General features: G+C 58.9%; 51 protein-coding genes, 2 tRNA genes and 1 pseudogene (1 of these 54 running past the window's edge). 24 read left to right on the forward strand and 30 right to left on the reverse strand.

Annotation, left to right across the window (positions count from 1 at the left end; translation table 11 throughout):
• From aguB to ACP7D9_RS15945, 3 genes are all read left to right on the forward strand, one after another.
• On the forward strand, positions 1-708 hold the 3' portion of the coding sequence (gene aguB / locus ACP7D9_RS15935) for an N-carbamoylputrescine amidase (protein ID WP_101156829.1). Its footprint begins 171 nt before the window's first position; only the last 708 of its 879 coding nucleotides appear in the window; the start codon falls outside the window, past its left edge; the stop codon is at positions 706-708.
• The gene (aguA, locus tag ACP7D9_RS15940) at positions 708-1814 is read left to right on the forward strand and encodes an agmatine deiminase (protein WP_426158486.1); all 1107 of its coding nucleotides are present in this window, start codon (positions 708-710) and stop codon (positions 1812-1814) included. The genes aguB and aguA overlap by 1 nt, the downstream gene beginning before the upstream one ends.
• 246 nt (positions 1815-2060) lie before the next feature.
• Positions 2061-2273: a hypothetical protein gene (locus ACP7D9_RS15945; RefSeq protein ID WP_090288350.1), complete on the forward strand. Its 213-nt coding sequence runs from the start codon at positions 2061-2063 to the stop codon at positions 2271-2273.
• 124 nt (positions 2274-2397) lie between these two features.
• On the opposite strand, the gene ACP7D9_RS15950 is transcribed toward ACP7D9_RS15945, so the two are convergent.
• Entirely contained in the window at positions 2398-4491 is a 2094-nt protein-coding gene (locus ACP7D9_RS15950; RefSeq protein WP_426158488.1) for a TonB-dependent receptor, read from the reverse strand.
• Between the two features lie 512 nt (positions 4492-5003).
• On the opposite strand from ACP7D9_RS15950, the gene ACP7D9_RS15955 reads away from it, so the two are divergent.
• From ACP7D9_RS15955 to ACP7D9_RS15975, 5 genes and pseudogenes are all read left to right on the forward strand, one after another.
• Positions 5004-6308 carry an OprD family porin gene (locus ACP7D9_RS15955; RefSeq protein WP_101156823.1) on the forward strand — a complete coding sequence of 435 codons (1305 nt, stop codon included), beginning with the start codon at positions 5004-5006 and terminating at the stop codon, positions 6306-6308.
• A gap of 229 nt (positions 6309-6537) precedes the next feature.
• Positions 6538-7282 (forward strand): annotated as a pseudogene (locus tag ACP7D9_RS15960) (2OG-Fe dioxygenase family protein).
• Between the two features lie 79 nt (positions 7283-7361).
• Positions 7362-7739, forward strand: coding sequence for a GNAT family N-acetyltransferase (locus ACP7D9_RS15965; protein ID WP_101156819.1), 378 nt, complete (start codon positions 7362-7364; stop codon positions 7737-7739).
• Positions 7736-8452, forward strand: coding sequence for an AzlC family ABC transporter permease (locus tag ACP7D9_RS15970; RefSeq protein WP_101156817.1), 717 nt, complete (start codon positions 7736-7738; stop codon positions 8450-8452). The genes ACP7D9_RS15965 and ACP7D9_RS15970 overlap by 4 nt, the downstream gene beginning before the upstream one ends.
• Positions 8431-8748: an AzlD domain-containing protein gene (locus ACP7D9_RS15975; protein WP_024011198.1), complete on the forward strand. Its 318-nt coding sequence runs from the start codon at positions 8431-8433 to the stop codon at positions 8746-8748. The genes ACP7D9_RS15970 and ACP7D9_RS15975 overlap by 22 nt, the downstream gene beginning before the upstream one ends.
• Here the strand turns inward: ACP7D9_RS15975 and ACP7D9_RS15980 are convergent.
• Positions 8665-9591, reverse strand: coding sequence for a LysR family transcriptional regulator (locus tag ACP7D9_RS15980; RefSeq protein ID WP_101156815.1), 927 nt, complete (start codon positions 9589-9591; stop codon positions 8665-8667). The genes ACP7D9_RS15975 and ACP7D9_RS15980 overlap by 84 nt on opposite strands.
• A 322-nt stretch (positions 9592-9913) precedes the next feature.
• On the opposite strand from ACP7D9_RS15980, the gene ACP7D9_RS15985 reads away from it, so the two are divergent.
• Positions 9914-10321 carry an MbcA/ParS/Xre antitoxin family protein gene (locus tag ACP7D9_RS15985; protein ID WP_397478553.1) on the forward strand — a complete coding sequence of 136 codons (408 nt, stop codon included), beginning with the start codon at positions 9914-9916 and terminating at the stop codon, positions 10319-10321.
• Between the two features lie 11 nt (positions 10322-10332).
• A complete protein-coding gene (locus ACP7D9_RS15990; protein WP_397478604.1) occupies positions 10333-10998 on the forward strand; it encodes an RES family NAD+ phosphorylase in 666 nt (221 codons plus the stop codon).
• On the opposite strand, the gene ACP7D9_RS15995 is transcribed toward ACP7D9_RS15990, so the two are convergent.
• The 7 genes from ACP7D9_RS15995 to ACP7D9_RS16025 all read right to left on the reverse strand — a co-directional run bounded on the left by ACP7D9_RS15995 (position 10989) and on the right by ACP7D9_RS16025 (position 16903).
• Positions 10989-11786: a lipopolysaccharide biosynthesis protein gene (locus tag ACP7D9_RS15995; RefSeq protein ID WP_426158492.1), complete on the reverse strand. Its 798-nt coding sequence runs from the start codon at positions 11784-11786 to the stop codon at positions 10989-10991. The genes ACP7D9_RS15990 and ACP7D9_RS15995 overlap by 10 nt on opposite strands.
• 412 nt (positions 11787-12198) lie before the next feature.
• Positions 12199-12274: transfer RNA gene (locus ACP7D9_RS16000), tRNA-Thr, on the reverse strand.
• Positions 12275-12691: 417 nt separating this feature from the next.
• The gene (locus ACP7D9_RS16005) at positions 12692-13924 is read right to left on the reverse strand and encodes a methyltransferase (protein WP_426158494.1); all 1233 of its coding nucleotides are present in this window, start codon (positions 13922-13924) and stop codon (positions 12692-12694) included.
• Positions 13905-14594, reverse strand: a complete 690-nt coding sequence (locus ACP7D9_RS16010) for an ABC transporter permease (protein WP_016772145.1) — start codon at positions 14592-14594, stop codon at positions 13905-13907. Before ACP7D9_RS16010 ends, ACP7D9_RS16005 begins: the two co-directional genes overlap by 20 nt.
• Positions 14591-15286, reverse strand: a complete 696-nt coding sequence (locus tag ACP7D9_RS16015; RefSeq protein ID WP_101156808.1) for an ABC transporter permease — start codon at positions 15284-15286, stop codon at positions 14591-14593. Before ACP7D9_RS16015 ends, ACP7D9_RS16010 begins: the two co-directional genes overlap by 4 nt.
• 77 nt (positions 15287-15363) lie before the next feature.
• A complete protein-coding gene (locus tag ACP7D9_RS16020) occupies positions 15364-16116 on the reverse strand; it encodes an ABC transporter substrate-binding protein (RefSeq protein ID WP_101156806.1) in 753 nt (250 codons plus the stop codon).
• Between the two features lie 13 nt (positions 16117-16129).
• The gene (locus tag ACP7D9_RS16025) at positions 16130-16903 is read right to left on the reverse strand and encodes an ABC transporter ATP-binding protein (RefSeq protein ID WP_024011209.1); all 774 of its coding nucleotides are present in this window, start codon (positions 16901-16903) and stop codon (positions 16130-16132) included.
• Positions 16904-17445: 542 nt separating this feature from the next.
• On the opposite strand from ACP7D9_RS16025, the gene gabP reads away from it, so the two are divergent.
• Positions 17446-18837 carry a GABA permease gene (gene gabP / locus ACP7D9_RS16030; RefSeq protein ID WP_101156804.1) on the forward strand — a complete coding sequence of 464 codons (1392 nt, stop codon included), beginning with the start codon at positions 17446-17448 and terminating at the stop codon, positions 18835-18837.
• 71 nt (positions 18838-18908) lie between these two features.
• Here the strand turns inward: gabP and ACP7D9_RS16035 are convergent, their stop codons facing one another.
• From ACP7D9_RS16035 to ACP7D9_RS16075, 9 genes are all read right to left on the reverse strand, one after another.
• The gene (locus ACP7D9_RS16035; protein ID WP_312998018.1) at positions 18909-19361 is read right to left on the reverse strand and encodes a hypothetical protein; all 453 of its coding nucleotides are present in this window, start codon (positions 19359-19361) and stop codon (positions 18909-18911) included.
• A 6-nt stretch (positions 19362-19367) separates the two neighbouring features.
• The gene (locus ACP7D9_RS16040; protein ID WP_312998016.1) at positions 19368-19781 is read right to left on the reverse strand and encodes a hypothetical protein; all 414 of its coding nucleotides are present in this window, start codon (positions 19779-19781) and stop codon (positions 19368-19370) included.
• A gap of 29 nt (positions 19782-19810) precedes the next feature.
• Positions 19811-20785 (reverse strand): alpha/beta fold hydrolase, encoded by a 975-nt coding sequence (locus tag ACP7D9_RS16045; RefSeq protein ID WP_426158498.1) that lies wholly within the window; start codon positions 20783-20785, stop codon positions 19811-19813.
• Positions 20786-20852: 67 nt separating this feature from the next.
• Positions 20853-21911 carry a PDDEXK nuclease domain-containing protein gene (locus ACP7D9_RS16050; protein ID WP_426158500.1) on the reverse strand — a complete coding sequence of 353 codons (1059 nt, stop codon included), beginning with the start codon at positions 21909-21911 and terminating at the stop codon, positions 20853-20855.
• Between the two features lie 179 nt (positions 21912-22090).
• Complete coding sequence (locus ACP7D9_RS16055; RefSeq protein ID WP_397478550.1) at positions 22091-22438, reverse strand: hypothetical protein; 348 nt, start codon at positions 22436-22438, stop codon at positions 22091-22093.
• A 125-nt stretch (positions 22439-22563) separates the two neighbouring features.
• Positions 22564-22639 (reverse strand) — tRNA-Phe (locus tag ACP7D9_RS16060).
• A gap of 91 nt (positions 22640-22730) precedes the next feature.
• Entirely contained in the window at positions 22731-23003 is a 273-nt protein-coding gene (locus ACP7D9_RS16065) for an oxidative damage protection protein (RefSeq protein ID WP_016772129.1), read from the reverse strand.
• Complete coding sequence (gene mutY / locus ACP7D9_RS16070; protein ID WP_426158502.1) at positions 23000-24067, reverse strand: A/G-specific adenine glycosylase; 1068 nt, start codon at positions 24065-24067, stop codon at positions 23000-23002. Before mutY ends, ACP7D9_RS16065 begins: the two co-directional genes overlap by 4 nt.
• Complete coding sequence (locus ACP7D9_RS16075) at positions 24064-26280, reverse strand: AsmA family protein (protein WP_426158504.1); 2217 nt, start codon at positions 26278-26280, stop codon at positions 24064-24066. The genes mutY and ACP7D9_RS16075 overlap by 4 nt, the downstream gene beginning before the upstream one ends.
• Before the next feature lie 631 nt (positions 26281-26911).
• Between ACP7D9_RS16075 and ACP7D9_RS16080 the strand changes: the two genes are divergently transcribed.
• From ACP7D9_RS16080 to hisF, 6 genes are all read left to right on the forward strand, one after another.
• Positions 26912-28576, forward strand: a complete 1665-nt coding sequence (locus tag ACP7D9_RS16080) for an OFA family MFS transporter (protein ID WP_426158506.1) — start codon at positions 26912-26914, stop codon at positions 28574-28576.
• Between the two features lie 284 nt (positions 28577-28860).
• Positions 28861-29454: an imidazoleglycerol-phosphate dehydratase HisB gene (gene hisB / locus ACP7D9_RS16085; RefSeq protein WP_016772125.1), complete on the forward strand. Its 594-nt coding sequence runs from the start codon at positions 28861-28863 to the stop codon at positions 29452-29454.
• Entirely contained in the window at positions 29454-30092 is a 639-nt protein-coding gene (gene hisH / locus ACP7D9_RS16090; protein ID WP_426158508.1) for an imidazole glycerol phosphate synthase subunit HisH, read from the forward strand. Before hisB ends, hisH begins: the two co-directional genes overlap by 1 nt.
• On the forward strand, positions 30093-30353 hold the full coding sequence (locus ACP7D9_RS16095; protein WP_426158510.1) for a DUF2164 domain-containing protein: 261 nt from the start codon (positions 30093-30095) through the stop codon (positions 30351-30353). It abuts the gene before it with no gap.
• Positions 30354-30395: 42 nt separating this feature from the next.
• Positions 30396-31133, forward strand: coding sequence for a 1-(5-phosphoribosyl)-5-[(5-phosphoribosylamino)methylideneamino]imidazole-4-carboxamide isomerase (gene hisA / locus ACP7D9_RS16100; protein WP_003220753.1), 738 nt, complete (start codon positions 30396-30398; stop codon positions 31131-31133).
• Between the two features lie 9 nt (positions 31134-31142).
• Positions 31143-31913 (forward strand): imidazole glycerol phosphate synthase subunit HisF, encoded by a 771-nt coding sequence (gene hisF, locus ACP7D9_RS16105; RefSeq protein WP_007897430.1) that lies wholly within the window; start codon positions 31143-31145, stop codon positions 31911-31913.
• 61 nt (positions 31914-31974) lie between these two features.
• On the opposite strand, the gene ACP7D9_RS16110 is transcribed toward hisF, so the two are convergent.
• Positions 31975-33462, reverse strand: a complete 1488-nt coding sequence (locus tag ACP7D9_RS16110) for a trypsin-like serine peptidase (protein ID WP_426158514.1) — start codon at positions 33460-33462, stop codon at positions 31975-31977.
• A gap of 285 nt (positions 33463-33747) precedes the next feature.
• Between ACP7D9_RS16110 and ACP7D9_RS16115 the strand changes: the two genes are divergently transcribed.
• Complete coding sequence (locus tag ACP7D9_RS16115; protein ID WP_426158516.1) at positions 33748-34503, forward strand: substrate-binding periplasmic protein; 756 nt, start codon at positions 33748-33750, stop codon at positions 34501-34503.
• Here ACP7D9_RS16115 and ACP7D9_RS16120 read toward each other — a convergent pair.
• The 5 genes from ACP7D9_RS16120 to gpmI form a co-directional block, all read right to left on the reverse strand.
• Positions 34484-35857 (reverse strand): Vps62-related protein, encoded by a 1374-nt coding sequence (locus tag ACP7D9_RS16120; protein ID WP_426158518.1) that lies wholly within the window; start codon positions 35855-35857, stop codon positions 34484-34486. The genes ACP7D9_RS16115 and ACP7D9_RS16120 overlap by 20 nt on opposite strands.
• Positions 35858-35972: 115 nt before the next feature.
• Complete coding sequence (locus ACP7D9_RS16125) at positions 35973-36749, reverse strand: divergent polysaccharide deacetylase family protein (RefSeq protein WP_426158520.1); 777 nt, start codon at positions 36747-36749, stop codon at positions 35973-35975.
• Positions 36750-36751: 2 nt separating this feature from the next.
• A complete protein-coding gene (locus ACP7D9_RS16130; RefSeq protein WP_101156775.1) occupies positions 36752-38071 on the reverse strand; it encodes a S41 family peptidase in 1320 nt (439 codons plus the stop codon).
• Positions 38072-38102: 31 nt separating this feature from the next.
• Entirely contained in the window at positions 38103-39389 is a 1287-nt protein-coding gene (locus tag ACP7D9_RS16135) for a murein hydrolase activator EnvC family protein (RefSeq protein WP_426158522.1), read from the reverse strand.
• Between the two features lie 216 nt (positions 39390-39605).
• A complete protein-coding gene (gene gpmI, locus ACP7D9_RS16140) occupies positions 39606-41135 on the reverse strand; it encodes a 2,3-bisphosphoglycerate-independent phosphoglycerate mutase (protein ID WP_426158523.1) in 1530 nt (509 codons plus the stop codon).
• A gap of 154 nt (positions 41136-41289) precedes the next feature.
• On the opposite strand from gpmI, the gene ACP7D9_RS16145 reads away from it, so the two are divergent.
• Genes ACP7D9_RS16145 through secB form a run of 3 tightly spaced genes read left to right on the forward strand, consistent with a single transcriptional unit; the run spans position 41290 to position 42502 of the window.
• Entirely contained in the window at positions 41290-41703 is a 414-nt protein-coding gene (locus ACP7D9_RS16145) for a rhodanese-like domain-containing protein (protein ID WP_101156769.1), read from the forward strand.
• A gap of 1 nt (position 41704) precedes the next feature.
• On the forward strand, positions 41705-41959 hold the full coding sequence (gene grxC / locus ACP7D9_RS16150) for a glutaredoxin 3 (protein ID WP_312997976.1): 255 nt from the start codon (positions 41705-41707) through the stop codon (positions 41957-41959).
• A 57-nt stretch (positions 41960-42016) separates the two neighbouring features.
• Entirely contained in the window at positions 42017-42502 is a 486-nt protein-coding gene (gene secB, locus ACP7D9_RS16155; RefSeq protein ID WP_426158526.1) for a protein-export chaperone SecB, read from the forward strand.
• Between the two features lie 126 nt (positions 42503-42628).
• On the opposite strand, the gene ACP7D9_RS16160 is transcribed toward secB, so the two are convergent.
• Positions 42629-43084, reverse strand: coding sequence for a tRNA (cytidine(34)-2'-O)-methyltransferase (locus ACP7D9_RS16160; RefSeq protein WP_426158528.1), 456 nt, complete (start codon positions 43082-43084; stop codon positions 42629-42631).
• On the opposite strand from ACP7D9_RS16160, the gene ACP7D9_RS16165 reads away from it, so the two are divergent.
• The 3 genes from ACP7D9_RS16165 (at position 43083) to ACP7D9_RS16175 (ending at position 49589) form a co-directional block, all read left to right on the forward strand.
• Entirely contained in the window at positions 43083-43523 is a 441-nt protein-coding gene (locus tag ACP7D9_RS16165; protein ID WP_426158530.1) for a hypothetical protein, read from the forward strand. The genes ACP7D9_RS16160 and ACP7D9_RS16165 overlap by 2 nt on opposite strands.
• A gap of 387 nt (positions 43524-43910) precedes the next feature.
• Positions 43911-47015, forward strand: a complete 3105-nt coding sequence (locus tag ACP7D9_RS16170) for a hypothetical protein (RefSeq protein WP_426158532.1) — start codon at positions 43911-43913, stop codon at positions 47013-47015.
• A 105-nt stretch (positions 47016-47120) separates the two neighbouring features.
• Complete coding sequence (locus ACP7D9_RS16175; protein WP_426158534.1) at positions 47121-49589, forward strand: hypothetical protein; 2469 nt, start codon at positions 47121-47123, stop codon at positions 49587-49589.
• 551 nt (positions 49590-50140) lie between these two features.
• On the opposite strand, the gene ntrC is transcribed toward ACP7D9_RS16175, so the two are convergent.
• From ntrC to glnA, 5 genes are all read right to left on the reverse strand, one after another.
• Positions 50141-51577 carry a nitrogen regulation protein NR(I) gene (gene ntrC, locus ACP7D9_RS16180; protein ID WP_101156761.1) on the reverse strand — a complete coding sequence of 479 codons (1437 nt, stop codon included), beginning with the start codon at positions 51575-51577 and terminating at the stop codon, positions 50141-50143.
• Positions 51574-52659 (reverse strand): nitrogen regulation protein NR(II), encoded by a 1086-nt coding sequence (gene glnL, locus ACP7D9_RS16185; RefSeq protein ID WP_101156759.1) that lies wholly within the window; start codon positions 52657-52659, stop codon positions 51574-51576. Before glnL ends, ntrC begins: the two co-directional genes overlap by 4 nt.
• 230 nt (positions 52660-52889) lie before the next feature.
• Positions 52890-53513 carry a DUF4124 domain-containing protein gene (locus ACP7D9_RS16190; protein ID WP_426158536.1) on the reverse strand — a complete coding sequence of 208 codons (624 nt, stop codon included), beginning with the start codon at positions 53511-53513 and terminating at the stop codon, positions 52890-52892.
• Positions 53510-54022, reverse strand: coding sequence for a DUF4124 domain-containing protein (locus ACP7D9_RS16195; RefSeq protein WP_426158537.1), 513 nt, complete (start codon positions 54020-54022; stop codon positions 53510-53512). The genes ACP7D9_RS16190 and ACP7D9_RS16195 overlap by 4 nt, the downstream gene beginning before the upstream one ends.
• Before the next feature lie 288 nt (positions 54023-54310).
• Entirely contained in the window at positions 54311-55717 is a 1407-nt protein-coding gene (glnA, locus tag ACP7D9_RS16200) for a type I glutamate--ammonia ligase (RefSeq protein ID WP_101156753.1), read from the reverse strand.
• Positions 55718-55722 lie beyond the last annotated feature (5 nt).

Below are 55722 nucleotides of genomic sequence, written 5' to 3' on the forward strand. Positions count from 1 at the left end.
GATTACTTGCAACTGGCGACGACGGTTGAAGAGAACGTCGCCATCAAGCATTTCCAGACAATCGCCAGAGAGTTGCAAGTAGTGCTGCCGATCAGCTTCTACGAATTGGCCGGCCGGGCACGCTTCAACAGCATCGCGATCATCGACGCCGACGGGAGTAATCTGGGGATTTATCGCAAGAGCCACATCCCCGACGGCCCGGGTTATCACGAGAAGTATTACTTCAACCCGGGCGACACCGGTTTCAAGGTATGGAACACCCGTTACGCAAAAATCGGCGTGGGCATATGCTGGGATCAGTGGTTCCCGGAAGCTGCACGCAGCATGGCGCTGCAGGGTGCGGAAATCCTCTTCTATCCGACTGCCATCGGCAGCGAGCCACACGACAAGACCATCTCATCGCGCGATCATTGGCAGCGTGTGCAGCAGGGCCATGCCGGTGCCAACCTGATGCCGCTGATTGCCAGCAACCGCATCGGCAACGAAGAGCAGGACGGCTACGACATCACCTTCTACGGCTCGTCGTTCATCGCCAACCAGTTCGGCGAAAAAGTGCAGGAGCTGAATAAAACCGAAGAAGGTATTCTTGTGCACACGTTCAACCTCGACGAGCTGGAACATATTCGCAGCGCGTGGGGTTCATTCCGCGACCGCCGGCCAAATCTGTACGGCGCGTTGAAAACCCTCGACGGTTCCCTGGAGTCCTGATGACCACATTGAAAAGTACCCCACGCGCCGACGGCTTCTTCATGCCGGCCGAGTGGGCGCCACAGACCCAGACCTGGATGATCTGGCCCGAGCGCCCGGACAACTGGCGCCTGGGCGGCAAACCGGCGCAGGCCGCACACGCCGCGGTGGCCAAAGCTATCGCCCGCTTCGAGCCGGTGACCGTTGCGGTCTCCGCTGGCCAATACGAAAACGCCCGCGCGCGCCTCGATGTGCCGAATATCCGCGTGGTGGAAATGTCCAGCGACGACGCTTGGGTGCGTGACAGCGGTCCGACCTTCGTCATCAACAACCGTGGCGAAGTGCGCGGCGTGAACTGGGATTTCAACGCCTGGGGTGGTTTCGATGGCGGCCTGTATGCGCCGTGGAACCGTGATTCGCAAGTCGGCGGCAAGATCCTCGAAATCGAGCGCAGCCCGCGCTACCGCACTGAAGGTTTCGTGCTCGAAGGCGGTTCGATTCATGTCGATGGCGAAGGCACGCTGATCACCACCGAAGAATGCCTGCTCAACCGCAATCGCAACCCGCACCTGAGCCGCGAAGAAATCGAAGCGGTGCTCAGCGACAACCTGGCCGTGGAGAAGATCATCTGGTTGCCGGATGGCTTGTTCAACGATGAAACCGACGGCCATGTGGATAACTTCTGCTGCTACGTGCGCCCGGGCGAAGTTTTGCTGGCGTGGACCGACGATCCGCAGGATCCGAACTACCCGCGCTGCCAGGCTGCAATGAACGTGCTGCAAAGCAGCACCGACGCCAAGGGTCGCCCGTTCACGGTGCACAAGATGCCGATACCGGGGCCGCTGTATGCGACCGAAGAAGAATGCGCCGGGGTTGACGCGGTGGACGGTTCGCAGGAGCGCAATCCTTCCGTGCGTCTGGCGGGTTCCTACGTGAACTTTCTGATCGTCAACGGCGGCATCATCGCGCCGAGCTTCGATGACCCAATGGACGCGCCGGCCAGGGAAATTCTGCAGAAGCTGTTCCCGCAGCACGAAGTGGTAATGGTGCCGGGGCGCGAACTGTTACTGGGCGGCGGCAATATTCACTGCCTTACCCAACAACAACCGGCGCCGCACAAAGAGTGAGGTCAGACGTAACAGCCTGAGCTGGCAGATAAAAAAGCCTGACGTTTGTTAACGTACCGGTCAGGAACACCAAGCCCGCAGCCCGAAAGGACTGCGGGCTTTTTTTGCCTCCACTGGTCGTCCCGGTAAAAACCTTGGCATACCTCTTGTATTGCTTCTGTTGCACTAGGGAGGGAGAGGAACTTCAACAGTTCTGTCATGAATCTTGGATAACGTAGCCGCTCACGAACGGGAGAGAGCGCTGAAATGAACGCCGAAGTGAACGTAATCAGCGAGCGGACTTTGCATCCCATGGCCGTCAACGGCGAAACGCTCCAGCGTGTGGCGCACTGGTTGAAATCCAATGGAACGCGTCAGATCAGAGAACCTGATCCGCGCCGGATGATGATCGAGCGCTATCCCGCTGACCTGTTCAGCGAGGCCGAACTGGATGCGTTGTGGGCTGTGATGGAAGGATAGGAAGAACAACAGGGATTGGAAAAAGCGCTGCCGGGAGGGCGGCGCTTTTTTATGCACGACACAAATACCATCGCGAACATTGAATCTGTGGAGCAAGCCCCCTCCCACCAGATGTTATGTGCAATCAGAAACTGTAGGTGCCGGTCATCACGACACTGCGTGGCGCACCCGGTTGGATCTGATACTGGCTGGTCGCTGAGGCGTAATACTCGCGATCAGCAATGTTGTTCAACGCCGCACGCAGATCCCAGTCCTTCATCCGGTAACCGACCAGCGCATCCCAGCGACCATATCCTGGCAATACCACGGTGTTGGCATTGTCGGCATAACGCTGGCCAACGAGGGTCAGGCCGGTCTCGCCGTACCAGCCCATTTCCGGTTTCCAGGTCAGGAACAGACTGGCGTTGCGCTTGGCGACGTTGTTGATGCGCTTGCCTTCCAGGCCGTTGTTGTCCTTCTCGATGGTTGCGTCCTGCACGCCGACGCCACCGCGCACGTACCAGTTGCCGACGAGGTTGCCGGTGGCGGTCAATTCGATACCGCGTGAGCGTTGCAGACCGGACATTACCGTCAGGGTCGGGTCGTTCGGATCGGCAGTGCGGCGGTTGTAGAGCTCAAGATCGTAAACGGCCAGGGTGGTACTCAAACGGTCATCGAGCCAATCGCTCTTCACGCCGATTTCTTTCTGCTTGGTCAGTTCGGGGCTGAGGTCGTTGGTATTACCGGCCGCGCCCGGTGTGATGCCAATCAAGCCGCCGCCCACCGGCGAGAAAGTCTTCGACCACGAAGCGTAGAACGAGTGATTCTGCAGCGGCGTCCAGACCAGACCGACGCGTGGGCTGGTGCTGTGGCTGTCGCGATCCTCAGAGAAATTGCGCAGTTTGTTGGTCGATTCGATAGCGAAGGTGTCGTAGCGCAAACCACCGAGCAGTTGCCATTGGTCGTTCAAGCGCAGTTGATCCTGCACGTACACCGCGCGGCTCTCCACTTCGGTATGGCTGCTGCTGGCCACCTGCATGCTGCCGGTGTGGCGAAGATCGCGGTTGGGGCTGTACAGATCGAGCGACGGAACGGGTTGCGCACCGGGCGTTCGGCCGGTGGCGGCGTTATACAACGTCGGATCGCGGCGTTGACTGCCGATCTCGACGCCGGTCAACAGGCGATGCTCGAGGCCGAAAGTATCGAAGCCACCTTCCAGTTCGAGGTTGTTGTAGACGTTGCGGGTGGTCAGGTCCTGCTGCCAGTGCTGACGCGTGACCTTGTTGGTCGCTGGCGTGTAGCCGGTGAGGTAGGTGTTGTCGAAATCGCTGTCGAGCTTGAATACGCCCAGTGTCTGGCGCAGTTGCCAGCTGTCGTTGAGCTCAAAAGTGAGTTTCGAACGCAGCGATTGCGCCTTGTCGTCGATGAAGTCGTGATCGTTGCCATACGTGGTATCACGACCTACGTCCGCCGGCCGGCCGTTGACGCCGGGTATGCCGCGATCCGGCGTGCGGTTGTAGCGGCTGTATTCGTACTGCACCAGCCAGTTCAGATCGGGGGTCAATTGCCAGCTCATCGAGGGTGCGAACAATTGGCGATTGCCGCTGACGCCATCGCGGAAGCTGTTTTCGTCCATGTTGCCCATGTTCAGGCGCAGGCTGATGTTTTCGCTCGGGTCGGTGCTGAGGTCGGCGTAAAGACTGCGCAAATCTTCGCTGCCGCCCTGGGCCTCGATCGTCGAGCGGCGGCCGAACTCGGGCATTTTGCTCACGCGGTTGACGATCCCGCCTTGGCTGCCGCGGCCGTACAGCACTGCGGCCGGGCCTTTGAGCACTTCGACGCGCTCGACATTGTGCAGGTCGCGCTTGTATTGGCTGTCGTCGCGGATGCCGTCCAGATAAAAGTCGTTGCTGGCATCGAAGCCACGGATGCGCAGGCTGTCGAAGCGGGTGTCGGCGCTGCTGCTGACGTTGGGCATGCCGCTCAATGCGTCGCCAATATCATTGGTGCCGTAGTTGGCGACGTTCGAAGTCTTGATCGAATCGATCGCCTGCGGCACATAACGCACCGGCGTGGCGGTGCGCGTCGCGGTGTTACTGAGCCTTACTCGCGGGTCATCCGCCTGCGCTTCGGCGTTGATCGCAGTAGCGGGTAATTCGGTTGCAGCGAAGGCAAAACCGCTGGACAGCAAAGCACAAAGCCCAAGGGTCAAGGGCGTGAGACAGAACGGGGCAGGCATTTAACAGCGCATCCGAGAGGGTGGGAGAATTCGATCGCGCGGATGGTAATGCTTTGCATTTGCTTCCGTTAATTATTCCTTATTACTTCACTTGGTTGATTGTTTCAACTTATGTCTGCTTTGATCCAACTTTGTCAGATTCACAGGTCGGCCGGGTTCGGAAGAAAATTGTAATACATCCCCTTTTCCAGTCAGGCGTAGGTACGCAACGTCTGTCACGCAGCGGATTCACTGGCTCCACGCATTTAACAGCAAGCCGCCAGCGCAAAATTTCCATTTCTTAGACGATTTCTGCTTGTTTCTAGACGATTCTTGAAATTGACACACTGTTCAGGGCGCGGCTACGATTCGGCCCAACGCCTGTGGCTAACCGCCATGAATCAAAACAAGGAGCAGGCCCGCCATGAATCATCGGTGGCGGGTCTTTTTGTTTCGGGGTGAATACAAGAGTGCAAAAGCGCCGTTTCAGCCGTTCGACACAGCGCGTTTCAACCCGTGATAAGGAAAACAAAATGTTGAACAAGCGAATCAGTCTGATCGCACTGGGGATGTTGAGTGCTACACAGGCCATGGCAAACGACCAGGCCGAATCCAAGGGCTTCGTTGAAGACAGCAGCCTGAAAGTGCTGCTGCGCAACGCCTACATCAATCGTGATTACAAAGACGGAAACAAGGACAAGGCCGAATGGGGCCAAGCGGCCATCGGTACGTTCTCGTCGGGCTTCACCCAAGGCACTGTCGGTGTCGGTGTGGACGCTTTCGGTCTGTACGCCTTGCGTCTGGACGGCGGCAAGGGCCGCAGCGGCGCTGGCGGTATCGATTTCTTCAGGCAGGAAAATGACGGTCGCGCGAACCACGACATCGCCAAGGGCGGCGCCGCGGTCAAATTCCGTTTCTCCAACACCGTGCTGACCTACGGCGACCAGATGCCGGCCCTGCCGGTGCTGAGCTACGACAACGTGCGTCTGCTGCCGGAAAGTTACACCGGGACTCTGGTCACTTCCCGTGAGATCGAAGGTCTGGAATTGAACGCCGGTCGTTTCACCGCCGAGTCGCGCAAGAGCGATGAAGGCCGTGACAGCGGCGGTCTGAAGTCGATCAACGTGTTGGGCGGCAGCTATCAGTTCACCGAAAACTTCAAAGGCGCTCTGTATGCGTCCGACGTCGAAGACGTCCTGAAGAAACAATACGTGAATGCCAACTACGTCATCCCGTTCAACAAGGATCAGTCGCTGACCCTGGACTTCAACGGCTATCGCACCAAACTCGACAGCTCGTACGTGCGAGAAAACACCGTGCCGGGCGAAAGCATCGTCACCGGTCGCGACAACAAGATCTGGAGCCTGGCAGCCACGTTCGCCACCGGCCCGCACTCGTTCACCGTGGCGCATCAGCGTTCCACTGGCGACAGCAACCTCGGTTACGCCTATGGCGGTTACCAGAAAGATCAGGGTCGTGTCGGCGACGGTGGTAACTCCATCTACCTGGCCAACTCCTACTGGTCCGACTTCAACGCCGAAGACGAACGCAGCTGGCAACTGGGCTACGGCCTGGACTTCGGTTCGTTTGGCGTTCCGGGTCTGAGCTACAACTTTGCTTACGTACGTGGCGACAACATCACCACCTCCACCAGCGAAGGCGGCACCGAGCGCGAAATCTTCAACCAGTTCAAGTACGTCGTGCAAAGTGGCCCGGCCAAAGACCTGAGCGTGAAGCTGCGCAGCTCGATCCTGCGCGTGTCGCAGAAATCCAGTGAATACAACGTCAGCGGTAACGAGGTGCGTGTATTCGTGGACTACCCGATCAACATCTTCTGATGATCGATCCGCTGTAAGAGAAGTGAGAAAACCCCGATTCGCTCGGGGTTTTTTTTCGACGTTTTTTCGACGGAAACCGGAAAAACCAGTGTTTTTGTCATGTGAAAGTTGTTTTTAAAGCGCTGCAGATTTCGTTTCAAGCAGTGTTTCAAATGCCTGAAATTCTTTCTCATGGACGCCATTTCTCCACCTAATAGATTAGGGCGTTCAACGCAGCGGAGAATTGGTAATGATCGTTTTGAACAGAGAAGTGGGCGAATCGCTACGGCGCGACAAATTTGTCAACGTCCAGGGTGGTGACTTCAATCTCTACGGTCATTTTGCCGACTTCGTCAGACTGACCAAAAGTTGGGAAAACATGGAGCCTGACAGTTACTACGGTCAGGCCGAAGCCGGCATGCGCTACCGTCGTTACAGTGACTTTGAATACAACCCGAAAACCCGCGGACTCACCCAGCTTGAGCATCGCCCCTATGTGCAATCGAAAGAGAACAATGCCTATGTCGGCGGCGTGGTGCGCCACTTCCAGGACTTTTCCGAGGAAGTGATTACTTCGCCGGTGATGCGCAGCCTGATCGACACTGATTTCGAAGTGTACAAAAGCGTGCTGCCGGAAGAGTTGCACGATGAAATCTGGCAGTGCCAGATTCATCAGATCCGCATCGAGATCAAACCTGGCAAACAGCTGGAAATCACCCCGGAAGGCATTCACTGCGATGGCTATCCGTTCAGCGGTGTGCACTTCTGGGGGCGCAATAATGTCGAGGGTGCGGAGAGTCGCTTACGACGTCCATCAGCAGCAACTGGCAGCGACCACTTACGAGGAAATTCTCGATACCACTTACTTCCTCGATCGCGACATGCGCCATTACGTGACTCCGGCGCGCAACACCCACACTCATGCCATGGCGTACCGGCAGATTCTGGCGATTTCCTTCTCGCGGCCCGGGACCGCTTTCGACATTGTTCGCTAATCAGATCACCCCAATCGACGGCGTCGAGTGCTCAACGCCCGTGGTATTGCGCCGCGCTACCGCCAAGGATGCCCCGCGCATGGAACGCTTCTTCCGCCAGTTCGACGAAGTGTCGTTCTGCCAATGGCAGGACGCCAAATGCCTGCGCGGTGTATTGATCCAGAAAACCACCACGGCGTATCTGGCGTTCGATGTCGACGGCGAAATCGTCGGCGCGGTGCTGGGCGGCATGCTCGGCAGTCGCGGCACGATCAATCATCTGGCTGTCAGCCCGCGCTATCGCAGCCAGGGTGTGGGCCAGCGCCTGGTCGAAGCCGCGTCATCCGACATGAAGCGGGTCGGGGTGCTGCGGATGTTTCTGTTCGTCGACGATGCTAACCTCGCGGGCAAGCGATTCTGGACCGCCCAGGGTTTTTGCGAACCTCACGGCGAACGAACATTTGAGAGGGATCTATGAATGAAAGGTCCGGCAGCGCGCCGCTGATGGCGACTCACCAGCCGTCGCGCACGTTTGCCGAAGCCAGCCCGGTGGTCGCCGGGTACTTCACCGTGTCGTTTGTCTTCGGGCTGATGGCGGTCAACGCCGGGCTGCCGATGTGGCTGCCAGTGGCGATGTGCTTGTTTGTTTATGCTGGCGCTTCGCAATTCGCTGCGCTGGCGCTGATCTCCAGCGGCGCATCGCTGACCACCATTGTGCTGACCACTTTCCTGATCAATGCGCGGCACATGCTGATGTCGGTGTACATGGCCAAGGCCTTGCGAGCCCTTGGTTTGAGCCGCATGGAGCGTTGGGCATACGCTGGTGGCCTGACGGATGAATCCTTCGCTTTGCACAGCGTCAAACTCGGCACAGGCGCCCCGGTCAATGTGCGTTACCTGATCGGTTTCAACCTGTTCTGCCACACCTCCTGGGTGCTCGGCGGTTTGCTTGGCGCGGTCTGCGCGCAATACGCGGCGCATCTGATCAAATATCAGCTCGACTATGCGCTGACGGCGATGATGCTCTACGTGCTGGTCTCGCTGTGCAATACGCGCAACAAGCTGATCGCAGCGGCCGCTGCCGTCGTCTGCATGGGCGCCCTGAGCTTGATCGGCAGTTCGCCCTTCAACGTATTTATCGCCACGTTCGTGGGCTGCGGAGTAGGTGTATGCCTGACCAAACGTTCCTGATTCTGGTGGTGGTGCTGATGATGGCCGTGACCTTTCTGCCGCGCGCCTTGCCGCTGCAGATCAACACCGAACACTGGCCGCCGTTCGTGGCGCGGGCGTTGGAATATTTGCCGGTGGCGATCGTCGCTGCGATCAGCCTCACGCCCCTGTTGATCAAGGACCGGCAGATTCAGCTCGATCGCCCGGAATTCTATGCCGCGATTCCGACGTTGCTATGTGCGTATTTCAGCAAAAACCTCTTTCTCAGTGTGGCGGTGGGGACGGCTGCGTACATTGCGCTCGGCTCGTTCATGTAACGGCAAATCGACGACATCGCTCAGCGCCTGGCTCGACAACTCCGGATTGTTCACCGCCAGGCGCACTTCGAGAAAGTCCTCGAAACCGGGAAAAATTGTCAGACCGTTCTTCTGCGCCGCTTCACGCGAGACCATGCCGACTGCGTCCATCTGCGTAATCAGCGACAACGTCAGGGTTTCGCTGCAGGAATAGACCATGCGCTGGCCATTCTCGTGGTTGCCCAGCCCAGCGTCGAGAAAACGCAAAAAGCTGTGGGAATACGGACAGTCTTCCGCAGGACGCACCTGGAATTTGTTGCCAAGCAAGGTCAGCGGATCGTTCTCCTGTCCGCAATGGGCACCGACCACCTGTACCTGCACGTCTGGCAGCACGATGCTCGGCAGTCCCGGGCGTTGTGGGCCAATGAGCACGGCAAGGTCGAAATCTTCGTTCTTCAGCTTGCTGAGATTTTCCATCGACTCGGCGTAGCTGAATTCCATCTGGTAATCGGCAAACACCTCGATCAGACGTCCGATCATGCGCCGGTTGAAGTCAGGCGACAGCGTGTTGTTCAGCGCCACCTTCAATGTCCGCTGTCCCGGCACCTTCAGCGCCTCGACCTTTTCTTCCATCTGTCGCGTGGCGATCAACACTTTGTCGATGTAAGGCGTGAGCTCCGTGCCTTGCGGTGTCAGCGTCAGGCCCTTGTTGGAACGACGAAACAAGCGGAAACCGAACTGTTCTTCGACCTTGTTCAACTGTGCAGCCAAGGCCTGCACGGTCAGGCACGAATGCTCGGCTGCAGCCGACAACGAGCCGGTCTGCACGATGCGCATGAGGTTGCGTAAGGTTCTGCTATCCATGGGTAATGCCCTCTGAAGTGGGCTGGGTATTGTTGTTTACGAAACGACCGAAACGGCGCCATATGCCGGCTATATTCCTGCACCTGAGCATAGTTGTCGCGGATTTAGTAGTGAATTGATTTCCCCGCCGATGGCTGGAGGCTGACGGAGGATCGGGTTTTTTGGCTGGGTGGGGGTGATGGAGATCAAAAAAGGACGGAATATTTTTGCAGGAAAGACGGTTTGTTCAGTCTGCTTTAGCGTCCGTTTGTGTATTGATTTTTAGCAAAAGTACCGATATGTACTACTCTCACGACACGATGATTTCTCTGGAGGCGGCCCGATGCCAACTTCATCTACAGCGTTAAACCCGCGCGAACAACTTGACGCCCCCGAAGCTGGCCGCGTTGCGCTGAAGTTCTTTTTCAACCTCATGGAACATTGGGGCTGCAACGCCGAGCAACAGCGCACCCTGCTCGGAGGAGTCGGCAACACTACGTTCTATAAATACAAGCACCTGCCAAACATACGCCTGCCCCATGACACCCTCGAGCGCATTTCTTACTTGATGGGCATTCACAAGGCGCTGAGCATCATCTTCAGCAACAGCCGCGAGCGCGCTTACGCTTGGGTCAGCAGCCCCAACATGGCGGCACCGTTCAATGGCAAAACTGCCATCGACTACATGCTGGCGGGCCGGGTGGTCGACATTGCCGATGTGCGCCGCTACCTCGACGGAGTGCGCGGTTGAAAACCCCGGCGCTGGTCGATGTGCCGTGGCCGCGGGCCTATCGCATCGTCAACAGCAGCTTCCCGCCGATTGCGCTGTTCGAGGACGTCCTCGACCCCGAAGACCTCGAAGTGGCCTACGCCATCGAAGCGCTGACCAATGATCGGCTGATCGAACAGGCCGGCGTACTGGCTCGCGTGCGCCCGGAAGATCGTCTGTCCGGCCCCGGTTCCAGTCCGGTGATGGCCGCGTTCACTCATGTCGGTAAACGCAGCCGTTTCAGCGACGGTACTTTTGGCGTGTACTACGCCGCCAGCAGCCAGGCAGCGGCCATCGCCGAAACCTGTTTTCATCAGGAGCGCTTTCTCGCCGCGACCCACGAAGCCGACCTCGAATTGACCATGCGCACTTACGTCAATCAGGTGATCAAACCGCTGCATGACGTTCGCCGGGGCTTCGATCATTTGCATCAGCCCGACCCCGAAGCCTACGGGCCATCCCAGGTATTTGCGCGGCAATTGCGCGATGCTCAATCCTGGGGCCTGCTCTACAACAGCGTGCGTTTGCCTGGGCAGGAATGTGTTGCGGCGTTCCGGCCTCCGGCGGTTTCGATTCCGAGGCAGGGCAAGCATTTGCGCTATGTCTGGAATGCGAGTCAGGGCAAGATTTCGTTTGTGTTTGAGGTCAGTCAGCTCTGAATTATCGCTTTGACTTCGTCGAGGGTTTTGACGGGAATGACGCTGGATGGAATTCGCGAAGTGGACGACAAGTTGTAAACGGCAAACTTACTGCCGACGACTTTCTCCGACATGAGTTTCAGAGATGGAAGAATTCTGGAATGAAAATGCTGGTCCAGCCCGCACGGGGAGATGGAGCTGCCATCAGTCTCGTAAAAGCGCCCGGCAGACTGGTTCATATCCGCTCCCACCAAAAACACCTTGGAGAAACCTGCGTGACAGGCAATCTGGAGTGCGAGGTACAAAACGGTGCGAGCATCAAAGAAACCGTTAGCGAGGTTTTTGCTGAATCCGATACTCCGGTTTCGGCTACCCAGAACAGCGCGATTACGTACCAGATCCTTGTCGATATGCAGTAGCCATTCAGTCAGTGTTGGCTTGGGCGCTTTCTTGAGCAGATAGAGATCGCCCATCGGTTCAACGGCAAGTTCCTCAGCCTGGTTCCCCCACAAAGCTACTCGCTGACTAATGCGCATCGCATAGGCAAACAGTTCAGGCTGTTGCTTTGAAAAACTGGTATCGGTGCAGGCGTAGAAGAACGGTTCAATGCCCGTTTCCATGAACATTGATATCGCGCCGTTCACCGTGATCATTGGAATGCCGGCGAACTCTCTGATCGGAAAATCCTTCGCGGAGTTGCCCGAAGCAATGATGAATACAGCGCCGTGAGCAATATTGCGGCAGTCAGCAAAGTCATTGATTCGCCGGGAGCGCGCGGAGCCGTTTGACGTTTCTGATGTTGAATTCATCGGATTTTTAAGTCCATGTCATGCGTTCAGTCCATTTGTTACGAGATGAAGGGGCGTGACTGCTCCACAGCTCAGTACCTGTTTAGGGATTGCCGCAGTCGGCATTTAGTTCCCATTCGGCAACCGGGTGTGAGGTGCGCAGGTTTTCGGCAGGCACTGAAACGCAAAAAGCCCTCGTATCTACGAGGGCTTCATAGGGTGACTTAGATTGATGGCTTGCAGATGTTCTCGAGTTTGAATCCGCAGGCGGGCCGGCGGTTGGAGTGCATGCTTTGGATGTGTGTCAAAGGACGTGTGGCTAATCGGGCGACGTGTGAGTGGAAGACTATTTGCACTGGAAATGAAATTGTCGAAATACCCACGCCCCGGAAACAACAAAGCCCCTGCATTTCTGCAGGGGCTTTGTTTTGTATGGTGCCGGCACCAGGAGTCGAACCCGGGACCTACTGATTACAAGTCAGTTGCTCTACCAACTGAGCTATACCGGCGTGTGGGCGACGATTATAGCGATTGGGCTGATTCTGTAAACCCCTGAATTCAGACTATTTTTGAGCGAAGATCAAATTGTCTTTCACGCAGGGTTGCCGTGCGCGGCGTTGCACTGCTCGAAATGCCGAGTCGGATGGCCTGCGTGCGTGGAAATATCGGACTTCTGTGCTTGTGAATCATTGAATTGACGCGGTTATACCTTTCAACGGGCAGGTTATGCACATATGGATAAGCAGGAGGGTGTTCGAATTCATTTTCATGAATTCATTCTCATCTTGTCCGCAAATCGCTGTTCTCGCAGTTCTTTATTGATGCGAGCAAAAAATGATCAGTGCTTATGGTTGCTTGAAACAGGCAGGGATACTGGATCCAAGAAGTTTCCATCAACAGAGTTATCCACAGGCTTCAGGGTGTTCTCAACGCTCGGCCAGCAGCAGTAAGTTGCGTGGTGTGAGCATTGATTGGCAAAAGATGCCGAGGCGCACGTCATATCCTTGCTCGGTGAGAAACAGCGCTCGATCAAGATTCAACCAAAGCTCCAGTGGCCGTCGGAACAGCCCGCGGAGTAATTCGAGGTTCCGGACTTCGGCCAACCGCTGCCAGCCGGCGGCTTCCAGCGCCTGCCAGTCGGGCGTGCCCGTTGTGGATAACTCTTTCAGCGCTGCCAGATCGCGACAGTAGTCAGCGAAGGGTTTGTCCAGCCAGCCGCTGGGCAGGGATGGGGTTGGCAGGTATTCATTTACGCCGCGCACTTGCCGTTGCAGCAGATCAAACCCCAGGCGTCTTGCCATGGAGGTGTCGCGCTGGCGTCGAACTCGTGCACCGGCGGTGACGGTTTCGCTCATCGGCAGCGCCAGGTCTTCGAGCGATAGCTGTAGGGCGGATCGCAAACCCGCTGAGGACAATGCCTGGTACTCGCTGCGACTGATGCGGTTGTAACAGCAGGGCGCGATTGCCATTTGCCGACATTCGGCGGCACTCGCCAATTGCATCAGACGTACGTGCAGATCGCCGCAGGCGTGCAGGGCGACGGGGGTGTGTCGAGCGCTTAAAATGGTCGCTGCGTCTGCTGCCAGAACATCCTGTTCAACATGCAAAGCGTGCAGATGATGACGCTGGCTCAACGTCTGGCCGCTGATGACCAAAGCCGGATCGTACTCCACGCAAGTCAGTTGCTGCCCTTCACCCAGTAAGCGCCGCCCCAGGTGCCCTTTGCCCGAGCACCAGTCCAGCCAATGCGTGGGCTGCGCGGTGAACGACAACCGACTGGCAAACGCCTCGATCTGCTGCCACTTGCGTCCAGGCACATCGACATTCAATCGATGACCTGCGTTTTCCAGCACATGTGAAGGCAACTCACCGACCGCGCTCAACTTCGCCGACAACGTCGCCAATGAAGCAAACGGCTCAGGCGCATCGACAAGATCAGCAGGATGGTTATGCGCGCGTTCCGCATCTTCCAGCGATCGCTCGCGCAGCCACGACGACAAGGCCGGGTAGGACGCTTCCCAGGCAAGCGAAAGATGCGTGAACGGCCGAGGTTTCCACAGCGCCTGATGTTCAATCAGAAAAGTATTCAGCGCCGTGAAACGGGCGAGTAAGTCCTCGCCCGTCAGCACATGGGAAGTTTCAGCGGCCCTGGCAGGCATCGACGCGCAGCCAGCGCTCCAGCAGCTTGAAGCCGCGAACCAGCACGTAAGCCATGACCAGATAGAACACGCCGGCGGCGAAGAAGATTTCCACCGGCAAGTAGGTGCGAGCGATGATTGTGCGGGCCATGCCGGTCAATTCCAGCAGGGTCACGGTGCTCGCCAGCGCGCTGGCCTTGAGCATCAGGATCACTTCGTTGCTGTAGGCCGGCAGGCCGATGCGCGCTGCCCGGGGCAGGATAATGTAGAACATCGCTTTCGGCCTGGACATGCCCAAGGCCCGCGCGGCTTCGATTTCGCCCGGCGGAATTGCTTGTATCGCGCCGCGCAGAATCTCGGCGATGTACGCCGCCGTGTGCAGGGTCATGGTCACCGTCGCACACCAGAACGGATCGCGCAGGTACGGCCACAAAGCGCTTTCACGCACGGCGTCGAACTGCGCCAGGCCGTAATAGACCAGAAACAGCTGCACCAGCAGCGGCGTGCCACGGAAAAAGAAGATGTACGCGTATGGCAGCGAGCGCACGTACCAGCGTTTCGAAGAGCGGGCGATGCCCAGCGGAATGGCGAGCAGCAGGCCGGCGATGACAGCGATGGCGACCAGTTCCAGCGTCAGCGTCGCGCCTTGCGCCAGTTTCGGCAGCCACTTGATGATCACTTCCCAGTTCACTGAGCGCTCCTCGCAAAGCCGCGTGCGGCGCGTTTTTCCAGGAAGTGCATGCCGGTCATCGCCAGCACCGTCAGGCCCAGATACATGACGGCCGCGACCATATAAAAGGTGAACGGCTGTTTCGACACAGTCACGCCGATCTGCGCGTGACGCATGATTTCTTCCAGGCCGATAACAGAAACCAGCGCGGTGTCTTTCATCAGGATCATGAACAGATTGCCCAGGCCCGGCAGGGCGATGCGCCACATCTGCGGCATGATCAACCGGGTAAAAATGCGCCATTTCGACAGGCCCAGGGCCTGGCCGGCCTCACGATGGCCCTTGGGAATGGCGAGAATCGCGCCGCGAAATACTTCCGTGGCGTAGGCGCCGAAGCACAGGCCCAGGGCGATCACGCCGGCGGCGAAGGCATTGAGTTGCAAGTCGGGATTGCCGAAGTATTCACCGAGCGCGCGCATCAGGTTGACCGTACCGAAGTAGATCAACAGCACCCAGAGTAATTCCGGGACGCCGCGCACCAGCGTCGAATAGATGCCGCCAAGCCACTGCAGCGGCTTGTACGGAGAAGTTTTGGCCAAGGCGCCGAGCAGGCCGAGCACCAGGCCCAGGCACAGTGCGGTCAGGGCCAGTTGGACGGTCATCAGCGCACCAGCGGCAAGCGCCGGGCCGAATCCGTAGAGGTCGATAATCATGGGTTTCTGTTCAAATTGCGGGAGGCAAAGTCGGGAGTCGGCGTCGCTTGATCACGGCGCCGGTCCCACAGGTCAGATCAATAGATGCTGAACGGAAAATACTTGTCGTTGATTTTTTTGTAGGTACCGTCAGCGACGATTTCCTTCAGTGCGGCGTTCAGCTTGTTGCGCAGCTCGTTGTCACCCTTGCGCACCGCGATGCCGATCTTGTCGCTTTCCACCACCGGGTCGCCTTTGAACTCGTAGTTCTTGCCGGCGTCGGTTTTCAGCCAGTCATAGTTGGCGTACTTGTCGGCGAGGATCGCGTCGACACGACCGGATGTCAGGTCGAGGTAGGCGTTTTCCTGGGTGTCGTAGAGGCTGACCGAGATGTCATCACCGTAGGTGTCTTCCAGCCAGGTGCCCGCCAGCGTCGCACGCTGGGTGCCGATCTTCTTGCCTTTGAGCGAGTCCTTGTCGGTTTTGAAGTCGACATTTTTCGGCGCGATGAACTGCAGTTTGTTCGAGTAGTACGGGTCGGTGAAGTCCACCGCGGCCTTGCGCTCTTCGGTGATCGACAGCGAGGAGATCAGGAAGTCGAATTTCTTCGCGTTCAGGGCCGGAATGATGCCGTCCCAGTCAGAGGTGACGACCGAGCATTCGGCTTTCATCTTCGCGCACAGGGCGTCGCCGATTTCCTTGTCGAAGCCGACCACCTGACCGCTGGCGTCTTTATTGTTGAACGGCGGGTAGGCCGCTTCGATGCCCATCTTCAGGGTTTCAGCCATGGCACCGGCGCTGAACGCGAGGGTGACGGCGGCGGCGAGAAAGACCTTCTTGAAATTCTGCATGCATGTTGCTCCGTTAGCGGTTGCTGGACATGAATTGTTTGCAGCGCGCCGAAAGCGGGTTGTCGAACACCTGCTGTGGCGATCCTTGCTCTTCTATAAGGCCCTGATGAAGGAACACCACTTCGCTGGAGACCTGACGGGCGAAGCCCATTTCGTGGGTCACGAGCAGCATGGTGCGGCCTTCTTCGGCCAATGCGCGGATGACACTAAGTACTTCCTGAACCATTTCCGGGTCAAGCGCGGAGGTGGGTTCGTCGAACAGGATCACTTTCGGCTGCATCGCCAGTGTGCGGGCGATGGCTGCGCGCTGTTGCTGGCCACCGGACAATTGCGCCGGGTAGGCGTGGCGCTTGTCGGCGATGCCGACCTTGGCCAGCAGGGCTTCGGCAACTTCGATGGCCTCGGCCTTGCTCTGGCCGAGCACGCGGCGCGGGGCTTCGATGACATTGTCGAGCACGCTCATGTGCGGCCACAGATTAAAGTTTTGAAATACAAAACCAATCTCCGAGCGCAGGCGATTGATCTGCTTGCCGTCGGCGGCAACCAGTTCCCCATTTTTGGCGGCTTTGAGCTTGAGTTCTTCACCAGCCACCAGGATCTGGCCCTGGTGGGGGTTTTCTAGCAGGTTGATGCAACGCAGGAACGTGGACTTGCCGGAACCGGAAGAGCCGAGGATCGAGATCACGTCGCCGTCGCGGGCGGTCAGCGAGATGCCTTTGAGCACCTCAAGCTGTCCGTAGCGTTTGTGCAAGTTGCGGATTTCAAGCGCGGGCGTGGCCTCAGCCATGTGCGTTCCTCATATATGTTGCGCTCCTGCTGTTGGCGGGCCTTCCTGGCGAGGCGGCCAAGCTAGCATAGCGTTTCAATGGCAGCCAACAGCGCTACGAGCGGTAAACGGGTGGCAGGTGGCGGGTTGTCGCATCGGCGCAGCAGACTGTCGCCCCATCAACAACCGAACGGGTGTTTGACGTGCAAACCCTTGGGTGCCGCGTAAAAAAAGGCGCGATGTTGCCAGCTTTGGCGGGGTGTTGGAAGCGCTATCCGGCTGAACGTTCCTTATTCGCCCTTTTTCTGTGCGACACACACTTTTTCTGTGTGTTTCTGGTGCGCTGATTTGTCCTTAAAGTGAGTCGCCGGGTAACGCTCTGGCGAATAGCCATTAAACTCAAGGACTTGCATCGGATGTCGTAACCCCCGGCCCCCAAGGACTTGAAACATTTTGGCGCAAATATTGAGTGCAGAATAAGGAACAGCCCGTTGGATTCTTTTTACGAGAAAGAATTTTCAGACCGGCCGGATGCACTCGCTTTCCTTGCAAAGGTAGTCTCTATGAGCAGTACCCCAAGCTCCACTGGCCTCGAACAGGGGCTCAAACCGCGTCATGTGACCATGTTGTCGATCGCCGGTGTGATCGGCGCCGGTCTGTTTGTCGGCTCCGGCCACGCCATTGCTGCCGCCGGCCCGGCCGTGCTGCTGGCTTACGCCGCTGCCGGTACTCTGGTGGTGCTGGTGATGCGCATGCTCGGCGAAATGGCCGTCGCCTCGCCGGACACCGGTTCGTTCTCGACTTACGCTGACCGCGCGATCGGCCACTGGGCCGGTTTCACCATCGGCTGGTTGTACTGGTGGTTCTGGGTGCTGGTGATTCCGCTGGAGGCCAATGCCGCCGCAACCATCCTCCACGCATGGTTCCCGGGCGTGGACATTTGGGCCTTCGCTCTGGTCATCACCATGCTGCTGACCGTGACCAACCTGTTCAGCGTGAAGAACTACGGCGAATTCGAGTTCTGGTTCGCCCTGATCAAAGTGCTGGCGATCATCGGCTTCATCGGCCTCGGGCTGGCGGCGATTTTTGGCTTCCTGCCGACCAGTCAGGTCAGCGGTGTGTCGCATCTGTTCGACAGCGGTGGCTTCCTGCCTAATGGCATGGGCGCTGTATTGGGCGCGATCCTGACCACCATGTTCTCGTTCATGGGCACCGAAATCGTCACCATCGCGGCGGCGGAATCGAAAGACCCGGGCAAGCAGATCTCCAAAGCGACCAACTCGGTGATCTGGCGGATCGGCCTTTTCTATCTGGTGTCGATCTTCATCGTCGTGGCGCTGGTGCCCTGGAACGATCCTACGCTGGCCAACCTGGGTTCCTACCAGACCGTACTTGAGCGCATGGGCATCCCGAACGCCAAGATGATCGTCGATATCGTCGTGCTGGTCGCGGTGACCAGTTGCCTGAACTCGGCGCTGTACACGTCTTCGCGCATGTTGTTCTCGCTCGGCAAGCGCGGCGATGCCCCGGCCATGTCGACCCGCACCAACAAAAGCGGGACGCCTTACTGGGCGGTGATGTTGTCGACCGGCGCCGCGTTCCTCTGCACTTTCGCCAACTACGTGGCGCCGGCCGCGGTGTTCGAATTCCTCCTGGCCAGCTCCGGCGCCATCGCGCTGCTGGTGTATCTGGTGATCGCCTTCTCGCAACTGCGTATGCGCAAACAGCGCATGGCGCGCGGCGAGAAGATCGTCTTCAGCATGTGGCTGTTCCCGGGCCTGACCTGGGCGGTGATCATCTTCATCGTCGCGGCGCTGACCATCATGCTGTTCCAGGAAGCCCATCGCGTGGAAATCCTCGCCACCGGCCTGCTGAGCCTGCTGGTCGTGGCTGCCGGCCTGCTGGTATCGCGCCGTCGCAAGCTGGAAAAGCGTGGTGCGGTGGTGTTGAACTGAGTCGCAACGCGTGATGTGAAAACGGCCGCTGTCAGGGATGACGAGCGGCCGTTTTTGTTTCTGCGCAGGATTTATTCGCTCTTTTCTTCCGGCGAGTCCACTGATTTGCCATAAGCATCCAGCGCCACCCCGAAATCGGTGATGAACTGCGGTTCGCTCAGCCAGGCCTGGGCTTCTTCGATCGTCATGCCGTCGGCCCACATGCGGTAGTCGATGAGCATGTCGGCGGCCAGGTGGGTGGCGGCCATGCCTTCGTTGTCGGCGTTTTCCATGTCCAGCAGTTCAGGATGGTCGACGATGATGAAGGCCAGTTCGCGCAGCAGCGTCAGCAGCATGTCGTTGCGGCTGACGGCTTCGGCGTCGCGCATTTTGCTGAACATCGCCAGGGTGTATTCCGGGATCGGCTCGGCGAGGTGGCCGAGGTCTTCGTCCTGATCCAGCGGCTTGCGACCGACCATGCGGATTTGCTTGGCTTTGGCCTTGGCGCGTTTGGCGCGTTTGTGTTGCTTGTTCAGGGATGCCATGGGAACTCAGTTCTTCTGTTGGGTTTGTGCGGCGATCGCGTCGGACGCCGCTACATAGTCGGCCTGGAAGGCCGGGGATTCGATCCACGCCAGTGCGCCGGCCTCGTCGGTTTCCTGCGACCACTGGCGATACTCGATCAGCGCGGCGAGGATGAAATCCATCGCGCCTTCTTCGCCTTCCTGCTCATACACCAGTTCCAAGAGCGGATCTTCGAGGAAGGTCGTGCACATGGCTTGTTGGCTGATCTTCTCGGCGTCGATCATTTTCTTGAACAGCTCGGTCAGGTCTACCGATTCGAAGTCGATGCGGTCGTCGTTTGGGTCCAGTTCGACCGGCGTCTCGGCGCGTTTGGTGCGGTTCTGCTTGGCCTTGGTCTTGGCCCGGGCGGCGCGTTTTTGCTGCTTGTTGGCGGAGGCCATGGTGTGTTCCGTCGTGCGTTGGGAAGGGCTCAGCTGCGCGGGACTTGCCGTCCGGGTGTGTCGGGGGCCAGTGCGCCGGTCTGCAGCCAGGTCAGAGCGATGGGCCATAGTGTGGCTTGGTATGCGCTGCGAAAAAAGGCGAAATGTCCGACTTGTTGCTCGCCGATGTCCGGCGGCTCGATACGCAGGTGGGTTTTTGCCGCGTTGCTGAAGTAGTCGAGCAGGCGTTCGATGGCCGGGAGGGTGCCGTAAGGGTCGTCGCTGATGCTGATGGCCAGAGTTTGCGCGCGGACGTTGGTGAAGGGCAGGGCACCGGTCTTCTGCATCAGAACGCGACCGCTCGGGCGCTGTTCGAAACGCGCGGCAGGCGTGCTCCAGTCGCGTACAACGCCCTTGGGCGTGTCTTCCAGCCAGCCGAGCCGCTTACCCGGGAAAAAGCCGCAGAGCAGCGTCAACAAAGGCATGACCACATGCCATTTGCCCAACATGCGCCAGCGCTGCTCGGGAGCGTAATCGCGCCAGTACGCAAACTGCGCGCCGACAGTGACCAGCCGTCGGATGACTCTGCCGGATTCGGCCAGCCCCGCCGCGCAACCGCCGAAGCTATGGCCGACCACATCGATCGGCTGCCCGGGAAACTCCCGCTGCGCACGTTTGAGCATCGCCTGGAAATCCAGCGCGCCCCAATCGGTCCATGACGCGTTCAAGCCTTTGATCGAAGCGCGGCGCGATTCGCCGATGCCGCGGTAGTCGTAGGTCATCACGTCGAAGCCGTGGCTGAACAGGTAAGCCGCGAATCGTGAGTAGTGACGGCAACGCACGGACGTGGCGGCGTTGATGATGACCACCGGGCGTTGCGGGTCGGGCGAGGTGTGGCGCCAGGTGAAACCGCCCAGTGCATAGCCGTCATCGGCGGTTTCCTTGAAGGAAATACCTTCGCTTGCAGTCAGAACCGGTTGGCTCAATTCCACATCTTCCAGTTCGGTTGTGTGCTGACTGCTCATGGCGCGTGACCTCGGCGGAGAGTTGCCAACGATAGTCTCAGTGGTGCCTGTGAACAATCCAGCCGGTTTATTCAGGGGATTGGGTGAGCAAGCGTTCTTCAATCAGCGCCTGTTCGCGGTTCAGCTCGGCGCGTAACTCTTCTTCGCTCGGCAATATCGTTTTGTAACTGCTGGCGAACAGTTGCTCATTGCCCTTGAGCATCGAATAACGCGCAACCGAGTCGTTGCTCTCGGCGCTCAGAATGATGCCGACAGTCGGCTTGTCGCCCTCGCTGCGCTTGAGCTCGTCGTACATGCGTACATACATGTCCATCTGCCCGACGTCGCGGGCGCTGAGCTTGCCGCGTTTGAGGTCGATAATCACGAAGCACTTGAGCAGGTAGTTGTAGAACACCAGATCGATGTAGAGGTCAACGCCGTCAGTGCTCATGCGTTGTTGCCGAGCGACAAAGGAGAAGCCTTTGCCCAGTTCAAGCAGAAAGCTTTGCAGGTGATCGATGAGAGCTTGTTCGAGGCCGCTTTCCCTGACTTTGCCCGCCGAGGGCAGGCCGAGGAATTCGAGCATGACCGGATCGCGAATGAATTCCCGTGGATTGCATTTCATCGCGTTGATGTTGGTGGTCGCTTCCTCGACCACTTCGGTTTTGTCCTGACTCATGAGCAGGCGCTCGTAATAGAGCGTCAGGATCTGCCGATCAAGGGCGCGGCTCGACCAGTTGAGGTCGGCACATTCGTTCATGTACCACAGGCGCCCTTTCTCGTTTTCGACGCGTAGCAGGCGACGGTAATGGGTCCAGCTCAATTCGGGACGCAGTGCGTCTCGAATTGGAAACTTTTGATAAAACAGGCGCATCTTCCACAAATTGGTTTCATCAAACCCTTTACCGAACTGCCCGGTCAGGTCCCTAGCCAGTAGGCCAATCAGCTGCTTCCCATAGCCCGCACGCTGAGCGCCCTTCTGTTCGAATTCGACAATATGCCGGCCGATCTGCCAGCAAGTCTGCACTTGAATCGTATCAACCGCGCGCAGCACTTTTTGCCGCGCCTGGCGAATCAACTCGCCCAGTTCGCCCAGCAGTGAATCGACTTTCGGGTCTTGCGTGTCAGCAGGTATGAGCTGGCTCATCGGGTCTTCCGCGTCAGAGTGAACAGACGCAAAAGCATGACGATTGTCGCCGTTTGAGTATGTCGGGGGAGACGGTGAAGTCCGCAGGAAGAGGAGATGGCGATTGCAGGACGTTGCCGAGGACCGAAGCTTTGCCGGGCTGACGTCTGTAGTCCATTTCGTACGCTTGAGGACAACCGTTAACGCGAACCTGATTTGCGTTTGGTTCTGGCCGCGGGTTTGTCGATGCGCGTCAGTCTGTGCCACGCCAGGCCTGCGGCCATCAGTAACATGCCGAACAGACCTTGAAGTACGACATGAAACCAGTACGCGCCCGGCTGCATGGCGAGGGTGTAGACCTTGGCCGGCCCGCCGCGCGTGGCGGTGGTGATCGTCTCGTGGATAACGCCGTCGATGGCCGAGTAGCCCAGCAACGCGCCGGTACCGATCAGAAACAGGCAAATCATCATTGCCAGTCCTCTGGACACCAGACCTTCCCGGGGCGGCGGCGGATGGGGCAGGGGCACGCGGGTTCGTTTCTGGTTCATGGCGGGGATGACCCTCTTCCGTAAGGGGGGCTGATGGTAGCGCGGATCAAGCGGTGCGAAACCAGCCTCATTAAATCGCAGGCATAAAAAAACCCCGAATCTTGCGATTCAGGGTTTTCGGTATTTGGTGCCCAGAGACGGAATCGAACCGCCGACACGGGGATTTTCAATCCCCTGCTCTACCGACTGAGCTATCTGGGCAACGGGGCGCATTAAAAGGGTTTTTCGGATTTACGTCAACGACTTTTTGAAAATTTCTTAAATTAATTCCGTCGCTTACGAAATCTGCGGGTTATTCGGCTGGCGGCACGTAGCCTTCGGCCTTGGCGTATTCCTCGCCGGAGAAGTACTTGTCCATTTCGCCCTGCAGGTATTTGCGATCTTCGGCGTTCATCATGTTCAGGCGCTTTTCGTTGATCAGCAGGGTCTGGTGTTTCTGCCAGTCGGCCCAGGCCTTGGCCGAGACGTGGTCGAAAATGTCCTGGCCCTTGGCACCCGGGAACGGGGCGCGTTCCAGCGCGGGCAGTTCTTCTTTGTACTTGCGGCACATTACGGTGCGGGTCATGGCGATTCTCCTGCATTCAAGACGGCGGCCGCGCGTTCGAGCAAGGTCTTGACCGGGGCAGCAAGGCCCAGGCGCGGCGGGGTGGCGAGGTTATACCAGAGCCAGTCGGCCTCGGCCACGTGATGACTGGCCTCCTGCACCTGAACCAGCCAGGGTTCGATGGACAACTGGAAATGGCTGAACGTGTGAACCAGGCTCGGCAGTGCTTGCTGCTGGCCCATGGTCAGCGAGTGCTGATCGGCCAGATGTTGCAGATCTTCCAGATCATCCAGTTCCGGCAGGCTCCACAAGCCGCCCCACAGACCCGTCGAAGGCCGGCGATAAAGCAGAATCGCGCCTTCGCCGTTGGCGAGCATCGGCATCAGCGTGCGCTTTTGCGGGATGGCTTTGCGCGGCTTGGGAATCGGGTAGCGGGTTTCCAGGCCAAGCATGTGCGCTTCACAGCCGCGCTTCAGCGGACACAGCAGGCAGCTCGGCTTGCTGCGCGTGCAGAGTGTCGCGCCCAGATCCATCATCGCCTGGGTGTAGGCGTTGACCCGATCATGCGGGGTGAAGCGCTCGGCGTTGGCCCACAGCTGCCTGGCGACTTTCGGTTCGCCGGGGTAGCCCTCTTGCGCAGTGAAGCGCGCGAGCACGCGTTTGACGTTGCCGTCGAGGATCGGCGCACGCAGGCCCATGCTGATGCTGGCGATCGCCCCGGCGGTGGACAGGCCGATGCCTGGCAGCTCGGTGAGTTTTTCCACGTCGCGCGGGAATTCGCCAGCGTACTGGCTGACGACGATCTTCGCGGTCTTCTGCAGATTGCGTGCGCGAGTGTAATAACCCAGCCCCGTCCACAGATGCAGCACCTCGTCTTCCGGGGCTTCGGCCAGTGCCTGGACCGTCGGCAGCGCTGCCATGAAGCGCTCGAAGTAATTGAGCACCGTGCTGACCTGAGTCTGCTGCAACATGATCTCGGAAACCCAGACCCGATACGGATTGATGTCCTGCTGCCACGGCAAATCGTGGCGGCCATGGCGGTCGAACCACTCCAGCACCGCCGTGGAAAACTGCTCCGCTGTCATCGCTTGAACAGTCCCTTCAATGCGTTTTTCAGTTCCGGGCTGACTTTGTCGCCCAGTTTCTCGTCGATCTTTTCGCTGAGCTTGTTGCCAGCCATCTTGCTGGCGACCTGACCGAGACGGTCATTGTCGATGCGGCAGGCCTTTGCGCCCAGTTCCAGCGGGCCACGGCAGCGCAGGGGCCACTCGATACCGACGAATTTGTCGCCGACCTGACAGGCCGGATCGGGCATGGCGCTGGTGTCGCCCTCGACAATGATGCCGACGCGGTAGTCCATACCCAAAACGCGCAGATCGATATCGCCGTCACCGTTGACGGTCATGCCGGGAATGCGCACTTTCAGGTCAGGGTTGTTGGCAACGCCGTTGCGCACGGTCAGATTGCCCTTGAGTTCTTCGAACGGAGTGTCCTTGCCGCGTGGTTCGCCGCTCAGGGTCTTGCGATTGAGCGTGGCAATGCCTTTGCACAATTGCTGTTCAAGGTTGGCGTTGAGCAGCACGCCATTGTTGATGACGAAACTGGCGTTGCCGTTGAGCGTATCGATCAGCGCCTGTTGGCTGTTGCCGCTGCCGGTGAAGCTGCTGGTCAATGTCACCAGGCCTTTGACCGGCGGGTTCTTGCCTTGGCTTTCGATGATCTTTTGCGCAGGGACACGATTGAGGCGGGTCTGCAGGTTCAACACCGGCGCGCTTGGGCGCACGTCGAGCGTGCCATTGGCGACGAAGCCGCCGTTGTACAGATCACCGCTCAGGTTAGTCAGCGTCAGCAAGCCGCCCTGGCCGGTGGCTTTGAGCGCGGCATTCTGGATCGGCAGTTTGTCGAGAGTCAGTTGGCCAAAGGTCAGGTCGGCATCGACGTCCAGTTTGGCCAGGCGTTCGACCGGCAGCAGGCGCTCGGTGCTCCAGGCTGTTTTGCTCGGTTTGTCTGGCAGCGGCGTGGTGCCTGCCACGGCGCCGGCCTCGGTGCTGGCGACTTCGGCCTGACGTGTTTGCGTGGCGCTGTTGGCCTGCTCCGATTTCGGCGGCAGGTAACGGTCGGCGTTGAAGGTGTCGGCTTTGAGGATCATCCGCAACGATTGCTTGGCAAAGTCTTCGACGGCGATACGGCCGCTGATGCTGCTGTCGTCGAGCTTCAGGTTGATGTTGTCGAAGGCGATGCTGCTGGGCGTCGCCGCGATGCGGCTGACCAGTTCAACCTTGCTCAGACTGCCCTCAGCCATGGCCGGCAGTGTCTGGCCGACGCTGTCGACGAATTTCGCCAGATCGAACTGGGCAATGGAAATGCCGCCGCTGATCTGCGGCGTCTTGTCGAGGTCGTTGGCTTTCAGTTCGCCCAAGGCGCGAAGCTGGTTGGCGGAGATCTTGATGCCGGTCCATTCGGCGACGTTAGCTGCTTTGTCCAGCAACAACTGGCCCTGAGCAGAGAAGGTCATGGTCTTGCCTTGCAGCGGATCGCCAGCGAGTTCGCCAGTGAGTTTCAGGTCTTCGAACTTGTAGCGCTGCAGTGCGCGCTCGAAGCGCAGCTCGCCGTTGAGCTCGGTGCGTACGCGCAGCACCGGTTGGTTGGTGCCGAGGAATGCAGTGGCTTTCACCGGGATATTGGTCGAGTCGTGGACCGGGCCGGTGCTCAACTGGATGCTTTCGGCGCTGAACTGCTTGCCGGTCAGCTCGTCGGTGTACTCAACGCGGGCGTTGTTGACGGTCAGGCTGTCGATGTCGAGGCGGATCGGTTGCGCCGGTTTTTCCACGGCGACGGTCGGCTCGCTGGCGGTCGCGCCCGGCGTGGCGGGTGGAGTCGAGCCGGGCGCCACTGGGACCTTGCCAATGTCTTCCCAATTGCCGTGGCCGTTCTTGTCACGGTTCAGGCGCAGGTTGAGGCCTTCCACACGCACGTCACTCATCTGCACCTCGCGGCGCAATAGCGGCAGCACGCGCACCGACAGGCCGAGCATCTGCAGGTCGGCAAACGGTTCGGCAGGTTTGGCCAGGGTGGCGACGCTGGCTTCGTGCAATTCCAGGCCGAGCCACGGGAACAGGCTCCAGCCGATATCGCCATTGAGCGTCAGCTCGATGTGGGCCTTGTCGCGGGCTATCTGGCGGATCTCGTCTTTGTAGTCGTTGGGATCGAAGAGGTGGGTCAGGGCAAAACCTGCCGCCACAATGATCAGCAACAGCCCGAGAAGTACCAGACCCAGGATTTTGCCGAACGCTTTCATGGGCGAGTCCTTGTAGTTAGTCGAATTTGGTCATTTGGCCGGGGAGTATAGCGCTGCAAGCACCCGGTTCGGTGTGGCGTCAACTGCCGAGGGTCGGCAACGGTACCTGCCACTTTGCCACCGGCGTCTGTGTTTGAGGGTGCCCGGCTGGCGCCGGAAAGCGCAATCAGGCCCCCGTTTGCGACGCCTTTTTCGGCGCTTGGTTCACCCGCTGTTCAGCCACACCGAGGCGATGGGTAACTTTTCGCACGCATAAATGGGACAAGTACCAAATGCACATATCTGTCGTCAGACACCTCAACAACATCCGGCATGGTAACCCCGTTGAAATGCCGACTGCAGGCGCTGCGGGACGCTGCGATCTTTTGATTTTGGCATTTTTCAAATACATCAAAAGATCGTAGCGTTCCGCAGCTCCTTCAGGGGACGGACGCAGCTGACAGAAAAAAGGTGATATCAGTTTGGTTTTTCTGTCACCTGAGAATGGTAACCTTCGCCAGTTCGTCCGCCCGTCTGCGACTTAACGTCGCGCCTTCAAGGAGCTTCACCTCAAAAAACGGTCATGCCTGCGTGCATAAGGCCGAGGGTGAGCAGTGGCTGGCGAACCATACTAACAATTGGGGGATACACAATGAGCACGAGCATCACGGCGGACGGCCTCAAAGCCGACCAGCCTGCGTTCCTGTCCAAGGAACGCATCATCGCCAAGCCCGGTTTCAACCGCTGGCTGGTTCCACCGGCCGCTTTGGCCATTCATCTGTGCATCGGCATGGCCTACGGCTTCTCGGTGTTCTGGTTGCCGCTGTCCAAGGCACTCGGCGTTACTGCGCCGGTGGCTTGCGCGCCGGACATGAGCTTCATCGCACAGGTATTTTCGTCGAACTGCGACTGGCCGATCTCCATGCTCGGCTGGATCTACACGCTGTTCTTCATCTTCCTCGGCTGCTCGGCAGCGATCTGGGGTGGCTGGCTGGAGCACGCCGGTCCTCGTAAAGCGGGCGTGGTCTCGGCCTTGTGCTGGTGCGGCGGTCTGCTGATTTCTGCGCTGGGTATCTATACCCATCAGATCTGGCTGATGTGGATCGGCTCCGGGGTGATCGGCGGTATCGGTCTGGGCCTGGGCTATATCTCGCCGGTGTCGACCCTGATCAAGTGGTTCCCGGACAAGCGCGGCATGGCGACCGGCATGGCGATCATGGGCTTCGGTGGCGGCGCGATGGTCGGTGCACCGTTGGCCACTGCGCTGATGAGTCACTTTGCTTCGGCGGAAGGCGTAGGCGTATGGCAGAGCTTCGTGGCCATGGCTGCGATCTACTTCGTGTTCATGATCGGTGGCGCACTGTCCTACCGCGTGCCGCCAACCGGCTGGAAGCCTGAAGGCTGGACCGCGCCGGCGAAGAAAGCTTCCAACGCCATGATCACCAACCGTCACGTCCACGTGAACGTAGCGTGGAAAACCCCGCAATTCCGTCTGGTGTGGCTGGTGCTGTGCCTGAACGTATCTGCCGGTATCGGCATCCTCGGCATGGCTTCGCCGCTGTTACAGGAAGTGTTCGGCGGCAAACTGCTGGGCGTTGACGTGCCGTTCGGTCAACTCGACGCTGGCCAACTGGCCTCGATCGCGGCGATCGCTGCGGGCTTCACCGGTCTGCTGAGCCTGTTCAACATCGGTGGGCGCTTCTTCTGGGCCTCCTTCTCGGACTACCTGGGCCGCAAGAACACCTACTTCGTGTTCTTTGCCTTGGGTTTTGCCTTGTACGCGCTGATTCCGAACATGGGCCACCTGGGCAACGTTGCGCTGTTCGTGGCGGCGTTCTGCATCATCCTGTCGATGTACGGCGGTGGTTTTGCCACGGTGCCGGCGTATCTGGCGGACCTGTTCGGTACGCAAATGGTCGGTGCGATCCACGGTCGTCTGCTGACTGCCTGGGCTGCTGCCGGTGTACTCGGTCCGGTGCTGGTCAACTACCTGCGTGAATATCAGTTGAGCATCGGCGTTGAGCGCGCTGCCGCTTACGACATCACTCTGTACATCCTCGCCGGCCTGCTGGTGCTGGGCTTCCTGTGCAACCTGATGGTGCGCCCGGTAGCCGACAAGTACTTCATGACCGACGCTGAACTTGCCGCCGAACAAGCGCTGGGCCACGACAAGGGTGCTGATGCCAGCACCGTTCTGGAATGGAAAGCCGCGCCGGGCAGCAAGCCGTTGGCCATCGCGGCATGGCTGGTAGTGGGTATTCCGTTGGCGTGGGGTGTGTGGGTGACCCTGCAGAAGACGGCGGTACTGTTTCACTAAGGCGTTGGCCTGAGAATCCTCAGGCCGCCGCCAAACCTGTGGGAGCGGGCTTGCTCGCGAAGGCGTCCTGTCAGTCGACATCAATGTTGGCTGATCCACCGCTTTCGCGGGCAAGCCCGCTCCCACATTTGTTTCTGGCATGCCCGTAATGGCTTGTATGGACATGTCTACCCGCGACCGCCGGGCGTTCTATCCGTCAACCATCTCACCTCTCGTGTTTCTGTTTGCTTCCTGCGTGCCTATAATGGCTGCCTTTTTCGCCCAATGATTTTGCGGAGCTGGTGATGGCCGAACGTAAGGCGTCTGTCGAGCGCGACACTCTGGAAACCCAGATCAAAGCCTCGATCAACCTTGATGGCACCGGAAAGGCCCGATTCGATATCGGTGTCCCTTTTCTTGAGCACATGCTGGATCAGATCGCCCGTCACGGGTTGATCGATCTGGATATCGAATGCAAGGGCGATCTGCATATCGACGACCACCATACGGTGGAAGACGTCGGTATCACCCTCGGCCAGGCGTTCGCCAAAGCCATTGGCGACAAGAAAGGCATCCGTCGCTACGGCCACGCCTACGTGCCGCTCGATGAAGCGCTGTCGCGCGTGGTGATCGATTTCTCCGGTCGCCCGGGCCTGCAGATGCACGTGCCGTACACCCGCGCCACGGTCGGCGGCTTCGACGTTGACCTGTTCCAGGAGTTCTTTCAGGGCTTCGTCAACCATGCGCTGGTCAGCGTGCACATCGACAACCTGCGCGGCACCAACACTCACCACCAGATCGAAACCGTGTTCAAGGCTTTCGGCCGCGCGCTGCGCATGGCCGTCGAGCTGGACGAGCGCATGGCCGGGCAGATGCCTTCGACCAAAGGCGTTTTGTAATGCAGACGGTTGCAGTTATCGACTACGGCATGGGCAACCTGCACTCGGTGGCCAAGGCCCTGGAGCATGTCGGCGCCGGCAAGGTGCTGATCACCAGCGATGCGAACGTGATTCGCGAAGCCGACCGCGTGGTCTTCCCGGGCGTTGGCGCGATTCGCGATTGCATGGCGGAGATCCGTCGCCTGGGTTTCGATTCGCTGGTCCGTGAGGTCAGCCAGGATCGCCCGTTTCTCGGTATCTGCGTCGGCATGCAAGCCTTGCTCGATACCAGCGAAGAGAACGAAGGCGTCGACTGCATCGGCCTGTTTCCCGGCGCGGTGAAGTTCTTCGGCAAGGATCTGCATGAAGATGGCGAGCACCTGAAGGTCCCGCACATGGGCTGGAACGAGGTCAAGCAGAACATCAGTCACCCGCTGTGGCACGACATTCCGGACATGGCGCGTTTTTACTTCGTGCACAGTTACTACATCGCCGCCGCCAATGCGCGGCAAGCGGTCGGTGGCGGTCACTACGGTGTCGATTTCGCCGCAGCGCTGGCCGATGGCTCGCGTTTCGCCGTGCAGTTCCACCCGGAGAAAAGCCATACCCATGGCCTGCAGTTGCTGCAGAACTTCGCCGCGTGGGACGGTCGCTGGTAAATGGCCGCCAAGAAGTCCAAGCCGCCGATTCTGAACCTCACTCCCGAACAGGAGAACGAGGCCAATCGCAAGATCCAGCGGTTCATGGAAGAACGCTTCGAACTGGACCTGGGGTCGTTCGAAGCGGCGGAAATTCTTGAGCTGTTTACCCGCGAGATTGCTCCGCACTATTACAACAGGGCGATTTTCGATGTGCAGACCCACCTCAAGGAACGGTTTGAAAGCATCGAAAGCGACCTGTGGGCGCTCGAGAAAAACTGATTCCCGAGCCAAGCTGAACATTCCAATTTTAAGGTTTGCCAGATGCTGATTATTCCCGCTATCGATCTCAAAGACGGTGCTTGCGTACGTCTGCGCCAGGGCCGCATGGAAGATTCCACGGTGTTCTCCGATGACCCGGTGAGCATGGCTGCCAAGTGGGTGGAGGGCGGTTGCCGTCGTCTGCATCTGGTCGATCTGAATGGTGCTTTTGAAGGCCAGCCGGTCAACGGTGAAGTGGTCACCGCGATCGCCAAGCGTTACCCGACCCTGCCGATCCAGATCGGTGGCGGCATCCGTTCGCTGGAAACCATCGAGCACTACGTCAAGGCCGGCGTGAGCTACGTGATCATCGGCACCAAAGCCGTTAAGGATCCGGCGTTCGTCGCTGAGGCCTGCCGCGCCTTTCCGGGCAAGATCATCGTGGGTCTGGATGCCAAAGACGGCTTCGTCGCCACCGATGGATGGGCGGAAATCAGCACCGTGCAGGTCATTGACCTGGCCAAACAGTTTGAAGCCGACGGCGTCTCGTCGATCGTTTATACCGACATCGCCAAAGACGGCATGATGCAGGGCTGCAACGTACCGTTCACCGCTGCGCTGGCTGCGGCGACGAAGATCCCGGTGATCGCTTCCGGCGGCATCCACAACCTGGGTGACATCAAGTCGCTGCTCGACGCCAAGGCACCGGGCATTATCGGCGCGATCACGGGCCGGGCGATCTACGAAGGCACCCTCGACGTCGCCGAAGCGCAAGCTTTCTGCGATTCGTACCAAGGCTGAGGACTGACCATGGCGCTGGCCAAACGCATCATCCCTTGCCTGGACGTGGACAACGGCCGGGTCGTCAAAGGCGTGAAGTTCGAGAACATCCGCGACGCCGGTGACCCGGTGGAAATCGCCCGTCGCTACGACGAGCAGGGTGCCGACGAGATTACCTTCCTTGACATCACCGCCAGCGTCGACGGTCGTGACACCACGCTGCATACCGTCGAGCGCATGGCCAGTCAGGTGTTCATCCCGCTGACCGTCGGCGGTGGCGTGCGCACCGTGCAGGACATCCGCAACCTGCTCAATGCCGGCGCGGACAAGGTCTCGATCAACACCGCTGCTGTGTTCAACCCGGAGTTCGTCGGCGAAGCTGCGCAGCATTTCGGCTCGCAGTGCATCGTCGTCGCCATCGACGCCAAGAAAGTCTCCGGCCCCGGCGAAACCCCGCGCTGGGAAATCTTCACCCACGGCGGGCGCAAGCCGACCGGCCTCGACGCAGTCGAGTGGGCGAAGAAAATGGAAGGCCTCGGTGCCGGCGAGATCCTCCTGACCAGCATGGATCAGGACGGCATGAAAAACGGCTTCGACCTCGGCGTGACCCGCGCGATCAGCGACGCGCTGGGCATTCCGGTGATCGCCTCCGGCGGCGTCGGCAATCTGCAGCATCTGGCTGACGGCATTCTTGAAGGCCACGCCAGTGCGGTGCTGGCGGCGAGTATTTTCCACTTTGGCGAATACACCGTGCAGGAAGCCAAGGCTTACATGGCGCATCGCGGCATCGTGATGCGCTGATCAGGTTGAGTCTGAACACGGTCGGGCGCAAACCCATGCGGGTTGCTTGCCGCCCGACGGGTCAAGGTTTTTGCAGTATTTCTGTGCGCACGGCAGAGGTATTGAAGTCGCGATCCATGGTGTAGCTGCACAGCGTCAACGGCAGGGCTTCGTTGGGTACCAGAAAGCTGTCGCCTATCTTGGCGTAGCTTCTCGAATCGATGCCGGCGCAATCTGTTGAATCGACTGCCCCGACGTATATCTGAGTCCAGATATTGCGATCGGTGGTTTGACGATATTCGATCAGCAGTTCTTCAGCGCCGTGCTTGATGTGAGGCGCCGGTTCAGAAAGCGACATCCCGCCTGGATTAACCAGCCGCGCCGGCAGAATTTGTGTGTTGCGTAATTCGCCCGCGATGAGTTGTTGCTCAACTGAGTCGACACCCACCAGGCACAGATAATATAAGCCTGCCATGCTGCCGATCGGTGCATCAACAAGGCCGGTGCTGAGATTGATCGGGTTGCTGTACTCTTCTGGCAGGTAACAGGCATGGGCGTCGCGCACGGTTTTGAATCGAAAGAATTTCGTGCTCATTGAAAAGTTCACGTCCCAGGCTGGACTCTTTTCGTATTCCTTCTGAGGTGCTTTATAAAGCGTAACGTCTGAGTTGGTTCTGGCTCTGAAATTGAATTCAGGCTTTAGCGAGCAGGCAGGCGCATTCATGTTGAAGCGACCTTCAGAAAAACAGGGCATCAGATAATCGATCGGGAAACTCTGGCTGGCCTGATCAGGCAAAACGGATCGGCGATCAGGCTTTGCACAAAGTCCATGCCAAAAGCACAGGTCGCCCGTTGATATCCCATAAGTGGTTCCCGACAGGACGCCGGTAACTTCTCCCGTAGCGATATCAATGACGGGAGAGCCGGATGACCCCGGTTCAATGCCTTTGCAATCCTGTTTCTGGTAATTGGTATGAACGGTCAGATACTTGATCAGTGTCGTGTTTGCTGGCTCTTGAGTACAGGACGATAGCCTCAGGCCCGGCGCACTTGAGGGCGCGCCGATAACCGTGACCTGGGTAAGTTGCTCAGGTGCTTTGGGCGCCGCCTTGAGCGGGTTGATGCCGGCGGCGATCACCGCTTGCAGCGAACTGTTCAATTGCATGACCGCTACATCGGTGCCGGCCAGGCTGGCCCAGTTGATCTTTTGGATGTCGTAACGCCTGCCCTCCAGCTGCGTGTCTTGAAAGTAATTGAATTGTATCTGGCCCTCATAGGAACGATCCGCGACCGTTCCAATCCAGATGGACGCGCAATGTCCGTTGGTAAGGATATACGCCGGGCCGTTTGCGTTATTTTCAGAGTCGCGGCTGTCGACGAGAAAAGCCGTGCAATAGCGAAGGTCTCCTTTGAAGATCTGTCCAATACCATTCAAGTGATTATTCTGGCCAAGAGAATTGTTCAAAAGAACCGGCTCTGCAGGTGCAGGGACTGCATATGAACAAGACGTTAGAGCGAAGGTGATTGCCAGAAAGGCAATAATTGCTGCTATCTTTGATGTGTAGTTCATGACCGATCCTTAGTCGAGGGGTGGAATAATAAAGCCTGGTTCCAATTACTCTAATTTGAATCTTTCATTGTTATGTTATTTGTGCTGTAGCCAAATGTAAGTTATGTGGTTATTGCCAGGAGTTTCAACTCTGTTTGTTGTTGGCGTAGTTAAGAAAGGCCCGCCGAAGGAATAACTTATCGCCGCCTCCGATTGGGCCGAGGCGCATTGATTTCATACAGGCCAGTGGACAGCATGGCGCACCCAAGGCACTCTTGGGCACGCCATGGATTCCGGTAGCCCGACATGATCAAACGCCTGCTTGTTGTTCTCGCCAGCGCCTCATTGTTGCTCATCAGCAATGCCCGGGGCGAAACCAGTCCCGCCACCGATCTGGTGCTGCTCACCGAAAACTTCCCGCCGTACAACATGGCGAAAAACGGCAAGAATTTCGCTCAGGGCGAAAACATCAACGGCATTGCCACTGACATCGTTCGCGAGATGTTCCAGCGCGCCGGCCTCACTTACAGCCTGACCCTGCGTTTCCCCTGGGAGCGCGTCTACAAACTCGCGCTGGAAAATCCCGGCTACGGGGCCTTCGTCATGGCGCGCCTGCCCGATCGCGAAAAACTGTTCAAGTGGGTCGGCCCGATCGGCCCGGATGACTGGATCCTGCTGGCCAAGGCTGACAGCAAGATCACTCTCGAGACCCTCAATGATGCGCGCAAGTACAAGATCGGCGCCTACAAGGGTGACGCGATTGCCGAGACACTCACCAAGCAAGGCCTCAAACCGGTAGTGGTGCTGCGCGATCAGGACAACGCAAAAAAACTGCTTAATGGTCAGATCGATCTGTGGGCCACGGGTGATCCTGCCGGCCGTTATCTGGCGCGGCAGGATGGCGTGACCGGTCTGAAGACCGTGCTGCGCTTCAACAGCGCCGAGCTGTACCTGGCGCTGAACAAGGACGTTTCCGATGAGGTGGTGAACAAGCTTCAGACCGCGCTGGATCAACTGCGCAAAGAAGGCGTGGTCGATGAAATCATGGCGCGCTATCTGTAGCGGCGGACGGGTCGGGCTCTGGCAGCGGGGCGCTGATTTCGTTCTCGCTCAGAGACGGCTGCACAGCCTGATCTTCGACTGCCTCCGTATCTGGCGCGACGATGATTTCGGGCTCGGTTGCCGCGTACTGGCTGATGTGCAGGCTATTGCCATCGGTGTAGCTGAAGCCGTCCGTCACTGAGGTGCCGTCGGCGCGCACCAGTCTGTAATCGCTCTGCACCAGATAGGCCGCCACTGAGCGGTTTTTGTCCACCACCGCAACCACTTCGATTGCCGCCGTATTGAGCCAATCATTCGCATGCACTTCGCATTGGGTGAAATCATGGCCCAGGCGTGCGGAAAACATCAGCGCGCTGTGCTGACCGGTTTTCCATTGGGCGCCGAATTCGACGGAAGTCGTTTGGGTGAAAGTCCGCAAGCCCGCAGTGCGTTGAGCGCGAGGCGCAGTCCATCTGAATATCTGACTGTTGTTGCCACTGTTGCGTGCGTGTCCGACGAGCACGTACCGATCCTTGCGTTCCAGCAGGTAGGAAGGTGCATGACGCAACTGCTCGGCGACGGTGTAACGCGGATCCTTAACCGTGAACCAGGGCAGAACGGCGCTGTAAGTAGGATCGTCCACTGCGTCTACAGGGGTCGGCGTTTCCCCGCAGAGAATCGGTGGCGATGGGCGTGTGTAAAGCTGCAGGCCAATCTGCAAGCGCAAGCAATAGACGGGGAAACTGGCAGGTCGGGTGTAGTCACTCAAGCTGAAAAAACTGCCCGATGCTAAATAGACCTCGCCCGGTGAAGCCGCTGGAGGAACGGCGCTCCAGCTACTGATGCGCTGCCGGGCTTTGCTGCCTTTGTCGTCCCAGATCAACTCGCTTGAATTCGAAGCAATCACCAGGTCTGCACGAACGCAGCGGACCGCGTTCAGCGACGGTTTTTCATGATCATTCGAACATACCGACCCCAGCGCCACGTAGCCTGCGGGAGGCAGCGGTCGCCAGATCGACAGATCTCGTTTTGAGCCTGACCCGGAATCCTTCCAGACCAACTCATAATCATCGGGGCGCCGCAGCGCCCGGCCTTTGGTGGGGTCAGTGCTGGCGATATCTGCCTCACAAGCCACCGCCACCACTCGTTCGCCATTGATGTTGCCAACGCCTCTGGTGACGACATCGCCCAAGGGGAAATAACCGGGCAGCGCGTCGGGAGCCGGGGTCGGGCGCCAGAACGACGCAGGTCTGGACGACACACCGTCGGTATCCCAGATGCGCAGGAATTCTGTTGTGAAGTTGATCAGCAGGTTATCGATGCGGATCGGTTCAGCTCGCCCAACGGGCGGGATGATCGGGGCATTGCTTGTCATGGGCACTCCTGATAGTTGAAAGCGACTCAAAGGAGCCGCGACCTGTTGCAGGTCTCACTATCCGGAACGAGGCGGGGCGTTCGGTGGTAACTATGTATTGCAAGGTGACCGGGTGTTACCGGTAAACGCCGTCCTTGCCATGGCCAGCCATGGCACGGTTGCTGCGCACGCTGATCATCTGCCTGATATCGATCCAATCGATGCCTTGCGCCTTCAGCTTGGGCAACTCGCGCTCGAGCACCGCCAGCGTCTGCGGATACGGATGGCCGATCATTACCGCTGAACCTTGTTTATGGGCCAGGGCGATCGCGGTTTGCAACTGAGTGGCGATCGCCGCTTCGGTACGTTCGTCATCGAGGAATACGTCTCGCGAGACACTCGCCAGATCGATTTTATGCGCCTGCTGCGCGGCGACCGTTTGAGCGCTGGTGCGGCTGTCGACGAAGAACTTGTGCCGGCGCTGCAACTCAGCCATCAACCACGCCATCGCCGCTGGCTGCGCGGTCATGCGGCTGCCCATGTGATTGTTGATGCCGGCGGTGAATGGCACTTTTTCGAACGCCGCATTCAGGCGTTTCTGCAGCTCTTCGATCGGCAGTTCCGGATGCCAGGCATCCGGCCCGGTGGCCGGGTCCATTGGCATGTGCAGGATGACGAGTTTGCCCGCGCGATGGGCCTCGCGGGCAAACTCGGTAGCGTGCGGCGTATCCGGCATGATCGCGGTGGTCACCGGGCCGGGCAGGGCGAGCACGCGACGATCCCGGGGCAGGTTCTGCCCCAGGTCATCGATGATCAGCGTCAGGTAGGCTTTGTGTGGTTTCGGGCTGGCGGGCTCTGCGTGAACAGTACCCGCCAGACTGCACAATAGAACGAACAGAAAACGCAGCGACATCCTCAACGGCCGGATGTGATGCTCAGCCCTTTGAGCAGGCTCAGGGCTTGGGCGAGCTGATAATCGTCATCCTGCGGCATGGCTTTGGCCTTGCCAGCCGAACCGCTCGGTTTGTCGGCGCCGCCGTTGCCGTTGCCCAGGTGGCCCTGCAGATCGGCTTCCTTGAAGTATTCGCTGTCGACTTCGTTGGTGATTTTCGCGCGGCGCACTTCGATGTCCGGGACGATGCCCTGGGCCTGGATCGAACGGCCATTGGGCGTAAAGTACAGCGCGGTGGTGATTTTCAATGCTCGGTCGTTGTTCAGCGGCAGCACGGTTTGTACCGAGCCCTTGCCGAAACTGGTTGTGCCCATGACCACGGCGCGTTTCTGGTCCTGCAGGGCGCCTGCGACAATTTCCGAAGCCGAAGCGCTGCCGCCGTTGATCAGCACGACCATCGGCACTGCTTCGCTTTCGTCCTTGCCGGTCGCGGAGAAGCGCAGTTCGGAATTGGCGATGCGGCCCTTGGTGTAAACGATCAGGCCTTTGGTGATGAAGTGGTCGACCACTTCCACCGCCGATTGCAGCACGCCGCCCGGGTTGTTACGCAGGTCGAGAATGATGCCGTTGAGCTTCTTGCCGTTGTCCTTGCGCAGCTTGGCCAGCGCCTTGGAGACTTCGTCACCGGTCTTGACCTGGAACTGGGTAATGCGGATGTAGCCGTAACCCGATTCGAGCAGCTGTGCCTTGACGCTCTTGACCTGAATCACCGCACGCGCCAGGGTCACGTCGAACGGCGTACCGCCATCGCGCACAAGGGTCAGGGTGATTTTCTGGCCGATCTTGCCGCGCATCTTGTCGACGGCTTCGGTCATGGTCTGGCCGCGCGTAGGCTGGCCATTGATCTTGACGATGAAGTCGCCGGCCTGAATACCCGCTTTCGACGCCGGGGTGTCATCGATCGGCGAGACGACCTTGATGAAGCCATCCTCGGCGCCGACTTCGATGCCCAGGCCGCCGAATTCACCGCTGGTGCTTTCCTGCAGCTCGGTGAAATCTTCCGGGCCGAGGTAGGCCGAATGCGGGTCAAGGTTGCTGAGCATGCCCTTGATCGCGTTTTCCAGCAGGGTCTTGTCGTCCACCGGTTCGACGTACGCGGCTTTGATCCGGTCCATGACCTCGGCGAAAGTACGCAGCTCTTCCAGCGGTAGTGGCGCCTTGGCGGTTGCAGCAGTGCCTGCCGGAGCCACGGCCGGTGCCGGTTGCGCGGCGAACGCCAGAGGCGCGCCGATCACCAGAGCGATCGTCAGGGCCAGCGAGGTAAGGCGGGACAAATGCAGCATGTCGAACGAACTCCTGAATTAGGTGGTGCGCTTATCCTTGCGCACGACACCATTGCGCCGGATCACTCGGGTGACCCTGCTGACGAATTGCGAAATACAGCGCGGGCGTGTCCTGACCGCCACTGTTACCGACAGTGGAGATCGACTCACCCGCTTTGACCACATCACCCGCCGACTTGAGCAGCGTCTGGTTGTGGCCGTACAGACTCAAAAAACCGTTGCCGTGATCGAGGATCACCAGCAGCCCGGCACCGCGCAGCCAGTCGGCGAACACCACGCGACCGCCATGGACGGCATGCACCTGACTGCCAGCGGAGGCGCTGATCATCACGCCGTCCCACTTGGTGCGGGCATCGTCGCCGCGGCTTTCACCGAAGCGTGCGAGTAATCGACCATCAACCGGCCACGGAAGTTTTCCCCGGGTTGCAGCAAAAGGCCCGCCAAACGTCTCGCCGCTGCTCGATACCAGCGCGCCGGGGCTTGATCTGGCGGGTTTTCGTGGGGCGTCGCTGGTGTCAGCCTGCGCCTCACGCAAGCGCTTTTTTTCCGCTTCCTGCTGGGCGATCAGCGCTTTCTGCCGCGCTTCTTCTGCCTCACGAGCCTGACGGGCCAGGGTTTCTTCGATGGTTTTAAGGACTTTAGACAGGTCTGCCTGATCCTGCTCGCGGGCGGCGAGTTTCTGGTCGCGGGCTTTCACGTCTTCATTGAGTTTGGCGAGAACCTGCTGGCGTTCCTTGCGAACCTTCTCGAGTGCTTCGCGCTGAGTGTCGAGATCGCTTTTCTGCACCAGCAACTGCGCCTGCTGCAGACCGATGTCTTTTTCGACATTGGCCAGTTGGCGCAGGGTTTCGTTGAAGTTTTTCAGCTGCTCCAGGCGAGCCTGGCTCAGGTAATCGTAATAGGTCAGGGTGCGGGCGAATTTCTCGGGGTTCTGCTGGTTGAGCAGCAGCTTGAGATATTCCTGCCGGCCGTTCTGATAGGCCGCACGGGCCTGAATCGCGATCAGTCGCTGCTGTTCAGTGCGCGCGCTCTGGAGTTTTTTTTTCTCTGCATCGAGCCGCTGCAGCTCGGATTCGCTTTTCTGCAGTTCTTTCTGCAGGGCGTCGACCTGCTTCTGCAGCTTGCCCATCTCGGTTTCAGTGCCCTTGAGCTCTTTCTGCACGCCGGATTTTTCTTCCTGCAACTTGCCCAGAAGCTTTTTCAGCTCGGCAATGTCCTGACGCGTGGCGTCCAACTGCTGTTGGGTTTGCGCGCGCTCGTCGGCGAAGGCCGGCTGGAGCAGACAGGTCAGAGCAAGGGCGATCAGGACGCGAAGCATAGGGGCGGGCGGCACCAGGGTAAGGGACGGCCTAGTATGCCCGCCCGAGGCTGCAAAAAAAACGCCCAATTGGGGCTGTGTGATAACTGGACAGAAAAACACCAAAATCCACTGTGGGAGCGGGCTTGCTCGCGAAAGCGCTGTGTCAGGCGACATTGATATCGACTGATCCATCGTATTCGCGAGCAAGCCCGCCTCCACAGGGATTAGCGGCGTTTATACGAGGATGGAAGTGCCGGTCATCTCTGTCGGTTTTTCCAGGCCCAGCAGCATCAGCATGGTCGGCGCTACGTCGGCCAGTACGCCACCCTCACGCACCTTGAGGTCGCGTTTGCCGACATAGATGAACGGCACCGGCTCGGTGGTGTGCGCGGTGTGCGCCTGGCCGGTGGATTCGTCGGCCATCTGCTCGACGTTGCCGTGGTCGGCGGTGATCAGTGCTTCGCCGCCGACTTTTTCCAGAGCGTCAACGATGCGGCCGACGCAGGTGTCCAGGCATTCGACCGCTTTGACCGCTGCGTCGAACACGCCGCTGTGGCCGACCATGTCGCCGTTGGCGTAGTTGACCACGATCACGTCGTAACGCTGGTTTTCGATGGCATCGACGATGCGGTCGGTCACCTCGGGTGCGCTCATTTCCGGCTGCAAGTCGTAGGTGGCGACTTTCGGCGACGGAATCAGGATGCGCTCTTCGCCCGGGAATGGTTCTTCGCGACCGCCGGAGAAGAAGAAGGTCACATGAGCGTATTTTTCGGTTTCAGCGATGCGCAGCTGGGTCTTGCCGTTTTTCGCCAGGTAATCGCCGAGGACGTTTTCCAGGCTGCCGGCGGCGAAGGCCGACGGTGCCGGGATGCTTGCGGCGTACTGGGTCAGCATGACGAAACCGGCCAGTTTCGGCTGACGGGCGCGCTCGAATTCCTTGAAATCGTCTTCGACGAACACCCGGGTCAGCTCGCGGGCGCGGTCGGCACGGAAGTTCATGAACACCACGGCGTCACCGTCTTCGACTTTGACCGGCTCGCCGATGGAAGTGGCTTTGACGAACTCGTCGCTTTCGCCACGGGCGTAAGCGGCTTCGAGGCCTTCCTGAGCGGTGGCGGCGTTGAATTCGCCCTTGCCATCGACGATCAGGTTATAGGCCTGGGCGACACGATCCCAACGGTTGTCGCGATCCATGGCGAAGTAGCGGCCAATGATGCTGGCGATCCGGCCTTTACCGAGTGCCTGGAAGGACGCGTCGAGCAGTTCGATCGACGAAGCAGCGCTTTTTGGCGGCGTGTCGCGGCCATCGAGGAAAGCGTGCAGGTAGATTTTCTCGGCGCCGCGCTTGAAGGCCAGTTCGGCCATGGCAATCAGGTGATCCTGGTGGCTGTGTACGCCGCCATCCGACAGCAGGCCCATGAAGTGCACAGCCTTGCCGGCGGCCACGGCCTTATCCACAGCGGCGCAGATGGTGGGGTTTTCGAAGAACTCGCCATCGCGAATCGCTTTGGTCACACGGGTGAAGTCCTGATACACCACGCGCCCGGCGCCGAGGTTCATATGGCCGACTTCGGAGTTGCCCATCTGGCCGTCCGGCAGGCCGACGTCCATCCCGCTGCCCGAGATCAAGCCGTTCGGCACCGTGGCCCACAGACGATCCAGGACAGGTTTCTTCGCCGCGAACACGGCATTGGATTCGGGGCTGTCGCTGTGACCGAAGCCGTCGAGAATCATCAGGACCAAAGGTTTGGGCGTAGTCGTCATGGAATCCACTCGTGGCTGATAAATGAAGAGGGCGATGCAAAACGGAGTTGGAGTTTAAAGCGAAGTTCCGACCACGTCACCGCCGGACGGGGTTTGGCCGACCATAGTGGCTGTGTATACTGGCCGACATTTTAACGCCCTGGAACCTCCTTCGATGGTTGCTCACCTGATTGAATTTGCCACTAACCACTACATTCTTGTCGGTATCTTCGTCGTACTGCTGGCTCTGTTGCTGGCGCATACGATGCAGGGCGGCGGTAAAAGCCTGAGCACCGGCGAGCTGACCGCACTGGTCAATAAAGATGCAGGCGTGGTGGTAGACATCCGTCCGGCCAAGGATTACGCCGCAGGCCACATCGTCGGAGCGGTGAACATCCCGCAGGACAAACTGGCTGCCCGTGCCGGCGAGCTGGAAAAGCACAAGTCCAAGACCATCATTCTGGTCGATGCCCTCGGTCAGACCGCCGGCACCCACGCCCGCGAACTGATGAAATCCGGCTTCACCGCCGCCAAGCTGTCCGGCGGGATTTCCAGCTGGAAAGGCGACAACCTGCCATTGGTGAAGTGATATGAGCCACGTCGTCGTCTACTCCAGCGATTACTGCCCTTACTGCTCGCGCGCCAAGCACCTGCTCGCCAGCAAAGGCGTGGCCTTCGAAGAGATCAAGGTCGATGGCAAGCCGCAGCTGCGCGCCGAAATGACCAAAAAGGCCGGGCGCACGTCCGTGCCGCAGATCTGGATCGGCGACAAGCACATCGGCGGTTGTGATGATTTGTACGCCCTGGAGCGCGCCGGCAAACTCGACGCGCTGCTCAAGGGCTGAACGGCTGCACCCACGTACAGCACTCCCTAAAAGACCCAAGATCGATAAGGATCTGAGATGACTGACCAACAGAACACTGCAGCCAGCGAAGAAGAAACCGCACCGCAATTTTCCTTGCAGCGCATCTACGTACGCGACCTGTCCTTCGAAGCCCCGAAAAGCCCGGCGATCTTTCGCCAGCAGTGGGAACCGGCGGTCGGTCTGGATCTGAACACTCGCCAGAAAGCGCTGGAAGGCGACTTCTACGAAGTGGTGCTGACCCTTTCCGTGACCGTGAAAAACGGCGAAGAAGTGGCCTTCATCGCTGAAGTACAACAGGCCGGTATCTTCCTGATCAAGAACCTGGACGCGGCTTCGATGAGCCACACCCTCGGTGCGTTCTGCCCGAACATCCTGTTCCCGTACGCGCGCGAAACCCTGGACAGCCTGGTCACCCGTGGTTCGTTCCCGGCACTGATGCTGGCCCCGGTGAACTTCGACGCCCTGTACGCGCAAGAACTGCAGCGCATGCAGGAAAGCGGCGAGACGCCAACCGTTCAGTAAATACCAGCGTTGACGCAAGTCCAATGTGGGAGCGGGCTTGCTCGCGAAGGCGGCGTGTCAGGCGACAGTGATGTCATCTGGTGCACCTTTCGCGAGCAAGCCCGCTCCCACATTTGCTATGCATCGTTATTTGAAGTCGTTCTGCCGCCAGGCTTCGTAAACGGCGACTGCAACGGTGTTGGACAGGTTCAGGCTGCGGCAGCCTTCGCGCATCGGCAGCCGCAGGCGCTGTTCCGGCGGCAGGGCATCGAGCACTTCGGCGGGCAAACCGCGGCTTTCCGGGCCGAAGACAAACGCATCGCCGGGCACGAACGCCGCGTCGTGAAACGGTCGCGAGCCCTTGGTCGTAAAGGCGAACAAGCGTGGATTGCCGAGGCTTTCCAGACAACTGGCCAGATCGGCGTGGCGCTGCAACGTGGCATATTCGTGGTAGTCGAGACCGGCGCGGCGCAGGCGCTTGTCGTCCATCTCGAAACCCAGCGGTTCGATCAAATGCAGGTGGCAGCCGCTGTTGGCGCACAGCCTGATAACGTTGCCGGTATTCGGCGGAATTTCTGGTTGAAAAAGGATGACGTGAAACATGCACGGCTCCGAAGGTAAAGATGAGCGGCATTCTACGCCGCCTGTGGACAACCGTTCGAAACTATTGCCGCGGGTGATCGGTTCGTTGGCGATTGTCGGCCTGATGGTGGGGCTGATGATCGGCCGTCTGACCACGCCGGACCCCAGCGTGCTGCAGCAGGTCGAGGTCAGCGATGGCGGCCTGGCGGTGTGGTTCAACAACGAACCGAAGCTGCATGGCGAGATCATCGACGGCAGCGTGGCGCTGCTGTTTCAGGCTGAAGGGCACGCGCAAAAAGGTCAGCTGAAACTCAATGGCCGGGACGTCAACTGGCGCACGCGCAAGAGTGATGGCGGCTTGCTGTTGACAGTGCTGGCGGCACGGCCACTGAAAGGCGAGTGGGTCGGCAGCGAAGTCGACGGCCGTTGGCGGCTGGAGATCCGTTTGCAATCGAACTGATCGCAATCCTGCCATCGTTCTCGAGCCTCCCTACGCTTTTTGACGTCGTTTCCCACTACGTCTGTCTGTCTTTCCACTCTTCTTCAATGCTTGCACACGCTATCTTGCGATCCTCTTTTAACCCGGCAGGATGCCGAAAGCGCTCGTCCCTCGCACGACTGTCAGGGGCGACTTTTTTCAAGGATGGAAAACATGCCAATAAAACCACCTACCGGTGGCAGCTCCCACGCGAAAGTAGATGCTTCGACCAGCCCGAGCCGACCGACCGGGGCGGACATTCCGCTCCCCGGGCCATCGGGCCAAAGAGGTTTTGGTTCAGGACGTTCCCTCGATCACCTGGGGCCGCGAGCCGGGGCATCCAGCGCTGTTGACGCAGGTGCAACTGGGGTGACTCCGACGGTCATTATTCATGCTGCCCCCGTTGAAACGCGTTTGCTTGCGCCTCAACCGACGCTGGACGATTACGTTGTCAACGCCCGGGCGTTACTTCCGATGGCCAACACCGAAGGCTTAAGGGTTTTCAACAATCGTACTTACGTTGAGGTGGCCGAGGGCGCTTTCGTTCTTGTCGCCGTGGACCCGACGACTGGATTGCATCGTGCCCGACGGCCAAGCGAGCTGCTCCCAGGGCCGGTGATGCTGCGTAATGCGGATAATGGTCTTTGGTACCAGCGCACGCTCGTCAAGCCAACCACTCGAGAACAGGTCCGAAGATACCTTCCGGAAACGACCGATCTGGCCGCCGATGCCTTTATCGCCCGCTTTGGCGACAAGGATGTGGCAGAGGTGGAGCTGAGGCGGATCGAGCGTGCGAGCCCCGAGCTAGAACGGGAGCACGGTGGTATCAGCGAGGAAATGGCGAGCAGGATATGCAGGCTTCATAAGTGGCAAGGCGAGCCCGCTGAGCATGTCTATCGCGAAGGCCGACTGGTGGGTTTCAAGCTGGATCTCGATTCCGGTTCTCTTCCAAACGCTTTTCCTCATTTGGAAAAATTCAACTCTGTTGTTGCCCTGACCCTTAGCTCCGGTCAAGTTCTACACTCGCATCGTTTATCTGCGCTGTTTCCCAACCTTGAAAGTCTGACGGTAAATGGCCGTCCATCCATTCTCCCTGGTGGTCACTCGGCAGCGAGGCTCAAGCTTGAGGGAAGCGTCGTTCGTGACTTGGCTGAGCTTCCTCATTTACGCTGGCTGAGCCTGCAAAACTGCAATCTGCCAACCGAGTTCTCGCTGGCAGCCATGCCTGAACTGCGAGCACTGACACTTGGCAACATTCAGGGGGTGCCTGATCTGAATGCCGTAGTGAAAGGCCTGCCAGGACGGTTGAGCTTGCAGATCCTCGATCTGAACCGGAATGCTTCCTTGAAAGTGGCACCTGACGTGACGGGGATGACCGAGTTGCGCGTATTGGATCTGACGCAGACCGGCATAGAACAACTGCCACCAGGGCTTGAGGCTGACAACGGGCCGTTACGACTGGAGGTATTGAGGCTTGGCGACAACCGGCTTTCTAAAATGCCTTCAGTTACAGGCCGAACTGCGCTGCAGGAGCTGGACCTTTCCAATACCGGTCTGGACAGATTTCCCGAGGGCATCACGTCCGAAATTCCCCGGAAAGTCCTCAATCTTTCAAAAAACCGCATTACATCGATTCCTGAGTCCGTTGAAGTCAGAGCGGGCTTCAATCTCATGGGCAACCCCATAACGGATCTGGCGAGCCACCGGCGGCTGATGGACGCGCGTATAAAAACAGGCACCGACATTTGGCTGGGGGAAATGAGTGTTGATCGCTCGCCAAATGCCTGGTTACGACATTTGCCGATAGAGCAACTGTCTGAAAACTTGAAACTTTGGGACCGTGTTGACATCGATTCCTTTGGGTTCGTGGCGAGGCAAATTGCCGTGGACTTGGCGCGTACGCCTGGATTTCAGGTTGAACGCCCGGTTTTGCAGCAGCGGGTCTGGCGGTTTTTCGAGAGCTACAGCAAGGCTGACCCTGGCGTTCAGGCCAGGTTGAGGGGCATTTTGGAAAATGAACCGGGCCCCTTGAAAAAGCTGGAAAGGCTGGAGGCAGAAACAGGCCTGCCAAGCGAATCATCGCCGGCGCGCTCGGTATTGCGCGGTGATACAGTCAGCGACGTAGGGCACTTGCTGGCTGCCGCTGAGCCCACCACCCGAGCGCAGGTCCGACAATACTTTCCGGAAACGAGCGATCAACAAGCCGATCATTTTCGCTTGCACTTCAGTGACAAGGATGCAGCAGAGGTGGAGCTCAAACGGCTCCAGCTCGGACTTGTTCAACTGAACCAGGAACTCAGCCGTTGGACGAACTCCTTCGCGTATGACGCAAATAAGTTGGGCCCCACGTTGCGCCGTCTGTACACCTGGCAAGGAGAGCCTGACGAGCTGGTCTTTCACGATAAGCGGCCGGTGGGTTTCAAGCTATCTTCGAGTCTTTCGAGGTGGCCAGACCATCCGTCACTGTCAACACAATTCAACTCCATCGTTTCCCTTGAGCTAACGGGGTTAGCCGTGCCTCTGCCGGAGCGGTTTTTTTCTGCGTTCCCCAATCTTGAAAGTCTGAAATTGATTTTCGGATATGGCATGTCTTCTGCCGATCCCGGCCTCAGGTTCACCGTGGAACCGGGAAACCCTGGAGTATCGGGAAGCCTTGCGCAGTTACGAGACCTGACGCTGCAAAGGGCTAACTTGTCGCCTGATTTTTCGGTGGTCGGCATGACCGGGTTACGCGTCCTGGATCTGGAGCAGAACGCAATACAGCATCTGCGAGGACTCGATGCCGATAACGGGCCGTTGCGCTTGGAAGTATTGAAACTCAGTAGTAATCCGCTCTTGGTTGCGCCTTCAGTCAAAGGGATGACAGCGCTGCAGGAACTGGATCTTTCCTTTGCCGGGTTAGACAAATTTCCAGAGGGCATCACCAACGAGATCCCCGGCAAAATCCTGAATCTGGCGAACAACCGCATTACATCGATTCCCGAATCCATTGAGATCAGAACCGGCTTCAATCTCATCGGCAACCCGATATCGGATCCGGCTTCACTTCGACGGCTGATCCATGCACGTATCACAACGGGTACCGATATCTGGCTGGGAGATGCAAGCGATGACCGGTCGGCAAACCTTTGGCTGCGAAATGTGCCGCCGGGAAAGGAGTTGACTGAAAAACTCCAGCTCTGGGACAGCTTCGGTCCTCGCTCGAGCTTGATGGACGCGATGAGGCAACTGAGTCGAACACCAGAATTCCATGTCGAGTATCCGCTTTTGCAGCGGCGGGTCTGGTCGTTCCTCAAGATTTACAGCGAGCGCATACCTGGCGAGCAGGCACGGTTCGACAATATTCTGACCTTCGAATGGAGCCCAGGGAAGATGCTGGACAGGCTGGAGGCCGAGATTCGGGAAAATGACCCGGGACGGCAAAATCAGCCCCTTCATCATCTGCCCAAGCGTCCCAGAACAGGTCTGGAATAACGCATTGGCGGGCAGCAAGATACTGCGCTCCATCGATAACGGCATGATGCCGAAACCCGCGCGCCGCGCATGAATGCACGGCGTGTCTTTTCAAGGACGAAAAACATGCCAGTCAAACCACCTCGCGGTGGCGTTAGCCAAGTGGATGTCGATGTGCACATCCAGTCGAATCGCAAATCCGACGCGAATGCCACGCCGAACACAAATCCCGGCCGCAATAGCGCGGACCCATTGTCTCCTGCCGTTGACCCGAAGCCGCGAAACAAGACCCTCGTGGATGATGCTGATCTTGATGCAATCCAGCCGGCGCCCAGCGTGTCGGTGCGTTCGGCGCCGCCTGCTGCTGAAATCCCGCTGGTCGTGTCCAGACCACTGGAAAACTACTGGATAAAGTCTGCAACTGAGCTGCCTGAAGCTGACGGCGAAGGTTTCAGGCTGTACAGGAATCGTCAATATGTGGATGTGCCGGATGGCGGGATCGTTCTTGTCGGAATCGAGCCGGATACAGGCCTGTACCGCGCTCGGCTGGCGAGCGAGTTGACGCCCTCCGGTCCGTTGCTGCTGCGTGATGTCGAGAGCGGCATCTGGCATCCGCACGATGACTTCAATGCGTACACCGTTCCGCTGACAGATGCCAATCTGCAGCGCTTTCGCACCGAGCTGGATTTCAGCGGCGTCGAGCCTGGCAGCGACGGGCTGTTTCGCCATGATGGCAAACGCTATGTGGTCATCCACGAGCGTGTTTATCAAGTAATGCAGGACCTGGACGCTTCCAACCCTGTGCATAAGGTCTGGCGTCTGGTTAATCCCAAGGATCCCGTCGCTAGCGAGAGCGCCAACATCTACCGCGCCAGTCGCAGCGGTGAGACGCGAGCGATCGTGCGCAACGAGCAGGGCACTTGGGTTTCCATCCTGACTGGATTGAGGGGGGGCATGGAGCGCAATGAACCGGCCCAGGCCAACCCGCTCAACTTTCATCGACCCTGGCTCGACAACCCCGGCCCGGCAGCAATCCAGCCACCGGTTGTTGCAGCCACGCGGGCACAGGTCAAACGCTACTTTGCCGATGCAACCGATCAACATGCCGATGACTTCATTGCGCGTTTCGGGGAAGCGACGGTGGCAGAGGCGGAACTCAAGCGGCTGCATCTCGAGTTCCCCTACCTGGACCGCGAGATTACCAAGTGGGAGATCGCCTATAAGGGCAGCGATAGCGCCGAACGCGTTCGACGACTGGATATCGGTGCCCGCATGCGGCGGCTGTACAAATGGCAGGGAGATGCCACGGAGAAGGTCTACCGTGATGGCCGGCTGATCGGTTTCAGGCTGGATCTGAACGTTGGGCACCGCGGAAATCTGACGCTACCTGTGTTCGTCACGCGTCTCGGTTCTGTGGTTGCACTCCGGCTGGAGGGTGCTACCTCGAACAATCTGGGAAACCTGTTCTCGAGGTTTTCTCACATCGAAACCCTTGAGGTGCACAACGTCAGTGGGAAGAACAATGGGCTGCTGTCGCAGATCAATATACTCGCAGCATTGCGGGTTCTGGAAATACGCGGAACCTCTCCATGGCTGCCGTCGATCAGTCACGAGCATTTCAGCGGTTTGAGCCGTTTGCAGGAATTGAGCCTGACCAATTGCAGTATCTGGCCCAACCTCAAGCTGTTAGGTATGGATCAATTGCGAGTATTGCGCCTGCGCTCATGTAGTCTGCACCTGTTTCCCTACGGGCTGACCTTTTCGCCCGTGGCGCCGCGTCTACGGGTGCTTGATCTGTACCATAATCCGGGCTTGGCGGATGCACCCAATGTCAGCCTCATGTCTGAATTGCGAGAACTCAATCTGGCGCATACCGGTATCCGGCAACCGCCCGTAGGGCTTGGTCTTGCGAACGGTCCGAAGCAGCTTGAGATCCTGAATCTGTCAAATAACCCGCTGGTCGTGGCGCCGTCGCTTAAGGAAATGCCCGCCTTGGTGGAGGTGGATCTCAGTCGGACGTTCATTCAGAGTTTTCCGGAAGGCGTCACCTCCGAAGTGCCGAAAACACGCTTGAATGTTGCCTTCACCTCGATCCTGGCGATCCCCGATACCGTTGAACTGAGAACGGGGATTGAACTGGATGGCGCGCGGATTACCGATCCGACTTCCCTGCGGCGCCTGATTGCTGCGCGGCGCCAGACAGGTCGCGATGTCTGGCTGGATCGAGGACATCGTAGTGAGGGGATCAACCCTTGGTTGCACAATGTGCCTGCAGCGCAACACTTTGAAAAAATCGCTTTGTGGAACGCGCTCTCCGATCAAGAGAACTCGACAATGATGAAACGCTTCGCTGAGCTGGTACGCACCCCGGAATTTCGGGTCGAGCGACCGCTAATGCAGCGCCGTGTCTGGGCGTTTCTTGAGCATTTCAGAAAAGCCAGTCTCGGCGAGCAGGAAGTTTTGCGGGATTTGGCGGTCACTGAGCCCAGCCCAGGGAGGATGCTCGACAGGCTGGAAGAGGAAGTGAAGAAGTTTGATCCGACCTGGCAACATCAGCCGGCCCATCATTTGCCCAGGCGCCCGAAGCTCGATTGAGCCTCGGCCGGTGGAATAAAAGCGGGAATCCCTGACCTGCCTGTATCAAGGTTCCCAAAAGGGGTGGGCTTCGCTGTGCGTCGGCCCGGTGTAAAGAGGGAACCCCCGGCCTGCCTGTACCAGGGATCCCAAAAGGGTGGGCTCATCCGTTGCGGCCTGAACCCGATGTAAAGAGGGGAATCCCCGGCCTGCCTGTACCAAGGTCCCCGAAACGGGTGGTGAATCGAATCACCTGAAGAACGTATTGCAGGCGCCGTGCCAGATTTTAATTTGCTGAAACAAACAAACGATTCGGAAACGCGAAAGCCCCGGAATTCGGGGCTTTCATTATTTTTGAAGGGTGAGCTTTTAAGGTTTTGAGGTGGTCATTCGAAAGACCGGCAGTGCCCGATCACAGGTCATCGTGCATCCATGCGGTGCACGGTGAACCAAATGTGGGAGCGGGCTTGCTCGCGAAGGCGTCGTGTCAGTCACCCTATATTTCAATGACCCACCGCATTCGCGAGCAAGCCCGCTCCCACAGGGGATATCGGGTGCTCGCCTATTATGTGTTAAGCCTCTTCCCCCTCATCATCATCGCCACCATCAACCTTCATCCCCAGTTCCTTGATCTTGCGCGTCAGGGTGTTACGCCCCCAGCCCAGCAACACCGCAGCATCACGGCGGCGGCCCGCTGTGTGCTTCAGCGCCGTCTCGATCATGATCCGCTCGAACGCCGGCACGGCGCTGTCGAGCAGGCTCGACTGGCCGCGCGCCAGCGCCTGATCGGCCCACTGACGCAGCGCCTGCTCCCAGTTGGTCACCGGCGCTGAATCCTGCGGCAGGTTCAGCAGTTCTGGCGGCAAGTCGCTGATGTGCACTTCACGCCCCGAGGCCATCACCGTGATCCAGCGGCAGGTGTTTTCCAGCTGACGCACGTTGCCCGGCCATGGCAGGTTTTTCAGGTATTCCTCGGTCTCGCTCTTCAGCAGCTTGGGCTCGACCGCCAGTTCCTGCGCGGCGCGGCTGAGGAAGTGTCGGGCCAGGGTCGGGATGTCTTCGCGACGATCCGACAGGCGCGGGATGTGGATGCGGATCACGTTGAGGCGGTGGAACAAGTCCTCACGGAATTTGCCGGCATGCACCAGGGTTTCCAGGTTCTGGTGGGTCGCGGCGATGATGCGTACATCGACCTTGACCGGCACATGGCCGCCGACGCGATAGAACTCGCCATCGGCCAGCACGCGCAGCAGACGCGTCTGCGTGTCGGCCGGCATGTCGCCGATCTCATCGAGGAACAGCGTGCCGCCATCCGCCTGTTCAAAGCGGCCGCGACGCAAGTTGGCGGCGCCGGTGAACGCGCCTTTCTCATGGCCGAACAGCTCAGACTCCATCAGATCCTTGGGGATCGCCGCCATGTTCAGCGCAATGAACGGCGAAGCCGCGCGAGGGCTGTGACGGTGCAGGGCGTGAGCGACCAGTTCTTTACCGGTACCGGACTCACCGTTGATCAGCACGGTGATGTTGGAATGGCTCAAGCGGCCGATAGCACGAAACACTTCCTGCATCGCCGGCGCTTCGCCGATGATTTCCGGAGTGCGGGTCAATGCCGGTACGACTTCCAGGCCTTGCTGTTCCTGGGCGTGCTGATTGGCACGCTTGACCAGCGAAACGGCTTCATCGACGTCGAACGGCTTGGGCAGGTATTCGAAGGCGCCGCCCTGATAGGAGGCGACAGCGCTGTCCAGATCCGAGTGAGCGGTCATGATGATGACCGGCAGCCTTGGGTGCTGTTCGCGAATCCGCGCCAGCAGATCCAGGCCACTGGCGCCCGGCATGCGGATATCGGAAATGATCACGTCTGGCTGCTGCCGTGCCAGACGACTCATCACGCCATCGGCGCTGTCGAAGCTCTGGGTGGTCATGCCTTCCTGCTGCAAGGCCTTTTCCAGAACCCAACGGATAGAACGGTCGTCATCGACGATCCACACGGTTTCACTACGGCTCATGTCGATGTGGCTCCTTGTTCCAGTGGCAGGAAGATCGAGAAGGTGGTGTGGCCTGGATGGCTCTCACACTCGATCAGGCCCTGGTGCTGACTGATGATGTTCTGGGTGATGGCCAGGCCGAGCCCGGTACCGTCCGGGCGACCGCTGACCATCGGAAAGAAAATGGTTTCCTGCAGTTCCGCCGGGATGCCCGGGCCGTTGTCGATGATCTCGATCTTGGTGACCAGGCGATGACGGATGTGGCCGATGGTGAACTGGCGCATGGCGCGGGTGCGCAGGCTGATGCGGCCCAGGCGCAGCTCGTTCTGGCTGCTGATCGCCTGCATCGCGTTGCGCACGATGTTCAATACGGCCTGGATCATTTGCTCGCGGTCGATCAATACGTCAGGAATGCTCGGATCGTAATCGCGCACCAGCGTGATGCAGCCCTGGCTTTCGGCTTCGACCAGTTGGCAAACGCGTTCGAGCACTTCGTGGACATTGCACATGGCAAGCGACGGCAATTTGTTCGAGCCGAGCATGCGATCGACCAGATTGCGCAGGCGGTCGGCCTCTTCGATGATCACATTGGTGTAATCGCGCAGGCTGTCTTCCGGCAGTTCGCGGGCCAGCAATTGCGCCGCGCCACGAATGCCGCCGAGCGGATTCTTGATTTCATGGGCGAGGCCGCGCACCAGCATCTTGCTGGTTTCCTGTTTGGACAACTGCGCCTCTTCCTTGGTGATCCGCAGCAAGCGGTCACGCGGGTGCACTTCAAGCAAGAGCAAGGTCTCGCCGTTACTGAGAATCGGCGTGACAGCGTAATCCACAGTCAGGGTCTGGCCGGTGAGGGCGGTGAGCATCGCTTCGCGCTTGGTAAACGGGTGCGCCTGCTCGACCGCCTGGCGCAGGGAATTGAGCGCCTCGGGGGATTCGGTAAACAGCTCGCTGATGAACTGGCCATGGCTGCGTTGGCCGCTGACGGCCAGCAGCATTTCCGCCGCCGGGTTCATGTACTCGAGACGCAGTTCGGCATCGAGCAGGATGGTCGCCGTGGTCAGGTTGTCGAGCAGCAAACGGTGAATAGCGTCGCTTATGGTCATCTGGACCCCTTTTGGAGCAAGGCGTGCGCGAGAACAAAGCGCTGATGTCGGGAAAATGCAAAAACCAAACCAAGGCTCCGAAAAGAAGCGCTTGACCCCTGAAACAGGCGTTTGACGCGCGTTTGTATGGCACGGAGCCAGCTCATACGGGAAGTTTCGAACCAAAATGGGTTGGCATGTAGGCGGGATGCAGTTTAGTGCACCAATAGAGTGCGGATGGCTGGCGGACGTTAAAAGAAGCGCAGAAACGGATTTTTCGGCTCTGCAGGTTTGTCCTTGAGCGGGCATTCCGCACGCACGCCGTAGTCTTCTGCGACGCAGGGTTGAACCTTGCGTTTCTGCGCCAGGGAAATGCGCAGCATGTGGAAAGGCTGATTGGCGGTGCGTTCGACGGTTTGCCCGGCGGCGTCGAGGATTTCGATCGAAAGGCTGTGGCTACCGCGATCAATGTTACTCAGGGCAAATACCGGGCTGACGCCGGGCTCGCCCGTGGCCTTGCCATCCAGCAGCAGCCGGTAACGATGGCCGCTTTGCAGGCCGGGTTCGCTGGTGACGCTGACGATCAGCTCGCCGGCGCTGCTGCGCAAAGTGACGTCGGGCTCCGGGATCAGGATGCGCAGCATGTCGTAATGGAAGGGTGGTGCTTCAGCGGATTTTTTCGCCGTGGTGATCGGCGCGGCGGTGTTGGCAGGCACTGCCATGCGATTGCTCGTCGCGATCGGCACTCGCTGTGCGTTGGCACGTGGCTGATCGGTGTAGACGCGGTTGCCCTGCGCGTCGATATAGGTGAAGACCTCGGCCCGGGCGGGCAGCGCAATCAGCGCCAGGATGAGTATCAGCCCTGCACGGATCATGGCGTATGCACGCGTTGCACGGTGAAGGCTGCGGGCGGGCTCTGCTGAATGACGGTCTGGCCGTCGATCACTTGCACGGCCAGGCGATGCTCGCCGCGATCGATATTCACCAGTTGCAAAACCGGCACGTTGCTCGGCTGGCCGTAGGGCACATCGTCCAGCACCAGTCTCAGCTGATGCGGCGGTTGCAGGCGCGGCTTGATCAGAACATTGACCGTGAAGGTGCCGTTGTTGGCGCGCACGGCCTCGTCAGTCGGCAGACCGGTGAGCTCGAGGATTTCATAGGCGTTGCGCGGCGGTTGCGGTGCTTGGGCGCTGGATGATTGCGGCGCGCTCGGCGCTTGCGGCTCGACCCGATTGAGTGGCGGCAACTCGACCGGTTGCGCCTGCACGCCATCCGGCGGCTGATTGCTGTACGCGGTGTTGCCGTTGGCGTCGGTGTACTTGTAGATCTGCGCAGCGGCGGGCAGGGCGATCAACAGCAGAATGTAGAGAAACGTGCGACCCATGAAATCGACCGGGATTGAAAACGATGGGTAGCAGCATAGGACAGCTGCGGCGGTTGGCCCAACTGGCGACACATCCAAAGATCATTCAAACACCACAAATCCCCTGTGGGAGCGGGCTCGCTCGCGAAGGCGTCGTTTCAGGCAACTGTTTATTTCAATGACCCACCGCTTTCGCGAGCAAGCCCGTTCCCACATGAGAAATGCGTAGCGTCACAAAATCCGGGCAATAAAAAAGGCCTCCCGAAGGAGGCCTCTTTCTGTCACGCCACTTTACGCAGCGCTACCGGATCAGCAGCTGTAGTACAGCTCATATTCCAGTGGGTGTACGAAGGTGCGAACCTTGATTTCCTCTTCCGATTTCAGCGCGATGTAAGCGTCGATGAAATCGTCGGAGAATACGCCGCCCTTGGTCAGGAATGCGCGGCCCTTGTCCAGCTCTTCCAGGGCTTCTTTGAGGCTGCCGCACACCTGTGGGATTTCTTTCGCCTCTTCAGGCGGCAGGTCGTACAGGTTCTTGTCGGCCGCATCGCCTGGGTGGATCTTGTTCTGGATACCGTCCAGACCAGCCATCAGCAGAGCTGCGAAGGCCAGGTACGGGTTGGCAGCCGGATCCGGGAAGCGTGCTTCGATACGGCGGGCTTTAGGGCTCGACACGTAAGGAATGCGGATCGACGCGGAGCGGTTGCGAGCCGAATAGGCCAGCATCACCGGAGCTTCGAAGCCTGGGACCAGACGCTTGTAGGAGTTGGTCGCCGGGTTGGTGAAGCCGTTCAGGGCCTTACCGTGCTTGATGATGCCGCCGATGAAGTACAGAGCGGTATCGGACAGACCGGCATAGCCTTCACCGGCGAAAGTGTTCTTGCCGTCTTTCCAGATCGACATATGCACATGCATGCCCGAACCGTTGTCGCCGTACAGCGGCTTCGGCATGAAGGTCGCGGTGCGGCCGTAAGCGTCGGCAACGTTGTGTACAACGTATTTCAGGGTTTGAACTTCGTCGGCCTTCTTCACCAGGGTGTTGAACTTGACGCCGATTTCGTTCTGGCCGGCAGTTGCCACTTCATGGTGGTGAACTTCAACCGATTGACCCATTTCTTCCAGTGCGTTGCACATGGCGGTACGGATTTCGTGGTCGTGGTCGAATGGTGGAACCGGGAAGTAGCCGCCTTTCACGCCTGGACGGTGGCCCTTGTTGCCGCCTTCGATGTCCTGGTCGGACATCCACGAACCTTGCTCGGAGTAGATCTTGAACATCGAGCCGGAAATGTCCGACTTGAACTTCACCGAGTCGAAGATGAAGAATTCTGGCTCTGGGCCGGCGAATACGGTGTCACCGATACCGGTGGCTTTCAGGTGCTCTTCGGCGCGCTTGGCGATCGCACGTGGGTCGCGATCGTAGCCTTGCATGCTCGAAGGTTCGATGATGTCGCAGACCAGAATCAGAGTCGGGTCTTCGGTAAACGGATCGAGCACGGCAGTGTCGTCGACCGGCATCAGGATCATGTCGGAGGCTTCGATGCCTTTCCAGCCGGAGATGGAGGAACCGTCGAACATCTTGCCGACTTCGAAGAAGTCGTCATCCAGCGCATCGCGAGCCGGCATGGTCACGTGGTGCTGAGTGCCTTTGGTGTCCGTGAAGCGCAGATCAATCCACTTGACGTCATGATCTTTGATGAGTTGAACCGACTTCGACATAGTGT

Origin of the sequence: Pseudomonas sp. TSRC2-2 (assembly GCF_049897785.1) — a bacterium.
Classification (GTDB): Bacteria; Pseudomonadota; Gammaproteobacteria; order Pseudomonadales; family Pseudomonadaceae; genus Aquipseudomonas.

What these genes read in the sequence shown, in the direction of transcription:
- aguA (WP_426158486.1), top strand. Translation starts at nt 708, where the DNA reads ATGACCACATTGAAAAGTACCCCACGCGCCGACGGCTTCTTCATGCCG.
- ACP7D9_RS15945 (WP_090288350.1), top strand. Translation starts at nt 2,061, where the DNA reads ATGAACGCCGAAGTGAACGTAATCAGCGAGCGGACTTTGCATCCCATG.
- ACP7D9_RS15950 (WP_426158488.1), bottom strand. Translation starts at nt 4,491, where the DNA reads ATGCCTGCCCCGTTCTGTCTCACGCCCTTGACCCTTGGGCTTTGTGCT.
- ACP7D9_RS15955 (WP_101156823.1), top strand. Translation starts at nt 5,004, where the DNA reads ATGTTGAACAAGCGAATCAGTCTGATCGCACTGGGGATGTTGAGTGCT.
- ACP7D9_RS15965 (WP_101156819.1), top strand. Translation starts at nt 7,362, where the DNA reads ATGGAACGCTTCTTCCGCCAGTTCGACGAAGTGTCGTTCTGCCAATGG.
- ACP7D9_RS15970 (WP_101156817.1), top strand. Translation starts at nt 7,736, where the DNA reads ATGAATGAAAGGTCCGGCAGCGCGCCGCTGATGGCGACTCACCAGCCG.
- ACP7D9_RS15975 (WP_024011198.1), top strand. Translation starts at nt 8,431, where the DNA reads ATGCCTGACCAAACGTTCCTGATTCTGGTGGTGGTGCTGATGATGGCC.
- ACP7D9_RS15980 (WP_101156815.1), bottom strand. Translation starts at nt 9,591, where the DNA reads ATGGATAGCAGAACCTTACGCAACCTCATGCGCATCGTGCAGACCGGC.
- ACP7D9_RS15985 (WP_397478553.1), top strand. Translation starts at nt 9,914, where the DNA reads ATGCCAACTTCATCTACAGCGTTAAACCCGCGCGAACAACTTGACGCC.
- ACP7D9_RS15995 (WP_426158492.1), bottom strand. Translation starts at nt 11,786, where the DNA reads ATGAATTCAACATCAGAAACGTCAAACGGCTCCGCGCGCTCCCGGCGA.
- ACP7D9_RS16005 (WP_426158494.1), bottom strand. Translation starts at nt 13,924, where the DNA reads ATGCCTGCCAGGGCCGCTGAAACTTCCCATGTGCTGACGGGCGAGGAC.
- ACP7D9_RS16015 (WP_101156808.1), bottom strand. Translation starts at nt 15,286, where the DNA reads ATGATTATCGACCTCTACGGATTCGGCCCGGCGCTTGCCGCTGGTGCG.
- ACP7D9_RS16020 (WP_101156806.1), bottom strand. Translation starts at nt 16,116, where the DNA reads ATGCAGAATTTCAAGAAGGTCTTTCTCGCCGCCGCCGTCACCCTCGCG.
- ACP7D9_RS16025 (WP_024011209.1), bottom strand. Translation starts at nt 16,903, where the DNA reads ATGGCTGAGGCCACGCCCGCGCTTGAAATCCGCAACTTGCACAAACGC.
- gabP (WP_101156804.1), top strand. Translation starts at nt 17,446, where the DNA reads ATGAGCAGTACCCCAAGCTCCACTGGCCTCGAACAGGGGCTCAAACCG.
- ACP7D9_RS16035 (WP_312998018.1), bottom strand. Translation starts at nt 19,361, where the DNA reads ATGGCATCCCTGAACAAGCAACACAAACGCGCCAAACGCGCCAAGGCC.
- ACP7D9_RS16040 (WP_312998016.1), bottom strand. Translation starts at nt 19,781, where the DNA reads ATGGCCTCCGCCAACAAGCAGCAAAAACGCGCCGCCCGGGCCAAGACC.
- ACP7D9_RS16045 (WP_426158498.1), bottom strand. Translation starts at nt 20,785, where the DNA reads ATGAGCAGTCAGCACACAACCGAACTGGAAGATGTGGAATTGAGCCAA.
- ACP7D9_RS16050 (WP_426158500.1), bottom strand. Translation starts at nt 21,911, where the DNA reads ATGAGCCAGCTCATACCTGCTGACACGCAAGACCCGAAAGTCGATTCA.
- ACP7D9_RS16055 (WP_397478550.1), bottom strand. Translation starts at nt 22,438, where the DNA reads ATGAACCAGAAACGAACCCGCGTGCCCCTGCCCCATCCGCCGCCGCCC.
- ACP7D9_RS16065 (WP_016772129.1), bottom strand. Translation starts at nt 23,003, where the DNA reads ATGACCCGCACCGTAATGTGCCGCAAGTACAAAGAAGAACTGCCCGCG.
- mutY (WP_426158502.1), bottom strand. Translation starts at nt 24,067, where the DNA reads ATGACAGCGGAGCAGTTTTCCACGGCGGTGCTGGAGTGGTTCGACCGC.
- ACP7D9_RS16075 (WP_426158504.1), bottom strand. Translation starts at nt 26,280, where the DNA reads ATGAAAGCGTTCGGCAAAATCCTGGGTCTGGTACTTCTCGGGCTGTTG.
- ACP7D9_RS16080 (WP_426158506.1), top strand. Translation starts at nt 26,912, where the DNA reads ATGAGCACGAGCATCACGGCGGACGGCCTCAAAGCCGACCAGCCTGCG.
- hisB (WP_016772125.1), top strand. Translation starts at nt 28,861, where the DNA reads ATGGCCGAACGTAAGGCGTCTGTCGAGCGCGACACTCTGGAAACCCAG.
- hisH (WP_426158508.1), top strand. Translation starts at nt 29,454, where the DNA reads ATGCAGACGGTTGCAGTTATCGACTACGGCATGGGCAACCTGCACTCG.
- ACP7D9_RS16095 (WP_426158510.1), top strand. Translation starts at nt 30,093, where the DNA reads ATGGCCGCCAAGAAGTCCAAGCCGCCGATTCTGAACCTCACTCCCGAA.
- hisA (WP_003220753.1), top strand. Translation starts at nt 30,396, where the DNA reads ATGCTGATTATTCCCGCTATCGATCTCAAAGACGGTGCTTGCGTACGT.
- hisF (WP_007897430.1), top strand. Translation starts at nt 31,143, where the DNA reads ATGGCGCTGGCCAAACGCATCATCCCTTGCCTGGACGTGGACAACGGC.
- ACP7D9_RS16110 (WP_426158514.1), bottom strand. Translation starts at nt 33,462, where the DNA reads ATGAACTACACATCAAAGATAGCAGCAATTATTGCCTTTCTGGCAATC.
- ACP7D9_RS16115 (WP_426158516.1), top strand. Translation starts at nt 33,748, where the DNA reads ATGATCAAACGCCTGCTTGTTGTTCTCGCCAGCGCCTCATTGTTGCTC.
- ACP7D9_RS16120 (WP_426158518.1), bottom strand. Translation starts at nt 35,857, where the DNA reads ATGACAAGCAATGCCCCGATCATCCCGCCCGTTGGGCGAGCTGAACCG.
- ACP7D9_RS16125 (WP_426158520.1), bottom strand. Translation starts at nt 36,749, where the DNA reads ATGTCGCTGCGTTTTCTGTTCGTTCTATTGTGCAGTCTGGCGGGTACT.
- ACP7D9_RS16130 (WP_101156775.1), bottom strand. Translation starts at nt 38,071, where the DNA reads ATGCTGCATTTGTCCCGCCTTACCTCGCTGGCCCTGACGATCGCTCTG.
- ACP7D9_RS16135 (WP_426158522.1), bottom strand. Translation starts at nt 39,389, where the DNA reads ATGCTTCGCGTCCTGATCGCCCTTGCTCTGACCTGTCTGCTCCAGCCG.
- gpmI (WP_426158523.1), bottom strand. Translation starts at nt 41,135, where the DNA reads ATGACGACTACGCCCAAACCTTTGGTCCTGATGATTCTCGACGGCTTC.
- ACP7D9_RS16145 (WP_101156769.1), top strand. Translation starts at nt 41,290, where the DNA reads ATGGTTGCTCACCTGATTGAATTTGCCACTAACCACTACATTCTTGTC.
- grxC (WP_312997976.1), top strand. Translation starts at nt 41,705, where the DNA reads ATGAGCCACGTCGTCGTCTACTCCAGCGATTACTGCCCTTACTGCTCG.
- secB (WP_426158526.1), top strand. Translation starts at nt 42,017, where the DNA reads ATGACTGACCAACAGAACACTGCAGCCAGCGAAGAAGAAACCGCACCG.
- ACP7D9_RS16165 (WP_426158530.1), top strand. Translation starts at nt 43,083, where the DNA reads ATGCACGGCTCCGAAGGTAAAGATGAGCGGCATTCTACGCCGCCTGTG.
- ACP7D9_RS16160 (WP_426158528.1), bottom strand. Translation starts at nt 43,084, where the DNA reads ATGTTTCACGTCATCCTTTTTCAACCAGAAATTCCGCCGAATACCGGC.
- ACP7D9_RS16175 (WP_426158534.1), top strand. Translation starts at nt 47,121, where the DNA reads ATGCCAGTCAAACCACCTCGCGGTGGCGTTAGCCAAGTGGATGTCGAT.
- ntrC (WP_101156761.1), bottom strand. Translation starts at nt 51,577, where the DNA reads ATGAGCCGTAGTGAAACCGTGTGGATCGTCGATGACGACCGTTCTATC.
- glnL (WP_101156759.1), bottom strand. Translation starts at nt 52,659, where the DNA reads ATGACCATAAGCGACGCTATTCACCGTTTGCTGCTCGACAACCTGACC.
- ACP7D9_RS16190 (WP_426158536.1), bottom strand. Translation starts at nt 53,513, where the DNA reads ATGATCCGTGCAGGGCTGATACTCATCCTGGCGCTGATTGCGCTGCCC.
- ACP7D9_RS16195 (WP_426158537.1), bottom strand. Translation starts at nt 54,022, where the DNA reads ATGGGTCGCACGTTTCTCTACATTCTGCTGTTGATCGCCCTGCCCGCC.
- glnA (WP_101156753.1), bottom strand. Translation starts at nt 55,717, where the DNA reads ATGTCGAAGTCGGTTCAACTCATCAAAGATCATGACGTCAAGTGGATT.